We start from the raw sequence: 57671 nt of genomic DNA, 5'->3' as shown, positions 1-57671 counted from the left end.
TACCACAGAATCCTGTATATCAATGAAACAAGTTGTTCGCTGGTTAGCATATGGCAGTTTAATAGCTGCTTTTGCCATCGGCCAGTTCAATAATTCAAAAAACAATGGGCTGCAATCACTGGAAATATCAGAAGGGCTGGAATTGAAGCGCATTGGTTTAATGGGAGAAGTATATACAGCCACCAGGGAAGATACCTTAATCGGGTATCTCTCCTGTGGTCGTTCACAGGGATATGGCGGTCCTTTGGAGGTAGCTGTTCTTGCGGATACAGCAGGACACATCCAAAACATGGACTTGCTGCGCCATGTGGAAACCTTTTCGTTCATTGAAAAGCTGCGGGCTCAATATTATTTCCGACAATACAAGCAGAAAGCTCTGGCCGATACCTTTCAGGTGCATCAAGATGTGAATGCGGCATCCGGTGCAACAATAAGTTCTGTAGCAATTGCGCAGGCCACCCGTGATGCTTCATATGCCATTCTCGAAACAGCCATGAATCAAGAGGCACCCGCCATTAAAAAACAGTGGCGTCTGACACCCAAAGAAGGTATTGTGCTGGCCATATTTATATTGGGAGTGATAGCTACTTATTTGCGGAAGAAACAACTTCGATATATCACCCTGGGATTGTCAATGATCTTCATGGGAATCATATTCAATGCCTCCATTTCCTTGTCTCACTTCGGACGAATTCTTTTGGGGTATTTACCAGATATACATCACCACCTGGTATGGTGGGTATTGATGGGAGGCTCATTGGTCAGTATTGTAATCTGGGGGAAAAATGTGTATTGCCATGCTCTATGTCCATTTCATGCCACACAAATGTTATTAAATAAAGTGTCAGGCATTAACCTGAAATTTGCCATGAATGCCACACGCATTATTCGCAAGATACCTGGATTTCTGTTATGGTTCTCGGTGCTGATGATTTTGCTCTCATCCAACCCAACACTGGCTGGTTACGAACCCTTTGCCATGCTATTTTCTCTTGAAGGATATGGTGTACAATGGTATATTCTGCCAGCGGCATTAGTAGGTTCACTTTTTATCTCCGATTTTTTCTGTCATTACCTATGCCCGGTTGGCACAACCTTTAAATGGATTCAAAAACAGCGGCGCTCAATAATAACATTCAAAAGCAAGAAGAATGAACACTGTGAAAAAAATAAAGAACACAACGAAGAGAAAAAAGTGGCTTGAGAATAGTACTGCAGCTGTTCTTTTCATTATTGGTTTTGCCACTATCCTGTTTTTTCTGATTGGTCAACTCATACAATTACCTGTTTCATAAGCGTAAAAACCATTGCCTGGCAAGCGTTTCACAAAACTTGTTTACAGCAAAAAGAGTTGAGACATTAGGAAATCGAAATGCAATTGTCAATCGGTAAATAATCAGCTCTGCTTTTTTTATATATTTTTGAAACCTGATTCTCAAATCTGAGTAACAACTAAAGAGTATTTTCACTCAGGATTGTTTCATTAATAAAAGTAATTTAACATGAGACTGACGTTCTTTCTTCTTTCGATAGCTTTAATGGTAGCAGCAGCTACAGCCACCGGTCAAACCGATGTGTTTGGCAATAAAATTCCGACTAAAAAGAAAAACATCACCCCTATTCCGGCACATTACAACCAGACGGATGCCAATGGCATGAAGCAAGGCCCCTGGGAAAAACGCTATACCGATGGCACCGTGCTATACAAGGCCACTTTTAAGAATAATAAACCGGTAGGAAGCTATACGCGTTATTACCCCAATGGTAAAATGAGTTTAGAGATTATCTACGATGAGAACGGTGAATATGGAAAGGCGCGCTTATTTAACGAAGAGGGCAACCTTACATCGAAAGGTAATTACCAGGGCAAAGACAAAATTGGTACCTGGACTTATTACGCTGCAAAAGAGGCTGTGCTGGCTACTGAAGAATTTGTTAATGGGCAATCGCATGGCCAGTATAAAGTTTTTTACCAGGACGGGGCTGTTGCTGAAATCATTAACTGGCAAAACGGCAAGAAAGAAGGTGAATGGCTAAAATTCTTTAAGAATGGAGCGCCCATGCTGAAGGCACAATATGTAAATGATGAGTTGCATGGTAAATATTTATATTATTTTCTGGATGGTCAGCTGGAGATAGATGCCACCTACAAGCACGACAAAGAAGATGGTGAATGGACATTCTATCATGCCGATGGAAAAATCAATTACCAGTTGAAATACAGCAACGGACAACTAATGAACCCCGAAGTGCTGGAAAAAAGAAGAGCCGAGGAACAAGCCGAGTTTGAAAAGAAGCGAGCCACCTTGAAGGACCCGGAAAAGATGGGTAACAACCCCGAACAATTTATGAGATAGCAGGCCTATGAAATACCTTTCATCCATACTACTTTTATGGTTATGCCTTACGCTAAGTATGGCACAGGATGGCTATTTCATAACGTTTACTGACAAAAACAACTCCCCTTACTCATTGGACAGACCTGAAGAGTTCTTATCGATAAGAGCTATTCAGCGACGAGCCAAACAGAACATCGCTGTTGACCAGAGTGATTTGCCGGTGAATCCGGCTTATATTGATAGCCTGATAAAATATGGCATTGATGTTAAACACACCAGCAAATGGATGAATGGCGCCATTGTTTTCAGCAACAATAAGGCCCTGATGGATACCTTGGAGCGTGTGCCTTTTATCAATACAGTTGAACTGAATAAACCAGTCATTAGCACTGGCACTTTCAAAAAACTGGAGCCTCTTGTGCCATTGCTCAAAAGTGCGCTGGACTCACCCTACGGCGAATCGTGGTTACAGGTTAGTACAGCCAACGGCCATCATCTGCACAACAATGGATTAAAGGGAGCAGGCATGCTCATCGCTGTTATTGATGCAGGTTTCTATAAGGCCAATGAACTGCCTCTCACCAAACACCTTTGGGATAATGGTCAGGTGATGGGCACCAAAGACTTTGTTAATCCGGCTTCCAATATTTTTAATGAGCATTACCATGGCATGAACGTGCTATCGATTATTGGGGGTAAGCTCAACCAGCAATACATGGGAACTGCCACCGATGCCTCCTTCTGGCTGCTGCGCACCGAAGACGTTCATTCGGAACATCCCATTGAACCGGACTACTGGATATGTGCGGCCGAGTTTGCAGACAGTGCCGGGGTTGATATCATCAACACATCATTGGGTTATTACGAGTTTGATGCGCCTTCTCAGAGTTATTCGTATGCTGACATGAATGCTACAAGCAGAATATCCCGGGCATCCGACATGGCTTCATCAAAAGGCATGTTACTGGTTACCAGCGCCGGCAACGAAGGCAATAACAGCTGGCTCCATATTGGCGCCCCGGCCGATGCCAAACATTGCTTAGCCATTGGTGCAGTCAATGCCGACAGCACCCGAACCTCTTTCTCTTCCTTTGGCCCGTCGAGTGATGGCCGTGTGAAACCTGAAATAAGTGCATTAGGAGGAGCGGTAGCGGTACAAAACACAAGTGGTGGCATCAGTAAAGGGAATGGCACCTCTTTTTCAGCTCCTGTTATTAGCGGTCTGGCCGCCTGTTTGTGGCAGGCAATGCCCGATAAGACAGCTGAAGAAATACGCCAGCTGATAATGAGTAGTGCACATCTGCATAACACGCCTAATAACGAGTTGGGATATGGCATACCTGATTTTAACCAGGCCTATAGCGTTGATATTGAAAGTGCACCAGCTTATAATACCCAATGGAAGGTTGGCCCCAATCCGTTTAACAGCCGCCTGACGCTATTCAACTCATCGGGACCCAACGTTACAGTAACAATTGTTGATATACTGGGCAATATTAAATACCGCAAAGAGCACAGGCATCAAAAGAACATTGTTATTAACGAAGTGGCAGCATTTGCCAATGGTATTTATATTGTCATTATTGAAAACAATCGCTCAAAGCAACATGTTAAAGTGATAAAAAGCCGCTAATACAATGGCCCGCGAACAACTGAGTTTATTTGAATTAAACACCAATATAAAGGACCAGCTGAAAGAGAGTTTTCCTTCAACCTATTGGGTAATAGCCGAAATCAGCGAAATACGAACAGTCCGGAGCGGCCATTGCTACCTGGAGCTCATTGAGAAAGACACCGACTCGGACCAGGTCAAAGCGAAAGCCCGGGCCACTATCTGGGCCTTCACCTATCGCATGCTGAAACCATACTTTGAAACCACCACCAGGCAAACGCTAAGTGCAGGTTTAAAGGTGCTTCTGAAGGTGAGTATTGAATTTCAGGAGGTGTATGGATACAGTTTAAACATTAAGGATATTGACCCGACATTCACACTGGGTGATATTGCCCGTCGGAAACTGGAAGTCATTCAACAGCTTCAGGAAGATGGTGTGATGGATATGAACAAGGAGGTTGACCTGGAAGAAGTTCCACAGGTACTGGCCGTTATCTCGTCGCCTACCGCTGCCGGCTACGAAGATTTCATCAACCAGCTGAGCAATAACCCGGAAGGCTATAAGATATACCACAAATTATTTCCGGCCATTATGCAGGGTGATGAAGCCGAGCAATCAATCATTGCAGCTCTTGAGCGTATCTATGAGCATGAGCACGCGTTTGATGCGGTAGTTATCATACGTGGTGGTGGCTCCTCTTCCGATCTGATGTGCTTCGACAGTTATATGCTGGCGCTTAATATTGCACAGTTTCCTTTGCCGGTTTTAACGGGTATTGGCCACGAACGGGATGAATCTGTTGCCGATATGGTGGCACACACACGCCTGAAAACACCAACAGCAGTGGCCGAGTTCATTATCGATCGGATTACCCAATTTGATGCCTACCTGTCTGATCTAAAAGAGCATTTTGTAGCCGAAACCTCCCAACTACTCGTTAACGAGTTGCACCGACTGGAGTTGGCAGCACAGCGTTTTCAGCCGGTTGTTAACACAGCCATCAGTGCCAGCAAGCAATTTCAGATAGATGCAGCTCACCGCCTCGAATTTGCCGTCAAGAGCTACTTCGACAAGCAGGTCTCCTTCTTTTCGCATGTAAAGGAATCGGCTCATTACCTGACCAAAAAACAGCTGCGGGGCAGTCATCAGAAACTGGCGTTTCAATCAACACGCTTAAAGCTTGAAACAAATGCCTATTTCAAAAATCAGCAACAAAGGCTTAAACTGGCTGAAAGGACTCTTGAACTATGCGATCCTTATGAAATACTTAAAAGAGGTTATTCGCTAACATACCGGGGTAACGAACTAGTGAAGCAACTGGAAAGCTTAAACGTTGGCGACGAGCTATTAACACAACTGCACGAAGGTAAAATCATCAGTCGCATCGAAAAAATAACTCAAAAAAAATAACGTTTTATTATACGCTTTTTATATTTTGTAGGCTGTTTTATTGCCTTAACACATGTCGATGACCACCAAGCTACTATTTAAGTCACTTTACACCATTACAGGCTGCATACTTTTATTCCTTAACTGCTCATTTACAGCCCATAGCCAGCAGAATAAAGAAACAGCTTTTCAGTATATTGAACAAGCCGAAAAAGCTCAGGCAGAAGATGAAGTCATTTCACTGTGCCAACAATCAGTATCTGTCATTGCCAATGAGCCAAACCCATCCGTTAAATTTGACGTCTATCATAAAGCAGGCCTGGCACTCTTTAACCACAAGCAATACAATATAGCCAGGGAGTACCTCAATAATGCCCTCACCTACAAAGCTGCAAGCACCGATAAAAATAACGTTGGTATAACAGAAGAATACCTGGGATGGATTGAGAATGCCAACAACCAGAATGAGTTGGCCATTGAACACTTTAACCGGGCAAAAGATATTTTTACATCGACTAATAACCTCGAAAAGTTAGGTAACACCTACAACAGCCTGGGCGCCATGTATTGGTATCTGCGCAATTATGCCCAGGCGCTTGAGTACTTTGACATGGTGCTTACGGTGGGAGAGAAAATTGATAACACAGTATTAATCAGGAAAGGACTCACCAACAAAGGGGTGGTACTAAACACCTTAGCCCAATACAATGAAGCACTGATTTGTCTGGAAAGAGCCTTGGAGTTAAACCAGCTGGATAGCGATGCCAAAAGTCGTGCAGTGCTGCTCAATAACATTGGCAACATCAACGGTGCTTTAAACAATAACGAAGCGGCTATTCGCAACTACCAGGAGGCCTTGGCGATATACAGTCAGCTTGATGATAAAGACGGTATAAGCAGCTGTTACAATAATTTGGGGGAGGTACACCTCGAACTGGGCAATATTCTCCAAGCTATTGAAAACTATCAAACCTCATTGAACATACTGATACAAGAGGGTGACAGTTCGAAAATTGCTGTATCGTATGTTAACATTGGGCGTGCCCACCAAAATGGAGAACAATACAGCAAAGCCATCTCCTATTTTGAGAAAGCACTTAAACTGATGCTTACCTTTAACGATCCTTCGTTGAAGGCCGAAACGTATTTACACCTGGGGCAAACCCTTTTAACCAATAAACACTATCAGCAGGCCAGTGACTATCTGACGAAAGCCACAAAACTTGCCAAAGAGTTGGATGAAAAAGCGCTGTTGGCTGATTGTTACAATAGTATGTCGGCATGGCACAGCCAGCAAGCCAACTATAAAGATGCATTAGATTACAAAACGAAATATGCCGAACTTAAAGACGCCATAACCGATGAGCAGGCCATGCTGAGTAGTGCCCGCATGGAAGCCGTCTATAAACTCTTAAATAAGGAGGAGCAAATATCGAAACTCGAACAGGATAATCTCAACAAATCTGCCAGCCTGGCAACCGTGCGAACTGGCCGGACAACCTACCTGATAATAACAGGCTTTTTATTAATGGTGGTGGTGGTTTTGTTTTTAAGCTTCCGCAGCCGGCGTAAAACTGAGCGTTTACTGAAGGAAAAGAACAACGAACTTCAGCAGTTGAATGCCACAAAAGACAAGTTCTTCTCCATTATTGCTCATGACCTGAAAAGTCCTTTTAGCTCACTGATGGGCTTCGCCGAAATGCTGACGCTCAATGCTGAGTCGAAAAACACAAAAGAGGTGGTTGAGTACTCCCAGATTATTCATAACTCCACCAAGCGTCTGCTGGGGCTGGTAGAGAACCTTTTGCAATGGTCGCGCACACAGTTGGGCACCACTGAGTACAAACCCACACAGCTTGATATATCCATTCAGACACATAATATTGTATCGCTGCTTCGTTTAAATGCTGAAGAAAAAGATATCGTTATCAGTCCCAGAATAGAGCGTAACCTGGTAGCCTGGGCCGACGAAAACCTCTACAATACTATACTAAGAAACCTGATTAGCAACGCTATAAAATTCTCTCGCATAGGCAGTGTTATATATGTCGCTGCCAGTGCTAAAAATGATATGATAGAAGTGTCGGTAGCCGACTCAGGCGTTGGTATCAGACAGGAAAATCTGGAGAAGCTTTTTATGGTTGATTCCACATTCAGCACCAAAGGCACACTGAATGAAAAAGGCACCGGTTTGGGCCTGGTGTTGTGTAAAGAGTTTGTTGAGATAAACAAAGGGGCCATTTGGGCAGAAAGTGAACTGGAAAAAGGCAGCACATTTTATTTTACACTACCTTTACTGCAGATTAAAAATAACTAATAGCAATGACAAAAAAGAAGCTCACATACAACGAGGCCGTTAGTGAAATTGAAGACATACTGCAACAGATTGAAAACGAAGAACTGGATGTGGATGACCTGTCGGCGAAGGTTAAACGGGTGAGTGCACTTATAAAAAGCTGTAAGGACAAACTGCACAAAACAGAAGAAGAAGTAGAAAAAACACTTAAAGAAATAGAGTCATAAATCTCTTCTTCACAACCATTTAAAACTTCACAAATCAACACTTTCTGATTCTCGGTTCGAACTTATTCGCATTTTATTTTTCTTCGTTAAAAGCGCCATTGCTTTTATTGAGAATATTCATGTATCTTTGTCTGTAATCAAAAAAAGGAATTAGTAAGATGAGAGTAGAATACGACATTAAGTTGGGATTCAAAGACGTCATGTTCAGACCTAAGCGTTCAACGCTAAAAAGCCGTTCGCAGGTAAACCTGCAGCGCACTTTTAAATTTATGCACACCAGCATTGAATGGACAGGCGTGCCAATTATGGCTGCTAACATGGACACAGTGGGGACCTTTGAGATGGCCGTTAAACTGGCCGAGAATGAGCTTTTCACAGCTATTCATAAACACTATACCCTGGAACAATGGAACCAGTTTCTGGCTGATGCTCCTGAAGGTATTGAGAACTACATTGCAGTGAGCACAGGTACCGGTGCCAACGATTTAGATAAGGTTGTTAGCATCTTTAAGGCTAACCCAAAGCTGAAGTTTATTTGTATTGATGTGGCCAATGGCTACTCCGAGCATTTTGTAGGATTTGTTAAGCAAGCACGTGCCCTCTTTCCTGATAAAGTAATTATGGCAGGTAACGTGGTCACCGGCGAAATGGTGGAAGAGCTATTGCTGGCTGGTGCTGATATTATAAAAGTAGGTATCGGACCAGGTTCGGTTTGTACCACACGTGTGAAAACAGGTGTTGGTTATCCTCAGTTGTCAGCCATTATTGAATGTGCCGATGCGGCTCATGGCCTAGGCGGACAGATCATCAGTGATGGAGGCTGTGCAGTACCTGGCGATGTGGCCAAGGCCTTTGGTGCCGGAGCCGACTTTGTGATGCTGGGTGGTATGCTGGCCGGACACGATGAGAGTGGCGGCCAGGTGATTGATATCGACGGCAAAAAATACAAGCAGTTTTATGGCATGAGTTCAGCTACAGCAATGGATAAGCATGCAGGGGGTGTTGCTGAATACCGTGCCAGCGAAGGTAAAACCGTTGAAGTAGAATACAGAGGCCCGGTTGAGGCCACACTTCAGGATATATTAGGAGGTGTGCGCAGTACCTGTACCTATGTGGGCGCATCACAGCTGAAAGAGCTAACTAAGCGTACTACTTTTATCCGTGTTGCCGAGCAGGAAAACCGTGTTTATACCAAGTAAAAAACATTTTTGTTATACATAAAAGCCGCCTTGTGCGGCTTTTTTTATTGGTCAGGTCCTGATCCCTCTCTTCCGCTTCATCTACATCCACCGCATATATTTCTAACATAGCATTTTATGGATAACTCATTAATTGATGTTGCAATACTGAATAAAGGCCAGTAAACACCTGTATTATATTTTCATACTGCGACTGCATCGTATAGTTTTTTACCGTATTTTAGGTACGCGAATTATCGCGCCAAAATGGTTTACTATTTAGTGATAAGTAATGATTTAATATGCTGCTAATCATCGACAACCAAAGTGCCTTCATAAAGAAATTCAAACGACAGTTTCTTTCGGAGCAGGATTTTGATTACGTGTTTTTCGACCATAATCAACCCATCACCTTATCTGCCAAAACACAGATAAAGGGCATTATCTTATCAGGTGGCAAAGGCAATCCCTGGGAGCCACTCAACCTCACATCTAATTTTGTAGCATTAATGAATTTTGATGTGCCTGTACTGGGCTTCTGTCTGGGCCATGAGATCATTGCAGTTAGCTACAGAGGACGAATCAAGAAGCTGGCAGAATACCACGGCAAAAAGGAGCTGATTACCATTACCAAACCAGAAGATCCTATTTTTGACGGCCTGTCTAAAACAGAAGTGTCGCTGGTGAAACGTCACTCCTTTCATGTATCGGAGCTGCCTGCCTCGTTCGAAAGCCTGGCGACATCCGATACTTGCAGCAACGAAATCATTCGTCATAAAACCAAACCGATATATGGTTTCCAGTCGCACCCCGAAGTATCAGGACCAGAAGGCATGTTGATGGTGAAAAATTTCCTCAAGATGTGTGAGATTATTTAAGCCCAGTAACCTGCGCACCATTGACATCAATTAGGAGTAGATTATAAATTGAACACTAATAAGATAGTTGACAGAAATACAGAAGACAATTATACTAAAACATGAAAGTAGCACTGATATACAATAAGGACATCAGCGGTGTAATCAACACCTTTGGCATGCAGAACAAAGAGTTCTACAACGAAAAGACCGTTAAAAAAGTCGCTGAGAGTCTGGAGAAGGCCGGCCATAACGTGGCTGTATTAGATGGCAATAAGCAGATTATTGAACGCCTCGAAAACTTTATGCCGCGCGTTAACCAGGGTGAGCAGATGGGTATGATATTCAATATGGCCTATGGCATACAAGGCGAATCGCGCTATACACACATCCCAAGCATGCTTGAGATGCTGGGTTTGCCCTATGTGGGCTCTTCCCCATCGGGTCATGCACTGGCTCTCGATAAAGTGCTTACTAAAATCATCTGGAAAAATAACGGACTGCCAACACCCGATTTCTGGGTATTTAACAACCATGATGAAGACATGTCATCGGTGAAGTTTCCGGTAATTGTGAAGCCTAAGATGGAAAGTGTGTCCTTTGGCCTGAAGGTGGTATACAACCAGGATGACCTTAGAGAAGCTGTGCATTTTATTGTAACAGAATTTAGTCAGCAGGCACTGGTGGAGCAATTCATCAGGGGACGTGAGTTTTGCGTCGGCTTAATCGGCAATTCGCCTGTTGAGCCGTTTCCGGTGTTGGAGATCGACCTGGAAGGCGATCCCGATGCCATTCAAACGGTTGATGATAAAAAGCACACTCCCAAGAAGAAGGTGTGTCCTGCTCACATTTCGGATGAGTTGGCTGAAAAAATGCAGAAACTGAGTATTGAAGCCTTTAAATCACTTAACCTAAGGGATTTTTCGCGCGTTGATATACGCCTCGACGAAGATGATAACATCTACCTGCTGGAGATAAACTCCATGGCCAGCCTTGGCGAAACAGGCTCCTATCCTACTGCCGCTAAAGTAGCAGGCTACGATTTTGAGTCGCTGGTGAATAAGATGTTGGATGTGGCATCGGTCAGGTATTTCACCAATACTTTGCCGCAAGCCGATAACCAACCGGCTAATGGGCGAACGACCCAGACTTCGCGCATGCGCACCTTTATTAAAACACGGCAGCAACGTACCGAAAAGTTACTGCAGCAGCTGGTGGATACCGACACCTATGTAAGGAATGTAGAAGGGGTTAACTACTGCTCGGGGCTAATCAGTAGTGAGTTAAGCCAGTTGGGTTTTACCCAGGAAATATATCCGCAGCTGGAGGTTGGTAATATTCTTTATTTCTCCAACTCATTTAACCAGGAGGTCGACTACCTGATTATTCAACCATTGGATAACCGCATTAAACTGGCACAACACGAGAATTACCACGAGCAGGAGCAGTACCTCGAGGGTACCGGCGTATGGGAGAGCAAAGGTGGTGTGGCCATTTTAATATCCGCTCTTCAGGCACTTAAGTTCTCGCGCAACCTGAAGAAACTGAATATTGGTATTCTGCTGGTGACCGACTCATCCATTGATGGCCGTTACTCTAAAGCCATCATTCAGCAGAAAGCCGAGTTGGCCAAAGCAGTCATTTCACTCAGTGGCGCCTCAAAAAAAGGAGGCCTCATCCTGTCGCGCTCGGGTTCGGCCATGTACCGCCTCGAAACAAAGATGCTGAAAAAGGACAATCCCGAAAATGTATCGCTCACTGCCATGAATTTTAATAAAACGCTGGCAGCTATTTGTGATATATCGCAAAACGATAATAAAAACATCATTGCACCATTTGACATTCAGTATAAGAGCAACATTTTTAAGAAGTATGCCTATGGCTCCGCCGGCATTAGTGTGCGCTATAACTCGCCCGAAGTGCTGGACGAGATTGAACAGAAGATTAAAAAGATATTGGCCACCCAAAAACGCAGTAAAATCTATCAGGTGAAGATTGAAGGTGGGCTCAAACGTCCCGCCATGTCCGTATCTGACACTTCTAAAAAACTGTATAATAAAGTAAGTAAGCTGGCCAAGCAAATTGATGTGCGTATTGGAGAGGAACACCGCTGGAGCTCAGCAGATATCTGCCACATCAAAAAAGACATGCCCATTATTGATGGTTTAGGTCCAGTGGGCGAATACCTGCCATCAGACAATGAGCGCATCATCCGGCACAGCCTAATCGAACGTGCCTTATTGGTGGCCCTGTTGCTAAAGGATACGAAGTAAAGAAATAGGCTCCCGGTTGATTATCAATCGGGAGTTTTGTTTAAAGACCTTCACAAATCCTATTTATCAATTTATTCTATGGCTAGCGCAGATTTGTAATCTGTGCTACGCCAGATAAAAGGCACGGATTGTAAATCCGCGCCAGCAATTGAGATGTTGTAAGTCGAGAAATCTCATCTGTTAGTCAAGAAATCGATGCTGTAAGCCAAGAAATCACGTCTGCAAGTCAAGAAATCGATGCTGCAAGTCGAGAAACCGATGCTGCAAGTCGAGAAACCTCATCTACAAGTCATGAACATCGAACTGTTTCTCAATCATTCAATATTGTATGTGAAGAACACCGATCTGTTCTAGAAAGTGCGTATGAAAGTCAAGAAATCGATGCTTTAGGTCGAGAAACACTGATCTGTCAGTCAATTTATCCAATGGCTAGCGCAGATTTGTAATCTGTGCTACGAAGATAAAAGGCACGGATTGCAAACATGCGCCAGCAATTGTCGGAAATTGGCGTAGACATTCAATTTGAAGCTGCAAATCAGTCTTTTTTCACACCTCTGACCGTTTGATGCTTTCCTACAGGCGTAAGATAGGCTCCTACCACCGTAAAATAGGCTCCTACGAGCGTAAGATAAGCTCCTACAGTCGTAAAGTACCCTCCTACGGGCGTAACATTAGCTCCTACGCGTAAAAAATGGATTCCTTCGGGGGCTGTTCAGGGTCTGTTCAATAAACTGTGTCACCAGTCGTTTTTTTTACCCAAGCCCAGAATGCTGATATTAGCCTATTTATCCGATTTTTAAAACTTATAAATAGTCTTATTGCCTTTTACAAGTTTATTCAGCAAGAGAAATAATCCCAAAGCTATGAGACCACCAATCAGCGTTGCATAAATATCTTTCCAATCAAACACTCCTTTAGGCAATATGAGTTGAGCCACTTCATAAAGAACGTAACCTATCACAAAAAACCCAATAAGCCGCAACCCCTTTGTTTTTGTTGGATTGACAAGCATGAGACCAAAAAATATTTGAACAATAATGCCTCCTGAATTACCCATAGAATCGGCAATACCAAAGTCATTAATGTTATTGGCGTAAATAAACGGACGATATATATACCTGCCTGCTTCGGTTAATGCAAAGCAAACCATAAACACCATCAAATAGATAATGCGAATTGTATCTATAGTACGCAGCTTTTCTTTATCCAGAAAAAAGTTTTTAGGGTTTACCATTGTTGATTCGTTTGTTGTAAAAAACTCCGGGAGCAATTGCAAAACTTACTCCTTAGAAGTTTACCAATTGAAAAAAAACTAAGTTAGGCATATAACACATTACATGCACATCAAATCTTCATCTTCATCACAGCGATGACAACGTATAGTCTAAATGACTACCTTTGCGCCATGCCAAAAGATATAAGCATAACAGAATACCTCAATAACTTCAGTCACCTGCCATTAGTGGATGTACGCTCGCCAGGCGAATTTGAAAAGGGTCATATTCCTAACGCCACTAACATTCCTCTTTTTAGCAATGAGGAAAGAGCTCATGTGGGCACTGTGTATAAGCAGCAATCGCAGGAAGACGCAGTTGCTTTGGGTTACCAGTATGTTACACCTAAGCTACAATGGTTTATTGATGAATCAATCAATGCAGCACCTGATAAGCATATAGTGATTCACTGCTGGCGGGGCGGTATGCGCAGTCATGCCTTTGCTCAGCACCTCAAGGATAATGGCTTTAACAAGGTTTATGTCATCACCAAGGGATATAAAGCTTACCGTCGCGAGGCTCAAAATAACTTTGACAAAGGCCAGTTACTGTTATTGGGCGGGTACACGGGTAGCGGAAAAACCCACATTTTGCATCAAATACAAGAAATGGGACACCAGGTGCTCGACCTCGAAGGCTTAGCTTCTCATAAAGGTTCGGCTTTTGGAAACATCGGAATGGACAAGCAGCCAACCACCGAGCAGTTTGAGAATAATCTGTACTGGCAATGGCGACAGTTTGACTTTTCGCGCCCCATATGGGTCGAGGATGAAAGTCCTAACATTGGCGATGTTAATATCCCCATGCACTTGTTTCATAAGATGCGGCAATCACCTTTGTTTTTTGTTGAAATCAGTAAAGAAGAAAGAGCTCATTTACTGGTTGACGAATATGCTTTAGGTGATAAGAGCAAGCTTGAAAATGCAATTGGTCGCATATCAAAGCGCCTGGGCAATGATGTATCAAAAAAGGCGCTGGAGTACCTGGCTAATGATAATTTTTACGAGGTAGCCCTGCTTACACTTGGCTATTACGACAAATATTACAAAAGAGGGATTGAGAAACGGATGACTGATGATATCCGTTTTATTGCCATGCAAAACACCAATGCGCATAAAAACGCAGAAACCTTAATCGAAGTATTCAATGAGCAATTTATCAGAAGTTAAGCTAACACAATATAGTCATGGTGCCGGATGCGGTTGTAAAATAGCCCCTTCGGTATTAACTGATATCCTAAAAAGCAATATCACCCCTATACACGACAATAAGTTGCTGGTAGGCAACGACAGTCGTGATGATGCAGCGGTATACGACATGGGCGATGGCACAGCCATCATTAGCACCACCGATTTTTTTATGCCCATAGTTGATGACGCATTTACTTTTGGCAAGATTGCTGCCGCCAATGCCATTAGCGATATTTATGCCATGGGTGGTCAGCCTTTGCTGGCCATTGCTATATTGGGCTGGCCCATCAATAAACTATCGCCCGAAGTGGCTTCACAAGTGATGGATGGCGGACGACAAGCCTGCAAAGAAGCGGGCATCGTGCTCGCAGGTGGCCATAGTATTGACAGTCCTGAACCTATTTTCGGACTGGCAGTAACCGGCCGCGTTGATATTGCTAAACTCAAGTGCAACGATACAGCCACTAAAGGCTGTAAACTATACCTGACAAAGCCCCTTGGCGTTGGTATTCTGTCTACAGCTCAGAAAAAAGGTATTTTGAAGGATGAGCATGCCCACATAGCTCCAACACTCATGAGTCAACTCAATAAGCTGGGAGCTGAGTTAGCAACTATTGACGGCGTCAAAGCCATGACAGACGTGACGGGATTTAGCTTGATAGGCCATCTGAGTGAGATGTGTGAAGGCAGTCAGCTATCGGCTAAATTAGCATACGAACTGGTGCCTAAGCTGCCAATGCTGCAAGATTATATTGACCAAAACTGCATGCCTGGAGGTACCGGCCGCAACTGGCTGAGCTATGGCCATCAGGTGGTATTGAAAGATGAAACCTACCGACACACACTGTGCGACCCGCAAACAAGCGGCGGCTTGCTGATAGCGGCTGAAGACTTTGCGGTTGAAGAGGTGGAACAATTGTTAAAGCAAAATGATATAGCTCCTGTGTGCTTTGGTGAACTCATCGAACAGCAAGACAAGCTTATTTATGTAGAGTAGATGCTTCTGAACATCTCTCCCTCTTTCTGAACCAGCAATAATCATCGTTGCCGTGGCTTCGGCGTATTTTTGTCCTGCAGCAAAACGCCAAATGATATGATACGACACGCCATTGTTACACTGATGATGATTGCCGGAATAATAAATGCTGATGCATCCGGCAGTAAAGGTAAACGCCCCAACGTTATTATTATTCTTACCGACGATCAGGGCACGGTTGATATGAACTGCTATGGGGCAACGGATTTGTACACCCCGCATATGGATGCCCTGGCACAATCGGGGGTTCAGTTTAATCAGTTTTATGTGGCAGCACCGGTCTGTTCGCCATCAAGGGCATCAATGCTAACCGGACAAAACCCGCACAAGGCCGGTTTACCGGGCAATGCATCATCACAGGCAGGCCATAGCGGTATGCCCAGCGAAAAAGTAACCATCGCCGAAATAATGAAAGCTAATGGTTATCAAACGGCTCATATTGGCAAATGGCACATTGGCTACACGCCCGAAACCAGGCCTCTGGGTCAGGGCTTCGACTATTCGTTTGGGCACATGGGAGGCTGCATCGACAATTACTCCCACTTCTTTTACTGGAACGGTCCTAACCGCCACGATTTATGGGAAAACGGTCAAGAGGTATGGCATGACGGTGAGTATTTTGGTGACCTGATGGCAGCAAAAGCCAGTGAATACATCACCACACATAAAGACCAACCGTTTTTTATGTATTACGCCATTAATATGCCTCACTATCCCTTGCAACCCAAAAGCCAGTGGCGCGAGTATTATAAGGATATGGATATGCCACGCCGCGACTATGCCGCCTTTGTATCCACCATAGATGAATATATTGGCCAGCTCATCAAAACACTTGATGAGCAAGGCTTAAAAGATAATACCATAGTTATTTTGCAATCGGACCATGGCCACAGTAACGAAACCCGTACTTTTGGTGGCGGAGGAAGCGCCGGTCCATACAGAGGGTCTAAATTCTCGTTGTTCGAAGGAGGTATACGTGTGCCCGCTATAATCAGCTACCCAAAAAAAATTAAACAGCAGCAACAGCGCAATCAGATGGCCTTTAACATTGATTGGTTGCCTACCATTGCCGACTATTGTCAAATCAAATCGCTGCCTGCCGAGGTGGAAGGTATAAGCCTGCGAAAGGTCATCGAAAAGAATAGCGCCAGTGAACATGAACAATTCATATGGAAAAGCGGTGGCAGCTGGGCCATACGCCAGGGCGACTGGAAGCTGATTGGTTATCCGCAGGACCAGAGCGGTAAAGGAGTACTCGACCCCGACAATGATATGCTGTTTTTGGTCAACCTAACAACGGACAGCACAGAAATGCTGAACCTGGCCAAGCAATATCCGGGGAAAGTAGAAGAACTAAAAGCTGAGTATCTGAAATGGGAATATGCCAGTGCTGATGACATCCCTGTAAAACGTCAAACCTTTAAACACAAAGCTATTGGCCACAAGATAGAGCTGACCAAAGCCCCACACCCAAAATACAAAGGTAAAGGTGCCGCCGGGCTTATCGATGGCGAAGCAGGTAACCGCTTTCATAACGATGGTTACTGGCTGGGCTTTGAAGGCAACGATGCGGAGATGGTGATTGAATTTGAAACGGCCGTTACAGCCAACGAAATCACTATAGGTGCCATGCATAATCCTGAAAACTGGATTTTCTTCCCATCATATATTGAAGTGAGCTGGTCAAATGATGGCAGTACATACACCCCAGCAGTTAAAATAGCTGTAAAAGAACCAGAGCAACGTAACAACTATGCCCGACAGCGCTTCAGCATTCAGCAGGAAGATATAAATGCCCGCTATTTCAAAGTAAAGGTTAAAAACGTTGAAACATGCCCTGCATGGCACAATGGAAAGGGTAACAAAGCCTGGCTCTTTATCGATGAAGTAACCATAAACTAATCAATCGCCTGCGGTATTACGGCCAATCAATGCATATTTTTAAGGCTCAAAAAAAGATTGTATATTCAGACGTCGAATAACCAGTCTCTTTTTGATGAAACGAGCCCTTAAGCTTTTTGCAGTAATACCGCTTTTAATGATGCACCTCACACTATTTGCCTCTCAGCAGGCAGATACCGTTGTGCTACAGCTTAAATGGCGTCATCAGTTTCAGTTTGCCGGCTTTTATGCGGCCATTGAAAAGGGATTTTATCAGAAAGAAGGATTAGAAGTCATTGTTAAAGAAGGCAACACCTCTGTTAACTTTGTGGATGAGGTCATATCAGGTCGTGCCGATTTTGGACTTGAATCGGCACGGTTAATCATAACGCGCAACAACAATATTCCGGTGGTAGCTTTAGCCGCTATTTTTCAGCATTCGCCTGAAATAATATTGAGCCGAAAAGATACAGGCATCCGTTTTATAGAAGATCTTAAAACAAAACGGATATCATCCGGTTTAAATGGCTTAGCCTCTACCAAAGCCTTATTAAATAAACTAGCTGTACCTGACAGTAATTATATCTATGGCAGTTCCATCGGATATATCAATGATTTAATTGAAGGCAATACCGATGCCATATCCACCTATATCACCGACGCTCCCTATTTTCTGGAGCAAGCGGGAGTTGAACCTTTAATTTTCAAGCCTCGCTCCTATGGTATCGATTTGTATGGTGATATCCTGTTCACGACCCAGTCGATGGTAGAAAATAATAAAGACCTGACCGATAGATTTCTGAAAGCATCAATGGAAGGTTGGGTGTATGCAATGGATAATAAAGAGGAACTTATTGATATCATTATCAACAAATACAATCCTTCTCTTACAAGGGAATTCCTGAACTATGAAGCCCTCACCATGGAAGACCTGGTGATGCCCAAGCTAATTGAACCGGGTCATATGAATCCCGAACGCTGGAATTATATTGCCGATACCTTTGTTGAAATGGGCCTGCTGCAACCTCTTTATAGTATCGACGGCTTTTTGTATGAAGATTACCAGATATTAAATAACCGTCGAATTAAAGAAGTGCTGTATATACTGCTGGGCATCGTCATCATATCCCTACTCACCCTCCTGGTGTTCTTCCTCTTTAATCGTCGACTAAAAAAGGCCGTGCTACAGCGTACACTCGACCTGTCAGATGCCAATGAGAATTTAAAAAAGGAGATAAGCCGCCGGCAATTGATGCACACCGACCTAACCTTAAGCGAAGAACGATTCAAACTACTGTTTGAAGATTCGCCCATCTCGCTTTGGGAGGAGGACTTTAGTGAGACAAAAAAACTGTTGGATAATTTATACAAAAGTGGCGTAAAGGATGTTGAAAAATACATACGAGAAAACCGGGATTTTGTGCGCCAGTGCTCACTAAGTGTTAAAATAAATAATATCAATAAAGCCACGGTCCAGTATATGGAGGCGGCCAACAAAGACTTTATTCTGAACAACATCCATAAGGTATTTGCCGATGAAGCCCTTGATGATTTTGCAGAAGAACTTATCGCCTTTTACAATGGTAAAAACCAATACGAAACAGAGTCGGAACACATCACATTTAAAGGGAATAAAATTCACGTTTCGGTAACCGTTAAAATTCCGTATGGCTATGAGCAATCATGGAGTAAAATCATTGTATCGCTGATTGATGTAACCGACCTAAGAAGAACAACTGACGAACTCAGGTACAAAGAGGTGTTGCTGCGCCAGCAAAATGAGATATTAAAAGGCATTAATGACGAATTAAAGAAAGCTAAGTTTAAAGCCGAAGAGAGTGACCGCTTAAAAACGGCGTTTCTGTCCAATATGAGTCACGAAATCAGAACACCGATGAATGGCATAGTGGGATTCACTGATTTACTCAAGGACCAGTCTATCAATATTCATGAAAGGGAACGCTACCTGAATATTATTGAGGAAAATTCGCAACAGCTTCTGCGCATTATCTCTGATATTATTGACATTTCAAAGATTGAGGCTTCGCAGCTGAAAATTGTTAAGGCAGAAGTTTGCATTAAACAACTGTTTGAACACCTGCTGGAGATATTCCAACTCCGAATTAAACGCCTTGGCAAAGAAAACCTGGACTGTACCTATTGCATTGGACCTAATCTGAAAGAAGGCCTGCTTGTAATAAATACAGATGTAACCCGCCTGCGGCAGATACTGACTAACCTGCTTGAAAATGCCGTTAAATTTACCGAAGACGGAACCATCGAGTTTGGGGTTTATAGCAGCGATAACAGTGAACTCACCTTTTATGTGAAAGATACAGGTGTAGGTATAAAGAAAGAACGGGTATTGCAGATTTTTGATCGATTTTTTAGAGAAGAAGAACGCTTTGGGGCCAACCTGGGCGGAACAGGGCTGGGGCTTTCGATTGCCAAAAATTTAGTTGAACTTCTGGGTGGCAAAATTCATGTTGAAAGCACACCTGGTGTTGGATCAAAATTTTATTTTACCCATCCACATGACACTAACTAAGGCGTTTATGCCTTTTATGCCTTAGTGTGAGTCTTATCATTTCATCCAGTTGCCAGATAATAACCACCAAAGTAATAAGCAATATGGGGTATTTGATAAAATGAAGGCTGATACCCGCCAGCTCAAATGGCATCCACGGAAGCAGAATATTCAGAGCTAGCCCAAAGAAAGCACCCATTACAAAAAATAACCACGAAAGGCGAATACTTTTTACTACAGACCGACGCCCATGCAACTCAGTTTTTACACGCGTCATCAGTTTACTCTCAAAGTCGGAAAAAGGCATTTCCACCCGACTATCTTTTAGCAGTGATTTTAATTTACGGTCATTCAACTCTTCCATCACATCTTAAGTATTATCAGATTATCAATCTCGATTCCTTCTTCAGTATGGCATTCAGATGAGAGTAAAAACTCTTTCTGGCGCGGTGTATAACCACTTTCAACTTACTAGCCGACCACCCGGTAATATCGCCAACCTCATTTAACGACAACTCCTCCAGGTAAAACAAACGAAGAGCAAGGCTCTCGTTGGGCGCCATCACTTTCAGTGTCTCATTAATAAAGTACTTGCGCTCATCACTCTCCAACTGGTCAATCGCTATCGTTTCAATGGCATCCTCAACAGCCACCAAGGGCTCGTTCTTCCACTTCTTTTCTTTATCCAGCTGCCTGAATGCTTTGTTGACAATGATGCGGTAAAACCAGGTACTAAACTTCGATTGCTGTTTAAAAGCCGGCATCTTTTCAAAGGCTTTCATAAAAGCCTCCTGCACCACCTCCTCAGCCAAGAACTCATCTTTTACAACAGAAATAGCAATAGAGAAGGCCATGTCCTGGTAACGCCTTATAAAATAACGATATCCTTGCTCATCGCCTTCTATTACTTTTTTGATGTAAAGCTCTTCCACTACTGGTCTTTCTTTTTCTCAGTAAAATGTGCCAGTATCATTCCTAATCCGCCAAACATCACTGTAGAACCAAAAACAAACGGCTCATCAATGCGTCCTAAAGAATTTGGAAAGATGGCATGAGTAAGTACAAAACCAAATATTAAGCCGAAAGCTATTCCAACCAGTAATAAACCAATTTTCAGCCAAGGGAATGAAAATCGAAAACCTCTTCTTTCAGGCTTCTTAGCATAGAAATTGCTGGCATCAGCCCCTTTTTCAATTAACAGGGTTCGTTCTTTGGTGCGTGCCTGCAGATAATAATACCATGAGAAAAAAGCAGCGGCAAAAAAGCCCAGCCAGCCAAACATTATTGTAACATCTTCCATAATCAATTGTATTTTGTTTCTCTGCTGAGATACAAGATAGAAAAGAAAGGTTACAAGTTGTTTGGAAAAAATCAGAATAAAGAGCCAATATCAATTCTTCCTGACAGCACCATCCAGCCAAAAGCCGCAAAAAAGGCTCCCAGAATGGCATAGAAGATGCGCGCGCCATTGCGTCCCATCAGCTTAATGATGGTTTGTGCCCTTCTTTGTTTAAAAAACCATTCCCAGTTGGTGAGTGAAGCCATAAAAATAAGCGCTCCAACACCAATCATGAGGTAAAACAATATATCCTTGTTCATATCTTCAGCAGTTAGCTAAACATTTTTTCAATTTTGGCAAAGCTCGATGGCATCGCAAACAACACAACTTTATCATGCGGTTCAATCACTGTTTCGCCACTGGCAATTATAGCCGATTCACCCCTTATTACACCACCTATATTTACATCCTTAGGCAAGCTTAATTTGTGTAATGGCCCTTTTGTAATCTTCGAATCAGGCTGCGCAATCAATTCCAGAACCTCAGCATCAGTGGCTGTCAGACATTTTACATGCGATACATGTGCGCGCAGGGTATAGCGGTAGATGTGGCTGGCAGCTATCAGTTTCTTATTGACCAAAGTACCAATACCAATATTCTCAGCCAAATCAATGTAGTCGATGTTCTCCACCTCGGCTACAGTTTTTCGAACACCCATTTTCTTAGCCAGCTGACAAGCCAGAATGTTTACTTCTGAGTTCCCCGTCACCGCCACAAAAGCATCCATCTTTTTAATGCCCTCATCTTTTAGCAGCTCTAGGTTACGACCATCACCATTAATTACCAGCGTATCGGCCAATACATCAGCCAGTCGTGCCGCCTTATCTTTATCTATTTCAATAAGCTTGATACTATATTGTCCTTCAAGTTTTTGAGCCACTTTCTTACCTATCCGGCTACCACCAAGGATCATCACGTTCTTAATATCGAACTGCTTCTTACCGGCATCTTCCATTACCTGCTTAACAGCCGATTTGGTGGTAATGATATACACCAGGTCGTTGTGCTGCAATGTTTCTTTGCCGCGAGGAATAATTGTATCACCATCGCGGTTGATGGCCACAATATTATACTCCTGCTTTTCATACATGGCAGAAATTTCAGCCAGCGTTTTATTAACGATAATGGCATTGTCGCGCACCTTTAAGGCAAACATAACCAACTTGCTGCCAGTAAACTCATACAACTGACGTGTTCCCACCTGCTTAAGGGAAGCAAACACTTCTTTGGCAGCCAGCTGTTCAGGATAGATTAACTCATCGATACCCAACTTACCAAAGAACTCCTTGTTTTCCTCCATCAGGTACTCGTGATTATTTACACGGGCCACAGTTGTTTTGGCACCAAGCTGCTTCGCCAAGATGCAAGACAAAATACTCATATCCTGATATGGCGGCACAGCAATAAACAAATCACATGATTTTACATTGGCTTCTCGCAGATCCTCAATGGATGAGATACTACCTACAATAGTCATTAAGTCGAAGTGAGCATCAATTTGCTTGAGCTTCTCCTCTTCTTCATCCATCAATATAACATCATGATTGGCAGAACATAACATTTTAGCCAAATGTGTTCCGACTTCCCCTGCACCTGCAATAAAAATTCTCATAAGTACCCGTTCTTTTATACGCGTTTTTGCTCGACAAAAACACCGCAAATTAATAGATAATACTACTAATCCTCCAAATAAAAATGGACATAAATGACTATTCGTTTCTAAAAGCCACTAAAAAGACGCCGTTTTTCGATACATCATGCAGGTTCTCAATATGTTCCTCATAGCCATCGAACCATTTCTTTTGGTACCATTTCCAACCACTCGGTATAATCACTTGCCCAACCCGCATCGTCTTTCTTACTTCCTTTAAGTCAATCTCAGGTTTTCCCATTAAAACGAGGTAATCAACTTTGCGATGTTCCAGTTTACAGCTCCATCGGGCTCCTTCGGGCAATATTACCAAGGCCTTAGCTCCTATTAAACTAACAATTGGCGAAGCATTCGGTTTATCACCAACCTGCCTGACCGTATATGAAACAGGCGCATTACAGTAGGCCCATAGACCATTAAACGCAAACTCAATCTCTTTCTCACTTAATGGCACATTGGTATAAATAGTGTTACTCTGCTTATCCAAATGATTGACAACACTTTTACCATTTATTTTAGCTACATACAACACTTCTTCAGGCAAAAAATAACTGCGCACATGGATAGTTACTATGGTAAAAATGCCAAGTACCAGCAAATATTTTAAATATATAAAATAGCGATAATTAATATAAACGAGCAGCAGAATCAAACTACCATATAACAATGGCAGCTGCCAGCCTTCGATATATAAATGCTGAATAGTTGAATACGGGAATTGATCAATCCAATGTGCTGTATCATCCATAAAAGTCAGCAAACTGCCCATGCCTGGCACAATTAGCTGAAGTATAAACATCGAAAAGGAACAAAGAGCCGCTAATACGGCCATCACCAGAATTGGCGTGACAACAGGTATCATTACAATATTGGTAACAATGAAATAAAGTGGAAATTCGTGAAAAGCATAAATGGCGATGGGCAATGTTCCTAACTGAGCAGCTATTGATACTGCAATGATTGACCATCCCCATTTAAATGGTGGAAAGCGGAAATGAAACCAATTGTTAACTTTAGGATAGAAAGAAACAATGGAAGCTACGGCTACGTGGCTCAGCCAGAAACCAATGTTGAATATCGAAAGAGGCTCAATAATGATGATGATAAACATAGACGCTCCCAGCAAATTAAAAATGCCGGTCTGCCGTTTTGAAATACGTCCAAATTCCAGAATAGTAAACATTAAACTGGCCCTTAGTACTGATGGTGAGAAACCAGTAACAGCAGCATAAAACCATAAACACAGGATAACGACCAGTGCCGTCAACAGTTTATATTTCCTTGCTCTGAAAACAGATACAATGCTCATTAGCAGCATGTATATGATACCAACATGCAATCCGCTCACAGCCAATAAATGCATGGCACCGGCATCTGAAAAAGCACTTTTCTGTTCATAACTTAACAAACTTTTATCGCCCAAAAACAATGCATTAAGTATAGCCAGTTGAGTTTCATTAAGGCCAGCTTCCTGATACTTATCCCGAAGGAAGGTCTTCAGCCTGGCACTCAATATAACAGGATGAAGTATGCCACTTTCTTCTTCAATGTGTTGATATTCGCTCACAATTAAACGAAAGGCAATGCGTTGATTGCGCAAATAGTTGCTATAGTTGAAATCAAATTGACTATTGGGCTCTGAAAATGGGATAAATCGGCCTTTTACAAATATATAACTATCGGTGGCCGGTTTATGCTTAATAATTGATTTGGGCACGTAAACAATGCCCCGCTGCTTTTCTAGGTAGCTTAAGCTATCGGAACTGCAACCTCTGAAATAGGTTTCGAACTTGAGGTTCTGTTCAGTGGAGCCAATGGATTCAATAATATGCAGTTTTACCTGAGCTTCCGAATATGATGATAAGGTTAATGGTTGTCGTAACTGGGCATAAACAATAGATAGAGTCAGGAGCATAACAAACCCAGTAATTCCTGTTAGGAAGCGATACCGGTATATAGCTGTTTGTTTCTGCCATACTATCAGTAAACAGTAGAGTACAACAAAAAATATAGCCAGATAGATATAGACATCTGCAAATGAGATGACCCGAAACGTCAAAAAAATCCCCAGCATTACTGGCAATACAAACCTTACAAAAGGAGATTTTTTAAAAAAGAGGTTAAGATCAGATAACATAAAAATAAATTTATGCTATCTGCAGCATAAAATCAATAGCTCATCAGGAGCTCTTTATTTTACCACTCAGAATATTAAAAAGCGCCATACCAAAGTACTTGACATCGGTTAAAAAAGGTGCTTTTTCTTTAGCGGCCATATATATGCGCTCAGCTTCAATATTTTCTTTACTATCAGGCATATTTAGGGCAACATATGGAGGTATACAACCCGGTTTGAACTTAATGCGCTTTTCCTGCACGTCTTTGGGCAATTCATTAAAGCGCGTCTGGCTCAATGGTCGTAATCCGACAATAGCCATACTTCCTGTAATCACATTCAATATCTGAGGCATTTCATCCAGCCAATACTTTCGTAAAGTACGTCCCCAATCTGCCAGGCGGAAATCGTTCGCTGGTTTTCCTACCTTATTATAGCCATTCAACTTAACCACATAATCTTGCAGATACTCAGAGTAGGGATGCATCGTACGTAGTTTATACACTTTGATGATTTTACCATTTTTCCCCACCCGTTTCATTGGAAAAACAGGACCATAAGATGGTTTCTGATTATGATCGGGACTATGGGTTTTCATGACTACGAAATACAACTTGCCATCGAGCTCTTTATATTCAATAATGTCAAATCCACAACTAACCAACCTGCCCAGCATTTCTGCCATGGTTAGCCAACGGTATTTTGCCCCGGTAATAAAATAGTATAGTTTCTGCAGATGCTTAATTTTAGGCATCACCCGGTGAAAGAAGAAGCAGAAAAACCAGTACAGGTGTTTGAATATGTTATTATTAACTGCAAACAGTTTGTGCTTTCTAATTCTAATCGTTTCAATGCACCCAATAAAAAGTCCAGCATCGGGCAAGCATTCATTTACTTTATTTAGAAATTTGTTGATGTAGCGCACGTTATTGACCTGGTGTACATTAATCAGGCAACGAACAGATGCAAAATCTGATTGATGAAGATAAGTTGGATGGTTGACATCAAGAATACGCACACTATCTCGCTCCGGAACAACATGCTGTGTAAGATAGTCGTACACTTTTATGTCCAACTTTTTTAGCAATTGTTCCTTAATAACTTCGCTCTTATTTGCACGTTTTTTCTGAACAGGAACAAACTCCAGCTCCGAAACTGTTGTTCTTTCCAATTCATGACTGACACCAATAGCACTTATTGATTCAACACTTCTCATCCCACATTTTTTTTCTCGATTCTGCAACAATTTACGAGTATAAATGGCAATTGTACAGGAGTTTTAGACCAATAAAGCACGATTCATAACCAACTAACTATCAACAATAACCCCTTATCACTTATATCTCTGCCTTCCCCTAAAGAATAATACATTTAGTCAAAAACAAAGTTTATAGGTTTGATTTTTATGAATGAACCAAAAAACAGGATAACCGTATTCAAAATTTCAACAAAAAAATTAGGCTTTCACCTTTTTACCAGCTGCATTAACTTTTACATTTTCAATAAATTCAATTGTCTGAGGCACTTTATAAGAAGATAATTTATCTGCACAAATTTTCTTAATATAAGATTCTGTGATTTCAGAATGTCTTTTGTTAACAACCAGAATAGCCTTAATAGCTTCACCTAACACTTCATCAGTAACAGCTTCAATTGTGCAATCAATAACGCCATCTATTCCAACAATTACTTCTTCAATTTCTTTAGGACTAACACGTCTCCCTCCCACTTTAATTATTTCCTTTCGGCGGGCTGCATGATAAATAAATCCATCTTCGTCCACTTTGGCCAAATCACCAGTATACAACCAACCTCCTTTTATGGTTGTAGCTGTTTCTTCTGGCTCCTGATAATAGCCTGACATGATGTTATCACCTTTTGCAATAATCTCACCCACTTCACCAGGCTGCACATCATCCCCATTAGCATCCACTACACGTAATTCAACATCCGGTATACCTTTACCCAGTGAACCTAACTTATCAGCAAGCCTTTCGGGTGGCAAATAAGACAAACGTGCTGTCGCTTCGGTTTGGCCATACATAACATAGAATTTTGTATCAGGAAAGCTGTCACAAAATTCTTTGATAAAGGTTGTATGTAGCTTACCTCCTGCCTGTGTTACATATCTTAAATGAGGAAAATCACTATGCCTAAAGGTATCTGATTTACGCAACAGTATCTGAAAGTGACTGGGTACACCAGCAAATCCAGTGCATTGATACTTATTTAAATCATCAATCACCGAATTTAAAAAGATGAAGGTGTTATTGAGAACTATTTGACCACCAACCTTAAGGTGCGTGTGCAAAAGAGATAATCCATAACAATAAAAAAAAGGCAATACAATTTCGATTACATCATCTTGCGTCAAGTGCAAATAGTCTATTATTGAAGACGTGTTGGCAATGATATTCCGATGCGAAATCATTACTCCTTTAGGCTTGGCTGTGGAGCCGGATGTGAAAATTATCTGTGCTAAATCATCATCCTGGGTTTCTGAATTGCTCCATTCATTAACAAGTGTCTCTTCAATAACTGTATCGATGGCTGCTTCACTGAGCACATTAGTCATCTCCAGATTAAGTCGCTTTACTACTTGGTTAGAAGCAAAAACTGTGTTTGACCCACACCGCTTAACAAGCTCATTAAATCCATCCAATTCAATCGCCGGATTAAGCGGAACCACAACATTGCCGGACTTCATAATAGCCAGGTAAGCCACAATCGAATAATGGCTATTGGGCATAATCAGCATAACATTCTGCGCCTGACCGATGGCTTGTTTTAACCAAATAGCAAGCCGGTTAACCCTATCTATAAGGGAATTATATGTTAATTCCCCATTACGTCCCAAAATAAAATCGCCTTGCCGATGCGTATGCTCCTGCAGTAAAAAGTCAACACAGTTCATCTTTCACCTTCTTTTAGTAGTTATGGATTGGTGGCATTCGCAGATAATCTGTTGTTTTCTTTTTACGCTCAAAGTTTTTGAATATGCGACTGATTTCCTGTTCATCCTTCTCTATTCCCATTGCAACCTCTTCGGGCGAGAAACCATTTTCCCAGCCATACCAGAGTAAATCCATGGTTTCGAAAGGCATTTGATAAAAGAACTCCTCCTGGGTTTGCTCAGCCGTGTAGGTATCTGTTGTAGGTGTCCGGTCAATTATCTCTTGCGGAACACCCAATTCTCTGGCCAGCTCATATACCTGCGTCTTAAACAAGTTACCAATAGGCATAACATCAGCACCGCCATCGCCATACTTCACAAAAAAACCTTGTTGTACCTCATGCTTATTAGGTGTACCTATTACGGCGTAGTGCAAGGCTTCTGCATGATAATAAAGCATTGACATACGACTGCGCTGCTTGAAGTTAGAAGCGGCAACAATCTGCAGATACTCATTCATCGGTAAGCGCTCACTTTTTTCGGTACCATCGGCAAAAATAACAGTGACATAGAACACAGGAGGCATATTGGAATTCAAAAACTCAACCGGAATACCGATTTTCATCTTATCAGTCTGGGGATTATATTCAGGAATAACCCTTTTAACGGCTTCATCACGACGCTGATAACAACCAAAGCCTTCCAGGGCACCGCTGATGTTTTCTTCAACTACTCTAACTCCGAATTTATCAGCAAGTTTCAATGCCAACGCTTTACTATCATCACTTGAATCCTTTTCGGGTAGCATCACACCGAGTACATTTTTAGCCCCAAAAGCCTTAACAGCCAAAGCTAGAGTAACCGATGAATCAATACCCCCACTGATGCCTACAACTCCTCCGCGCCTGCGCAGTACTTTAATCACATCTTCTTTTAGTTTGGCAACAATTGAATCAATTGTGTTCTGTGTATCAGATAGTCTTATTATCTCTTTTGTAAATTTTTGTTCAGACATTGGTTAAAAGTTTATCGAATTACAATTTGTTTATTTTTTATATCTCCTTTTAGTAGATTCCGTTCGTCAATCTCCTGGTAAGCTGAAATGAATTGCTTATGCAATATTTGCGAAGACAATACGCCTATTAAGGCCATATTATCTTGTTCACTAATATTACTTCGGTTCAACTTAGTTAGTAAAGCTTCAATCTTTCGAGGATTAAATAAGCCAGAGTCTTTAAGCGCATAAGGACTTACAAACTCATCCAATAGCGCTTTATCGTTGAGCAATGACTGGGCCACTGGTGCTCTGTAGGCCTGCTTAGGTCTTTTTATGACGGACTGTGGAAGCTGATCTTTCATCATCACCTTTAACAATACCTTCTCATTTAATCCATTTAGCTTATAATGGTCAGGTAAAGACGCACAAAACTCAGCCACACGATGATCCAAAAATGGATACCGGCCTTCTACTGAGTTAGCCATGGCCACTCTGTCACCCTGAGAGGACAATAGGTACCCTGACATAAATAATCGCGACTCTATCAATTGCGCTTTCTCCAGCAGGCTGTATCCACTTGTTTCGCCTGCCAACTCTTCAGCCAGGTTAGCAACCGGATCATAACCATTCAGTTCATTACTAATCCCCTCTGATAGCAAACTAGCCAGTTGTTGGCCATTTCTCCACCTGAGCATATGTGAGTAAATAGGTGAATTGGTTTGGTCGAGCTGATAACCGAAAAACATCTTCAACACCATAGGTGAAGCTGTTGCCAGCTGCGGAATATATGGGTAAAGCTTCTTAAGTAACAACGGCCTGTACTTTGATTGAGGTTGCCTGGCCCAGAAATTGCGTATAATTGTTTCTTTGAAGATGTTATATCCGCCAAGCATTTCATCAGCTCCTTCACCTGTTAAAACAACTTTAATATTGTTTTCCCGCACCAGTGATGACAGCAACATCATCGGAATAGGTGATGTTCTTAAAAGAGGCGCTTCGGCATGATAAACAGCCTTTGTTAACCATTTGGCAATATCTGAATTGTTACAAGAGATACTTTTATGGTTGGTATTAAAGAAAGCAGCTACTTCATTCTGATAGTCTGATTCATCAAAAGCCAATTCATCAAAACCAATTGAAAATGTATTGAGCACATTGGGTTGCACCTCTTTCACAAGAGCCGTTGTTACACTTGAATCTAAACCGCCACTTAAATAGGCAGCCACCTGTACATCGGCTCGCAACCGTAAATCAACACTACTTTTCAACAAACCGTAGAGTTCTTCTGCAGCCTCATGGATGGTGCCGGCAAACTTCTTGCCAGCATACTGATGTTTCCAGTATGGGTGAACAGTACATTGCCCCTTATTATATATCATATAATGACCTGGCGGAAGCTCTTTTACGCCATCAAAAAAGGTATTTGGACAGAGAGGTGCCCAAAAAATCAGCGATTCTTTCAGGCCACAATAATTTACCCGCTTATCAACCTGAGGGTGTTCAAACAAGCACTTGATCTCCGAAGCATAAACCAACTGGTTATTAACCTGGCGATAAAAAAGTGGTCTGATACCAAAGCGGTCCCTGGCTATAAAAAGCGTTTGAGTTTTCTCATTCCAGATCGAAAAGGCAAACTGACCATTCAATTGATTTAAACAGTCCGGCCCATACTCTTCAAACATATGCAGAACTACCTCTGTATCACAGCTTGTCCTGAATCTATGCCCTCTTTTTATCAGTTGCTCGCGCAGCTCAATATGGTTATACACTTCCCCATTGTAGGCAATCCACATGGTGCCATCCTGATTACACAAGGGTTGTTGACCCGAACTCAAATCAACAATACTTAGCCGGACATTCCCCATAGCGCAATCGGGCTGTATATACAAACCTGTCTCGTCGGGCCCCCGATAATTAATACGTGTCAACATCTTATTGAGCACGTATTCTTGCTGTTTGGCACTTAAGCCACTATCTGTAAATCCGACGATACCACACATAGCAGTTTAGTTTACGAGTGATTTTTTCCGTTCCAGAAAGGCGACTATCGAGTTAATACTCTGAAAATTTTCCTCATTTAAATCGCTGTCCTCTGTTTTCACACCAAGTTCTTCATCCAAAAAGGTAATTAGACTTAACAAGCCCATTGAGTCAAATATGCCTTCTTCAAAGAGCAATGTGTCATCTGCTATTGTATCCTTTTCAATAAAGGTAATTTCAGATATAAATGTCTTGATTTGATCTTTCATCTTTTTAGTCGTTATGTTTGTTAATTATTTAATTCTTTTGGCCGGCACTCCGGCATATACAGAGTTATCTTCAGTATCTCTTGTAAGTACAGCACCACTGCCTATAATTGAATTCTTACCAATCTTAACCCCTGGCATAATGGTGCAATTCATCCCGATAAATGCCCCTTCACCAATTTCAATAGCACCCACTGTTTCAGTACCATCCATATTCTTTTGTGACAAATCATGCGTTAGTACAACGCTCATGGCTGTGACAAAGGCATTATCACCAATTGTGATTAATTCGGGTCTTCTGTTATCCAGTATTACCATGTAACCAATCTCCACATTCTTGCCCATTTTAACGCCTCGCCAACGATGAAACATAGCACGCCATTTTTTAACCGGGCAGAACCAGGCCGGAACAAGCAATAAATTCCTAATAGCTCTTTTGTACTTGCTAGCTGTAGGTAGTTCACCAAATGCATAACTACGCCTCTCCATCTAATAACTTTTTTAATTGTTTATTCAGTGCTTCATAGCCCTCATTATTGAGGTGTAAAAAGTCCTTATAATAATTTGCTTTAGCCGGAGTTTTAGTTCGACCATCCATTAGCGTACCATAGGCATCTAAATACAGATAGCCCTTCTGCTTACAAAGCTCAAGCAAGCTCTTGTTAACGGATTCGATTTGCCGCTGCATGCCAGATGGCCATATCAAACGCCTGATTCCTCCATGCCGCCCCTCTGGAAAAACATTGCAGACAACAATTTTTGTGTTGTTGGCAGCAAACTGTTGTGCTATCTTTTCGTAATTATCTATAACAGTAGATGAAATTGCATTTTCCTGCTGTTTAAAAAAGTATCCTGCTTTCAGGTCATTAATACCCATACATAGAATCACACAGTTCACCTCTCCTTCAATATTTGCATTATTTGCTAACACTCTAACTTGAGCTGATGTAAACCCAGATTGCGCCATTTTATGAACTTCATAACTATTCCACCAGTCATCGGATATATCCCAATGTTTACTTCGGCTATCACCAATTATTATAATGTCAGTCTGAAGGCTGTCAAGTTTCAACTCGACTCTTTGTTCATTGCCATTGGGATACAAGCCACGCTCCAAGTAGGCTTTATAGTACTTGTACATTCCATTGGCAAAAAACACAGTACATATTACCAAGCCTATAACTAGTATTACTAAAATAAATATGATGCGGGTTTGATTCATTCAAATAAATCTTATTTCATTAATTCTTCATAGTTATTGATGTATTGCTCGGCTATACTACTCCACGAATAATGAGTTCTTAACTTGTCATAAGCTTTTACCGCTTTTTCATCAAAGTTTGAAGAGCCGCTTTGCAACAATTCCAGTTGCTGCTTCAAAGAATCAGCATCTCCCACTTTAAAAAATGACACTTCTTCTTCATTGAATACAGCTTTATTAGCATCAATATCAGAGCAGATAATTCGTGCCTTAACCGAAGCGGCTTCCAGAAGCATCATCGACATAGCTTCATTAAATGAAGGAAAAATAAATGCATCAGAATTTTCTAAATAAGCCATTAACAGGCTCTTATCAGTCACCAATCCTATAAAATCAACATTTAACCCTTTGGCTGCCAACCTTATTTCTTCGGCATACCTGGGCATCTGCTCCATATCTCCAGCCACAATTAATGGACTTGTATAATTGGCTTTTTTCATGGCTTCGAGCAATGTATGTAAGCCTTTTAAAGGGATTATGCGGGCAGCAGCAAAAAACAAATACCCAGAACGCTCCATTGGTTGAACGCTTTGTTCAACATTAATTCCGTTGGGAATAAACCGAACCCTAGCATTGTAACTACTGTTCAAATAGTCACTTAATGGTTCTGATACAGCTGTAACCACATTTGCTGAACGAATCAGAATTTTCTCATTAAACAGAAAAAACCGTTGTATGGCAGGGCTCCACTTTTCAACTTCATAAGTTTTACCATGATGCGTTGCAATCACCTTGTATTTTATACGAAGGATAGGCAAAATAAATGCGCCATCGATCTGATGCAAATGGATTAAATCATATTTAGTCACAAATAATGCATGAAACAGGCACTTTAAATAATAGATAAATACATTCAGTTTTTTTATGAAGAAATTATTAAACGCTATCTGTTTACCATCCTCCCATTTACTTCCTTCCGGTATTCGATCTTTCAGGGCATAAACGGTAAAATCATATTGCTCTTTAAGCTGAGCAATCAGGTTTTGACCAACGTAGGCAGTGCCTCCTATGGCAGGTAATCCTTTTACACCTATAACCCCAACTTTTTTCCTCATATGATTTTGATTGCAATTTCAATTTAGGTAAAAGCTTACTACGATTTATTATATTTTGGTTACAGGTGCTATTTATTACACGAATACGCAAATAATACAGATGACTAAATTAATTATGGAGACCAACTAGTCATTTCTGTAGTCAATATGCCTTCATATTGCGACCTTCTGACCTGGTTAGTATTTACTTATTAATCTTAAATAATTAAATTACCACGATTTGTGAACTCAACTATTGGATTTGGCGGACTTTAATATGAAATTAAGACTATTTATTCTTCTATTAATATTTCTGACATATACTACGGCAGGCATGTCGCAAAATGCCTTTCCGGGAGCCGAAGGTTTTGGTTCAGATACTCGGCATGCCTACCAAACAGAAGTACGGCCAAAAATATTGACTGTTACAACTCTTAAGGATGGAGGCATAGGAAGCCTCAGATGGGCCGTTAATCAAAACTACCCTCGCATTATCATTTTTGAGGTTTCTGGTGTAATTAAGCTATATCGCGACTTGTATATACGCAATCCCTATATTTTTATTGCCGGGCAATCGGCTCCACAACCGGGCGTTACCATTTCAAACGCAACACTGTTTGTTCACACCCATGATGTGCTTATCCAGAATATTAAACTCAGGTACGGTGTTAACAGCAGGAAGCAAGATTGCTTAACTATCGCATCAGTGCGTGATTCATCCTATAATGTTATTGTCGATCATTGCTCTATAAGCTGGGGAATGGATGAAAACATTGGCATAGCTGCCACACAATATGGTATCACTATCAGTAATTGCATCATCAGTGAAGCCATTGATACAAAAGGAGGCAATGCCTATGGCTTGCTGGCCTATGATAATGGGGAGCTATCTGTTCTGAAAAATCTATTCGTTCATAATGCAGATCGTAATCCCCTTGTAAAAGGTGAGTCACTCAAAACGCTAGTATACAATAACGTTATATATAACAGTGATACCCATTGTATTTACTTCGGGCACAGGGAAAACGGTAATTCACTTTTTCAGATTGTAGCATTGAATAACTATTACGTACCTGGCATTAAAAACCGAAACTCCAATATTATAACATTCAGTGAGCGCATCTCTGAAAATGCCGTTGCCTACTTATCCGGCAATCAAGTCAAAGGTAAAAATAAGCCACAATGGCAAAGAGGCATAACATATAATCAGGCTGGTGAGCAAATTATTGCAACGTCACCTATGTTCCATTATCCACATATGGATTTAATTCCAACTGATAGCTTATTAAACCGTGTACTGGCTCATTGTGGTGCATTTCCTCAGAATAGAGATGCCATTGATGAGCGAATAATTAAAGATGTTACCCAGATGACGGGCAAATGGATTTTTCATGAGGATGAAGTTGGTGGTTACATTGAGCAGGCGGCCTGTCACAAACTAATAATTCCAGATAACCCACACGATGATGATAACAATAATGGCTTTACCAATATTGAAGATTGGCTAAACTCGTTAATATATACTAATAATCAAACCACGAAGTAATTTTACGAAGATGAATTCAAACAACCACTTACACCCGGCAGTCATATTGGATATTACACAAGCCGGATACGATATTATTCGCTCCCTATATAAATACAAAATTCCGTTATATGCGTTTTCATACAAGGCCAACAGCATTGAAAATAAAACGAAACGGGTTACTGAGATTATTGATTATAATGCCCAGGAAGATTTACTGGAAAAGTTAATCGCACTGTCCAAGCGCTTAAAGGTTAAACCGGTGCTATACCTTTCAAGTGATCATCGCCTTGAGTTCGTTATGGAGCACTACGACGTTATTCAAGAACATTTCCTGGTTAATTTCCCCTCCATTGACACCTTAAATACGCTATTAGACAAAAGAGAATTAAATAATTTTGCCCTGAAGAACAACCTTCAGGCACCTGCAACAGTTAATATTACGTCTGCTGATGCCATCGAAAAAGTCAAATCACTTGACTTTCCAATCATTGTTAAACCGTTTGTGAAAACGGCAGCCTGGTATGCCTCTGAAAGGCCCAAAGCAATCATTTACGATACTTTTGAAGAGTATGAAGCGGATATAGCGGACGTTCTTAATATAGAAGACAGACTGATTGTTCAGGAATTTATCCCCGGCGGGGCTAACGACATCTACGCTTGTTTTGTGTATTTCAACCAAAAGGGTGAATTTGTGCAATCTTTTACTGGTCAAAAGATAAGGCAGTGGCGCTCTTTAACAGGCACCAGTTCGTGCATCAGACCATTTAACCATCCTGAAATACTAGAGCAAACCATTCAATTTTTTAAGCTGGTTAACTACAAGGGTTTTGGCTCTATGGAATACAAGCAAAACCCTAATAATGGGAAGTTTTACCTGATTGAACCTACCGTTGGACGTTTTGACTTAAATACCCTCGTATGCACTGTTGGCGGAGCTAACCTGCCATTAGCCTATTACAATGATGTAACCAACCAAAACATTGTGCCTAAAGAAAAGCCCAATGATAACTTTGCGTATATCCATGAACTGTATGATATGCGAAGTGCCTATCATTCAATATCTACAAAAAATGAAACGCCTAAACAGTTACTTAAAAGCTATAAAGGCAAGCTCTATTTCCATTATATGAATACCGATGATCCGGTGGTTACCAGAAAAGTTCTCTATAAAGTTAGCCGATACATCGCCAGCAAATTATTCCGCTACATGACAGGCAAAACATCTAAAGCCTGATTGGCTATTTGAGTAATGAGCTGTCTTTTTTAAGTATTTGAACCATCTCCACTAAAAGGTACATCCTAAAAGCCAGGGTATAATCATCCAAATCCCTGGTTACAGGAACCTTTCGTAAGAACTTGACTAACTTAGCTGGCAGATGCTGCCTGACAAAGATGGCAATGGCACGCTTGCTAAAGCGTTTTGGCCGCACCTTCTCTTTATCAATACGCGATAGTACATAATTGACAAACTCATCAGACAACAATTCGCTATTTTTAATCCCTTTCAGATAGCCTATTAAAAAGTCTTTAATTTGGGGCTTATGCAGAATTTCGTGAGCAAACTCAATGGCCGGATACTTAGCAAAGTCAATATCGGGGCCAATCGTATGAAGTACCTTTTTAAACATGGTTTTCTGACTTCGTGAATCATCCGGCAGCTCATGCGCCTTTTTGACGATATTGTAGGTATACCAGGGATTAGCCACTTCGGTATAAGCTACCTTCAGCTCATTTAGCCCGCCATGAATAAAAGGTATTCTGAAATTATAGTACAACCTGTCGCGCCAAACCTCAAGTGTCTCATTATTTTTACGAGCCACCCATTCCGGCAGATTATCTTCACTCAAGTTTAGTTCATCAAACTTCTTAGTATACAACAACTCAGAGTTAAGCCTTATACCAACGCAACGTTTTACATCCATCTCGCTGCTCACATGCCGTTGGCCAAATCCCTGATTGGCCCGTATGACTCCATGCACACCATTTTCAAATAGGCGTTTCCAGATGGCAAAACCATCCATATATCCCGAGATGTGATCAACTCTTCCCTCTCCGCAAATCAAAAATCGCTTAAAAATTGTATCAACAGGTTCGGGTGCCACATTGGTTTCGTAATAAGTATGTTTCAGGTTAAAATGATCTGCCAGCTTTTTAGCTACAAACGCATCATTTGCAGGCATATTAACTGCCTCTTTTATGCCCCAGGTCAAGCAATGAGGCTCGGCAAACTGTTGCAGAAAACACAATAAAGTACGGCTATCATACCCTCCAGATAAAGCCAATTGCCACTCTTCCGGCTTATATTCAAAATTGCTAAATGCACCGTTAATAGTCTCCTTAAGCATGTCAATCTGTTCTGCTTCAGTGCGCTCAATCACATTCGCTTTTAAGGGGTCACTTACTATATCTACCGACCAGTTCAAGCGGTTGAGTTTAAGCACACTATTGCCGGGCAGATAATGTACCCGTTTATCCCAGGCATTGGGCCCCATTGAGCCGCACTGTAACATCCAGGGAACAGCCTGCTTATTAAACTCAAAGTCGCCCAATAACATAGAAATGGCACGCTGTGAGGTTGACATGATAAACTGCTCATCATCTAGATAGTACCAAAGAGTTCTGACTGCTACAGGATCCGATAATACTTCGAGCCATTGTTGGTCATTACGCCAGATAACAATATCACCCCGTTTAAATTCGGAGCCTACCCTGTCCCATTCATCACCCGGATGAGATAATCCCCCAAAACAAATACCGCTTTCGGAATAGCGTAAAGACGCAACCGGATTAATAGCTGCATACTGCACTCCTTTGCTATCAATTAACACCGGATTATTGTACTTTATATTATCAGGCTGAATAGTATCTGAAATTAACTTAACAACCTCGGGAGTAAGTTTTTGCTCACCTGAACGTTTTACAGTTAAAAGAAATCTTGACATAGTATTATTGGGTTAGCTGGTGATATAAATCGACGTATTGCTGTACAACCACCTTATTATCCATATGTTCTGTAATGTAATTATAGGCTTTCTGCCCCAATTCCTGGGCAAATGACTGGTTATCTTTCATTTTCTGCCAAGCATCAATAAGCTCCATTCTACTACCACGTTCTACAAGCACTCCAAGTTCACCATCCTTTAGCAGTTCGGCATTACCCGGAACGTTTGTGGCCACCACTGGCTTTTTACAAGCCATGTATTCCATAATGGCATTGGAAGTTCCTTCGCCATGAGTACAAAGAACACCAATATCTAACATATTAACCAGTCGCTCTACGCCTCTTCGCTTGCCTAAAAACAGAATATTCTCTTTACTTCCAGGTGCTACCATAGTCTCTACAGCATTTTTATCAGGCCCATCCCCAATAACCAAAAAGGTAACATTACTATTGCTCCCCAGAAATTGGTTAGCGGCCTCAATGAATAATGGAAAATCTTTTCGGTAATCGATGGAAGCCACCATTCCAATGAAGAAATGGTCTTTACGATCATGCCAATCAAACTCATCAATAACACTATCTCTATCAGGCAAATTCTCAACACGGCTCATACAGAATCCATTTCTAATGACCATCGCCTTACTCTGAGGCACATGGTATGATTTAATGCCAATATTGGAGTTAGCCAGTATAACATCTGAAAAAGGAAAGGTTATTTTTGACCGAATCCAATTCTTAGACATCACCGGACAAACCGAATTAGATATCATGGCATTTATAAATGTCTTTTTTTGCAGCAGCACAGCCGGTAAACAAAAAATTGAGGGCATAGAGCCCCAACTATGAATAATATCGGGTTGATAGTTTTTTATTACATCATATATTTTTTTGAAAACACTAATATCTCGTTTGTAAACCCGCTTAAACACAATTACTTCGAAGTTCAAATCCAAAACTTCTTTGTAATGAATATTATCCTTCAATAAAATCACTTTACAATCAACATCAGAGTACCTGCTCAGTCCTTGCAGCAACTCAGTTGCTCTTCTCTCTTTCCCTCCGTCTCTGAGGCTATCAATCAACATTACAACTTTCATACACTCCAATCAATCTATAGTTTAATACCGTTAAGGGCTAATACTGCACGTTTATCCCAGGTATAATGCTCATTAAACTCTTTATAGGCTTCCTCTGCAATACGATTACGCAATGTAATATCTTCTAATTTAACAATGGCATCGCTCCATTGCTCAGGCGAATCGGGTTGAACAAGCAAGGCATTCTTCTCTGATAATACCTCGCGCAACACTGGCATATCGGAACAGATTATAGCCTTACGTGAAGCCATGTATTCAAATACCTTTAGCGGTGACATATATTGTGCAGACTCCTGTTGCCCTCCTGCCACATACACCTTTTGCTGATAGGGTGCCAGCAGAATATCACAGCTATTACGGTATTTATACACCATACCCGGACTTACATGACCATGAAAACGAATATTGGTAATGCCTTCAGCCTGGGCTTTCCAATACTCAATATCTTTTTGCTTGCCTCCAACTATATGAAAATCATAATGCTCGAGCTTTTTGGCTACAGCTAAAATGATATCGATGCCTCGTCCCTTGTAAAGGTGTCCAAAATAACCTACCTGTAAAGCATCTTTGTGAAGAGCGAAATCATTTATCTTTTCAAAATCAGGCACTCTATCAGAACCATCAGCCAGCATTAAGGTGTTAACATTAGCCTTTGTAAATGTTTTATCTGTTTGGTATATATCTTTCAGCGCCTCTGTTATTACTACAAACTGTTTCAGCTGCTTTGACTTTAACAGGCGTTTCAACATCCATTGATTTTGCTTCTTTCCACTTTGTAAAACCGGGCCATGCGACTCAAGTATAAAAGGAATCCGGGAACGCAAATTAAGATAATAGGCTGCTAATACCCCTCTGAAATACACCAAATCAGGTTGCCATTTTATCAATTTACTAATAGCAAGGTAAACAAAACGGTACTTCATCAAGCGTGCATTAGCCGGAAAGTAAATACTCTCAATTTTAAAGTTAGGCTCTACCCCATAAAACTCATAGACATCATCAACTCCTTTTTCTGCTATACCTTCTACAAAAATGGAATATAAAGTCACCTCATGCCCTAATTTTGCCAAACTCTGACACATCTTCATGACATGAACACTATTGGCATTTTTACTTGGCACATGTGATGCCATAACATAGGCTATTTTCATCCTATCAGGTTTTAGACGGTTATGGTTATATTCATTAGCTAATGATAGCATTAACCTCAACGGTTAATGCTCATTTGTTTAGCTTATCCATATACATTTTAATACTTACTATACTGCACAAAACCAGAAAGTTGGTTTTAATAAGCTTTTGATAGTTACTTTGCAGATACTGATGCTCAAATAACTCTTCAAACAAGCTGTTGGGCCTTTGCAGGGTATCCCCAATAAATTTGATATTAGCTGAATTACTTAGCCACATCTTAATGTTCTTATGTGCACCTTTGAACCATAAGGCTCTTCCATATTTTTTATACAATTTATGATCGGCCTTCCAAACGGTTTCCAATACGGTACGCTTCAATCCTTTTGGTTCGTTTAGTCCCCAAGGCATCCGCTCAAAACGAATACGTCCGATTGCCCCCAGATAATCAGTCATCGCTTCTTTATAAAGGATTCTGTCCAAACGATACGATAGTGGTAATGACAAACTAAAGTCCACCATTTCGTTATGAATTATCGGACTACGCGCCTCCATCTTACCGTAATAATTCATCCATGGTTCAGCTTTAGTAAGGCGTCTCTGTCGATTGATCTGTTCAAATTCATCAAACTTGTCAAATACTTCTGCTGAGTTTAACTTTTGCATCTCAGCAACATAACTGTCGTAGTCAAGCATGCGTTGCGGCTGCCTGAATATTTTGGTAAACAACTCATCTGAACACACCGAATGAAGATTGAAATTATAAAGCAACTGCTTATCTTCAGTCGCGTTCTTTATGGCATTATAGCCACCAGCCGGATCCATATGCGTGAAAGCTTCCAGAAAATTAGCATCAAACCCGGTTATATTAATATCAAACTGTTCAAGATGCTTATAAGCCGACTGATACCAACAATAATTAATCGGCATCATTGGCCTGTTCTGGAGATGTAACTCACTATAACGGCTTAAAAAATCGTCATCAACGTTGATGTATTGCTGTTGAAGCTTAAGCTTCTTCTCAATTCTTTTGGCAATGTGGCAGGCATCTGATTGCTCCTGCCCATATGTATAAGTTTGAAAATCCTTACCCAATTGCTTCGATATATGAATATTACATCGGGAATCGAGTCCTCCCGAGTTGGCTATTACATATCGCCCGTCCGATTTATTAAAGCACTGTTCAACTGCATTGATGTAGATATCAACAAAATCACTCTTAAGGCTTTTTTGACTACGGTCTTGTGGTTCAGCCGTGTACCGCCAGTAACGCGACTCTATAATTTCATTCGTTATAGTGTTAATAGTAATAACGGATGCATTATCACAAAGCTTGATGTGTGGATGAAAGGTCCGATGAAACAATGGCGTTTGGAACTTAATCATCTCACCTAAAGCCCCAATGTCAATAGATGCATTGTCAATAAGCTTAGATACCGCAGTATAATCATCGGCAATAATAACCCTATTTCCGCTATTATACATGTAAAGATCTGCCATACCAAGGCGATCATTAAACACGATGACTTGCTGCTTTTCCTTATCAAAGTAATAGCCACAAAAACTGCCATTCAGTTCACTAATAAAATCACTTCCCTTCGCTCTAATACCTGCTTCTGCGAATGCACATGCATCTTTATATGCTTTTCCAAATAAGAATCCTTTGAAAAAGAATGGTTTCAGTTGATCAAAATGTAAAGCATCAATAATCATATAATCCGGTGCTTTAATCTGTGTTTGTGTTGTAAACAATAATCCCTTATTTCTTGAGTAAATTCACCAAATAACGGGCCGTTAACCTGCTGAATAAAATCAATAGCCAAATCCATATTGTTGACTTCAATCAATTTGATTTGCTCGTCCTTATCTACACAAAAATCAAAGCCCAATAGCCTTGAATGAACATGACGCTGGGCTATGTGTTCGGCTACCTGTTTGACATCATCCAGCATATGCACCGGCATCCTGTCCAACAAATTAACACATCCTTTAGCCAGCTTATTAACCACATCCCCTTTCTTATTAATGGCATAGTTACGAATGCATCCATCAGCCCCAATCCCACACACATATCCGCCAGAGCTCTGATTATCTACTACACTACCGTCCTTCCCAACTCGCAACACCACCTGAATAACATGTATCTGCTCATCTTTAACAGAACGATAAGTCATTACCCGCAGCGTATTGACTGAAGAAGGATTAAACTGGCTGAAAAAAGGATGCTGATGTATGTACTCCTGCACAATGAAATTCATCCCGAAACGACTTTCCATAAACTCAATAGACAGAACGTGCCCCTCTTCGCATATCCATTGACTTCCATTCTTCTCAAAGAGGTAGATATTTTTCCCGCCTTGAGACCCGACAGATGGCTTAACAACTACTTTCTCAATGGTTCCATTTCCAAAATCCAGCACTGGCTGTATTACCTCGCCCTTCTCCGAATAGTAGGTGCCATGAATATTACGTATGAATATCTTAGGAAAATAATTGCCGGAATGCATCCAGTCAATAATAGCTTTATCTTCATAAGCAGAAGAAATTGAGGCATTGTTCAGCAGTGGTTCAATGGTTGTGAAATAAATATTTTCAGGCACAAACAGCTCAGACTTAATACCCGTTAAGGCCGTAAACTCTTTAATAAAAACCTGAGGTACCATCGAGCAAAGTGGTTTCCAGTATGCTTTGTTTGCAGAAATGAGACCGGCTTCAACATTGGTTTGCTTTTGCTTCTTTTTAATACGCTTCCAAACCCTTCGCCCGTTTAAATAACATGCAAAGTGATGAAGGTACCAACTTTGAATCTTTGCTGCTTTTTTGGTAACCCGGTAAAAAAATCCGGCTATTTTTTTTACGGTTTTCACGAATTAATAGATTTTAAGTATGTCCACCTTTTTCATTTTCTTGCAGTAATCAATAACTTCCTGGGTAAATTCCCCGAAAAAAGGACCAATCATAATTTGGGCACCGATACCAATGTTACTTGTATTGATTTCTACCAGCCGAATGTTATCGTCCTCATCAATACTCATATCAAACCCAATCAATCGTGAGTGAGGCACATATTCGGCTAATTCCAGGGCTGTGGCTTTAATTTCATCAATCTTATGCAACTTACCCAGTTCCTTCAGTTTTAACTCGGGCTTATTGGGTACGTGCTCTATCTTCCTCATAGTCTTAAGAAGGGCAAAATCATTTAGTTCACCACTGGGTTTAACCACTATGGCTGTTCCACCCATTTTAATATTATCAACTTCCGAATCTGGCTTACCAATCCGTAATGCCACATGCAATAAGTGCAGCTTATTATCGGCAACAGAACGATATGTGAATACCCTAAAAGTATTGAATGAAGACTCATTGAACTGCCTGTAAAAAGGATGCTGCTTTAGCACTTGCTGAATAACAAAATCCTTCTCAAATTTCCGCAGAAGCCATTTTAGTGTCAGTTCTGTATCTTTATTCTTAAGCGTGAACCTGCCATTGTTTTTGTAGAACACATATACATCACGCCCTCCCCATGAATCAATGGACGGTTTTACCAGCAACTTCTCTTCATTTGTAATGAAGGACTGAATCTGTTTTTCAGGGTCTGCTACCTGGTTACCCAGGCCATCAAAGAAAATACCATTTACATTTTTCAGCAGAGTTACCGGCAACAGCTTTTTATGACTGCCCAATAAGCGGTCATATAAGGCTTTATCGGCATAAGCATGACTTACTTGTTTGTTATTAATTACCGGCTCTATTGAGTGATTATAAACATTGTCAGGAAGAAAATCAGCACTTCGTTTACCTGATATAGTTGCACATACCTTATAAAGATTAGTTGGAATAATATTAGCATGGCTCCATTTCCACCTGTTTTTATATCGCTTAACTTCTTCCGAAGAAAACCGTTGGCCATCAGCAATATCATTCCATATTGCATCATACTCTTTTTTGGCAAAATAGTCGTATTGCAGATAGAAAAGTTTTCGGGTAAGCACCCGACTGGCTCTAAAGCCATTGTGTACTAATTTTATTCCTGCTCCCATAGCTTTAACTCTTATAGATCAGTGATAGAATTCTTTCAACCTCTTTTCGGCGTTTTTTAGAGCTTTTCTCCCTGGCTAACCTCAAGTAGTTAAAATAATACAACAACTTCAAGAGCCACCTTTTATTCATATAGCTAATTCCATATTTATCCCGAAGGTACTTTAACTCTTTTCGAGCCGCATCTGAATCCCTATTGAGGCCTAAACTTACAACTGACTTAGAGGTTATATGCTCACGATACGCTCCCAGGTAAAAAGGGATATGGATAAAATCCGTTTTGCTTTTAAATTTTTTCCATAAATCTGTATCCATAACAAGGTGCAAATCCTCATTAAGTCCCTCCACACTTTCATACAGGTCGCGCGTAAAAAAGGTTGTTTCCTGCGGGATTCTGGCATTCAGAAAACTATACTTTTTAAGGTAACGGGGTTTCTCAACAGCTCTTAATAATCTGCCATCGGTGCCAATTACTATCCGGTCACCATATACCATTTTGATAGCCGGATTTTGTGTTAAATAATCAACTGCAATACGAATTGCTCCGGGTAACAGCAAATCATCCGAATTTAACCAGTTAAAAATCTGACCGGTTGCCTTGGCAAATCCTTTGTTAATGGCATGACTTTGTCCATTATCTTTTTCACTTACCCAGTAATCAATTTTATCCTGATACTTTTTAATGATATCAACACTATTATCGGTTGAACCACCATCAATCACAATGTACTCGAGGTTGGGATAATCCTGATTAATAACTGAGAGAATCGTTTTCTCCAGAAACTCTGCCTGATTATATGAGGGTGTTACTATGGTTACTTTAGGATACTCCATTAGTTAGTGCCTTTAAAGAATGAAAACAATAAACTCACGACATACTCCAATTCTTCCTCTGTTATCTCATAAAAAAATGGTAACCTCAACAAGTGGTCAGTAAAGAAATCGCTGTTGGGTAAATCCCTACCATCATGCTTGTTTTGATAAAACTCACTCTTGTGTAAGGAAAGATAGTGGAATACAGCTAATACATTATGTGCTTTAAGGTGATTTATCAATGCTGATCGGTCATCCAAAGAACGACAAACGATATAAAACATGTGAAAGTTGTTAGTCGTCCAGTTCTGATTAACAGGCAACTTTATAAATCCTTCATCTTCTAATACCTGCAACTTTTCTTTATAATAATGCCATATCTCGCCACGGCGCCGTTGAATATCCTCCAGGTTTTCAAGCTGAGCATAAAGGAAAGCTGCGATAATATCAGATGGTAAAAAAGAAGAACCGGCATCTACCCAACCGTATTTATTTACCTCACCTCTAAAAAAAGCCGCCCTGTTTGTACCTTTTTCCCAGAGTATCTCAGCACGTTCAAAGAATTGCTGATCATTGATGACCAACATCCCACCTTCACCTGCTATGATATTCTTGGTTTCGTGAAAAGAAAAGGTAGCCATATGGCCAAATGAACCAAGTGGACGCTCTTTATAGTAGGCATCAATTGCCTGTGCAGCATCCTCTATCACATACAAATTATACTTACTGGCCAACTCCATGATTTTATCCATATCACATGCCACCCCAGCATAATGTACAGGTACAATAGCTCGCGTTTTTGGTGTTATCAATGCCTCCAGTTTACTTACATCCATATTAGGATGATCAGCTAAACTATCGGCAAAAAGAATTTTGGCACCTCGTAATACAAAAGCATTAGCAGTTGACACAAAAGTGAATGATGGCATGATTACTTCATCTCCTTCTTTGATACCGATTAGCATGGCTGCCATCTCAAGAGCATCGGTACAACTGGTGGTCAACAGGCAGTTTTCAAAACCAAACTTTTTCTTAAAAAGCTCGTGAACTTTATGGGTGAAGTTACCATTACCTTTAATCATACCTGACAGAACTGCTTGCGAGATATAATGCAATTCCTTACCAGACATGTAAGGTTTATTAAAGGGTATTGAATACGTTTGGTCCATACTATTTTATTTAAGATAAGGTTTTTTCCATTTTTATTTCCTCAAACACAGCTGTATAATTAGCCACAACAGCCTCTGGTGCATATAACCGAATAGCCTTATCACGGCATCGCTGTCTCATCTCTGCTCTTGCTTCTTCTGACAAATTTACCAGATACTTAATTCCTTCGCTCAAATCATCTGCATCAGCCCATTTAGCCAGATACCCAGTTTTATAATGTTCAACCAAATCAAGTGCCACCCCCATTTCAAATGAAACAACGGGCGTACCGGTCATCAAGGCCTGATTGATCATAACAGGACCAGAGTCGTAAATGGATGGACAAATAAACATATCAGCTGCTGCATAGGCATGTGCTAATTGATCTACTTCTTTTAGATAGCCAAGCATTCGATACCTGAATGGTAACTCGTGAACAGGAAAATTATTGGTACTACCCGCTATTAATAAGGAAATATTTTTATTGGTCGCCTGCTCTTTAAAATGCGCTTCAACTTTATGCAGCGCCTTTAGCAGATGATCCATCCCTTTTCGTTCCTCACCAAAATGTACCGAACCAAAGAACACCACAAATTCATCATCAGCAATTGATAGCTCCCTGTGCGCATCTTGCCTGCTTGAAGGTGTGAATATATCCGGTTCGACACTCATAAAAGTGCGGTATAACTTCTTACTCTTAAACAGGCTGCTGGCTTTGGTATTTAGCTCATCCCATTTACTGCCAATCATCAACCGTAAGTCATAACCTTCCACATTCTGCTGTTTAAATCGAAGATTGATAGCTGACTGATCATTATTATCAGATGAGTATAAGGCCGGGCAATTGCCACAGTTATTTTTGTAACCTTCACACTCCCAGGCATAATGACACCCTCCAGTAAGCGGAGCCATATCAAGAAACTGCCACAATACAGTCGCTTTCGTTTTCTGAGCCAGCTGTTTAATATTTTTAGCTGTAATAAACTGCGTGGTAAAAAATATAATTATTACATCAGGTTGATAGTCTCCCAGGCGCTGAAGTATTATATCTGTTGAGAAATACTCGATAGTGTTATCCAGTTCAAAAAACTGATACTTCCGATCTATCTTTTGTGCGGGGGACTGATTTTTACCACCAAACCACTTATTCAATTTTCTGAAAATCTTCTTTCTAAACCGTAAGCGGTTCCATTCTTTAGTATTGTAGATCGATATAACGTCCTTATCATCTGAATCATCATAAATAGTTAACAGCTTCGATTCATACCCGTTATTTTTAAATGCCGAGTGTAAATCATAGGCCACTTTTCCTGCTCTGTATGGCCCGTGGGCCGTAAGACATAATACCTTCATAGTTACTTATTTACTCCATATACCTTTGGCGGTATCATTTATGATTCGATTATATTGAATTGGATGCAACACTGCACCCGACAGTAAACAAACTATTGTTGCTAAAATGACTCCTGACGGCCCCATACCCAAATACTTGCCAAAAAAAATCGATAGCGGGATATTAAACACTGTTGAAGTCAATGAGATGTATAGTTGTAATTTAATTTTTCCAACTCCGTTGAGAAAATACGAATAGATACTGTTCCAGCTCCTGATTAGGACAAAAACACCCATAAGGATAGTTAATTGCCAGGGCACAGTCACTTTATCCTTAATCCACAAATGATAAACAAATGGAGCTATAAAAAACAGAATCAACATACCTACTACCAGAAGTGCCCAAAACTTATGCAGGGTGGTTATCGAGCGTTTTATCCAGAGTTTGTCATTCTTTGTAAAAGCATCAGTAAAAGCAGCCCAATAAGGATTCACTAATATAACAAAGCCCATTTGCAATACGCCCATATATTTGCGTGCTACAGCATAAGGCACCACCTCCTCCGGTCCGAATAAATTGGATATGATGAAATTATCGGTAGAAAACAGGATGATAACGGCAATTTGAACTACAAAAAACTTTAATCCCAAAGAGGTTAACTCCGGAAAAACTTTTCTGTCGAAGTACTTTATCGATGGCCGAATGTGTTTGTAGGTCCCGTTGAATAATATGATGCTAAAAATGATCATATACAATAATGGAATACCGTTAATTATCAGGGCAATATAAACAATGGAACTTTTAGCGTAATAATACAACAGCAGCACTCCACCAAAAAAAGTTAAGGAGGCCAGAAAACTAATCGCTTCGGCATAGGCAGGCAACTGATGAGCTGATAAGATGGTGTATATCAATGAAAAAAACAATCTTAAACAGAAAAAGCCTACCATCACCGCAATCGTAAGGCGTATGATATCCTCATATTGCGTATCAACATTTAGCAGGCCAGTCCAGTTTATTAGAAAGATAAATGGCAAAACCAATATCATTGTTCCCATACTAATGGCACCAATAGCCACATAAGTTGTACTGACATATCTACGGGCACTTTCAAAATCCTCTAAAGCAATGGCTTCGGCCAGTTTGTTCTTCAGACCATTTCCCAGCCCGATATTCAGAAAGCGCATCCAATGAACCATGCTGCCAAGTGTAAGCCATAAACCATGAAATGTAGCTCCCAAATAGGACAATATTATAGGAAACCTAATGTAACCAATGAGCATGTTGCCACCTTTAACACCCATTGATATTAACACATTCTTTCTAAGCTTTCTGCTTCTGACAGATAAACCTCTACCAGATATTTTATGTTGTATCTGACTAATTACCTTCTGCATCATCCTGTTTCTCTTTCAATTGTTTCTCGTACTCGCTGATATAGTATTTATCAAATAAGAAGGCCAGAGCCATACCAAACGTAAAAATGATGTAATAAACTAAAGTTACATTAGCCCATGTAAATGTTAAAAAGCCAATGAAACTACCCCAGAAATGTGTTTTCAGGGCATGCCTGTATAATCGGTACTGAATTGAAAACCAGAAACCAAAAGCCAGTATACTACCGACCAATCCGTATGAAAAGAGGTGCGCAAAATAACCGACATGTATTTGGGAACTCCGGCCTCCAATAGCAATTTCCAATTCATCTGTCATATTAAAACCAGTACCAAATAAGGGATTATCAGGAAAAAAACGTACTAACATCTCATAAGCTAATACGCGTGTACTTGCTGAATCAGAGAGTATTCGCTCTTCGATATAACCGTGTAAGTCAAATCCAACAATTTGGATGACCAGATATGCCAACAAGGCAAAAACCGGAATGAGCAACATCCGCTTAATGGTTTCTGAAAATCTCCCGCTGAATATTACCGGGAACCAGCAAAAGACATAGGCTACCTGTACATAGCGCGAATTAGTGGCAAACGCAATAATGCCTCCAATTATTAGATAAAGGTATTCTATGCGATTATATTCTTTCAGACCAAATGAAACGATAATGGCTAAGACCGGGATCATGGATAAACTCACGTCCATTCTTCCGGTAAAACCAAACAGAGATACTCGCCGCACTTCAAAAACATTCTCCTGCAATCCTGCTCCAACAGAAAACTCACTGATACTCGATGGTGTAAGAAAAAATGGGTCTGAGACCAGTTGAATAATTGAAACCACTCCTGCTGCAAGCATTACACCTTTCAATATTTTCACAATTAAAACAACATCCTTTTTAAAGATTATCAGGTTATCGATTACAAAGAGGAGGAAAATTAACTGCAAATAAGGATTAGTTATAAAATCGTATACAAAGCCTTTTCGCTGATAGGTATCCAACTGATTGATTACGTCCCAGATGATGTAATAGAGATATACCAGAAAACCAAGGAAAATATGGTAATGTATCTTAGAATTTTTTAATCCCTTTACTAAAAGAATAGCAATAGCAACAGCCATTATACTGGTACCATATAATTTCCTAAACCCCTGATGTACTGTATAATAATCAATCATACAAATTAGAGGTGCCAAAGGAAGCAACTTAAAATACCAATTAACAACAAATGATAATTGCTTCATAAAGTGCTATTTTTTAGAATAGTAGTTGCCGTAATAATATTTCTGCCTATTGACTTTTATATTATTCAGTACCACACTGGTCTTATGATCTTCTACTTTCAGTTCATTGATACCATTCTTAAAGTCCTTCTTCATGGTGTGCTTCATTCTGAGCACATACAGCACCATATCCGAAAACTTACTTAATACACTTCCCTCAGATGTTAGTGAAACTGGGGCACTATCAATGATAATAAAGTCATACTGTTCTCTTAAGTCTTCCAGCAGCTTTTCGGTATTCTCATTCTCAATCAACTCTGAAGGGTTTGGCGGAAAAGCACCGCAGGTGATATAATCAAATGAGAGTTCATTATCAGAGGTCCTGATGACATCTTTCAACTCTTTTTGTTTTGACATGACCTCCGTCATACCATGTCCTCTCTCTTTATCATTAAAGAAATCAAATGATAAGCCTCCTTTTCTTAGATCAAAATCCAATAACAGTGTTTTTTTACCTAAAGCTGCAAAGGCAGAAGTTAAATTATACGAGCAGAACGACTTACCTTCACCCGGTATTGTTGAAGTTACCAGCAATACACGGCCTTTATCATGTTTCCAGTTAAAAAAGTCAATATTACTTCTTAATTTCCTGAAAGATTCCTGGTAGATAATCAGATCTTTATCCTCAAAAAGTTGCTTTTTATTACCTGGCACTTTGAATATCTGTCCCATCACCGGCAGGTTAAATTCAAGCTGGAAATCGTCAACATCATTAAACCTCTCAAAGAAGGTTTCGTAAATCAGTATAAATATTGTTGGTATCATCAACCCAAGAAAGATGGTAAACATCAGAATCCTCATGCGCTTGGGTGACTGAATACCTGCAAACGATGGATAATCGAACACTTCATAATCGGGTAAGTTGGCAATCTTGGCTATTTGTGCCTCTGCCCTTTTTTCCATTAGATAAATGTAGGTGGCATCGTGCAAACGGAAATTTCGCTCATAGCCAACCAGATTTCTTTGCGTCTCAGGCAATGTATTGAGCTGGGCATTAAGACTACTCATTCTTCTGTTAATCCTGGAAAGTTCATTGTTTGCTGCGTCATAAGCATACTCCAAATTAACCAAAATGGTATTTCGCAAGTTCCTAATCTGAAAATCCAGATCCTTTATTCGCGGACTTTTCCCCTGATTGTTTTCAATCAACTGTCTTTTTCTGGCAGTTAATGAAATGTACTCATTCAGTAAGTCATTCAAAACCTGGTTACCCAAATCTGACACCGTTGTTAAAGAGTATTCAGTGTCCTCATCACCCGATGAAAAACTGTTGTTCAAAAACTGTAAATACTGAATTTGCGATTCTTTGGCACTCCGTTCAATTTCAATCTGACGGATACTTTCATAAATCTGCGATGCTTTCATATTAACATCCAATACTTGTTCCTTAGATTGAAACTGTTGCAATGAACGCTCAGCTAAATCCAGCGAATCGTAGACCTCGGTTAACTGCTGGTCGATGTATGCAACGGTTGATTGGGCAATATGATTCTTATTATCAAGGTTGTCTTCTATTACTGTTTTCAGATAAGCATCCAGAAAAGCCATTCCTTTTCTAATATTATACGTAACCATGGTCACATTAATGGCACTTGCTTCACGACTGGTAGGTGTTAAGCTTAAACGGCCATAATAATCTCTGGCAAGTTGTTGGTTGCTTTTCACCTCAAAGTTAAAATCATGCTTCATCGACTTTTTAACGTCAATACCTTCTTTGAGCAGAACTACAAACTTATAGTTCTCACTTTCGACCACATCTCCAAACCTGTATTTCTTACTAATCGTAAGCCCTGTAACCGATTCAATTATGGATTGCTTAGAGAAGTCATATATCTCTCCTTCGGCTTCTTCCAGTTCCAACTGATATTCTTTTGAGTTAAGGATTTTCAGCGAGAACTTAGTGTTTGTTAATTGTGGGGTATTTTTATCCAAAACTACCTGAAACGGTACATTATTGAATATTTCACGTTCATAAAATAGTTCCTGACGAAAATAAGCCACATTAAAGTCCAGTTTTTCAAACACTTTTTCGAGCAGAGGTCTTGACTGCAGCGTTATTAAACTATTCTCAAAATTTGTACGTCCCGAAAATAGTTCGTAGCCACTGAAAAAGCGAGTTGGATCAATGGTACCTCGTTCTTGCTGATGCACAACAATCTTGGCACCTACACTATAAACAGGCTGTGAGTACTTTTGATATACAATACCCATACCCGTAAACATCAACACACAGATTGGGTATAAATACCAATAGCGAAGAACTTTAGCAATAATAACTTTCAGATCTCCCTGATTTACATCATTGTCTATTAACATAATCTAACACTAAAATAAAGGTTGTAATTGAGGATAATACAAGCGCATATGGGAAGGTATCTAAGCCCCACCATCTTCTTCTCAATGGCTCCACATATACAATATCATTTGAGCGGAGATAATAGTACGGTGAAGTAAATAACTCTTCGTTGGTGAGGTTTATGTAGTGCTTGGTAATCTTATCCTCCACATTACGAATCACACACACGTTTTTTCGGTTTCCAAACTCCTGGATATCACCAGCCATACTTAATGCCTGAAAAATAGATATTTTATCAGTTGAATAGTAATACCTTCCTGGACGAGCAACATAGCCCATCACTGCAATATTTTTATTTACAAAGTTCAGTTTAACTGATGGACTATTAAGGTAACCTGCAAGCTCTGTTTCCAGCAAATCAGATGCTTCTTCAAGGGTATACCCTGATAATTTAATTTTTCCAATGACTGGTAGATTAATACGACCAAACTCATCAACTCGATGGGCAATTAGCGAAAAGCCCTCTGGGCCTGCTGTATTGGTAACTCCCTGGCGTCGATTAAGAAAATTCACCTCATCCTGATCCAGGCTAAAGATCTCAATGTAAATTTCATCATAAGGTTCAATCGTCGTTTTTTCCTCGGGACTTGAATGTTCGATATCCATATATTGATCATCCGCATCACCTTGAACATATACGACATCTTTTTGGGGAACGCATGCTACGAACACCATACATACAAGACAAAATTGCAGGGCAAGTCTCATTTGGCTAAAATTTTAGTTTAAAGTATCTGGTTCAAAGGCAACACCTGCATTTAAAGATCACCTGCAAATGCTACCTTATTACACAATTACTCTAATGTAAACAAATTGGACTTACGCCTCTTTTTATTTTTACCAACTAACCGTTTTTAAGGATAAACACCCTTTTGCCCTAAACTAATTTTTCTACACCCACCAAGGCAAACGAGTTACTTATTCTGTCTTAAAATGAGCTTTAATTTTTTGCTTCTTAGCTTTATAGCTTAAGTTTTTCGTTGGAATTTTATTGGGCGATAGCAAGTATAGCTTTTCCTGCATATTCGTTTTCATCACCACCTTTGCCGGATTCCCCATCACCAGGGAGTTGTCAGGGATTTTTCCTTTAACTACCGAGCCGGCTGATATAATACAATTATCCCCAATATGCGTATTTGGTAAAATAATACAGTTGAGACCAATACAAGTATTGTTTCCAATTTTTATAGGCCCAAACAGATCTAAATCAGGATATTTATCCCGAAAAATCCAAACGGCACCATCATGTGTTAAAAACTGCACCCCCTTTGAAACTACAACATGATTACCAATTTCGATTAAATAATGCTCGGTTGAAAATTGGGAATAGTAAATATTGCACTTAGCACCAATTTTAACTCCATATGCACGCAATAGGGCAATTCTCAACTGCCCAAATAATAGCCTGTTTAATATGGTAAATGCACCATTTCTTACTTTACTCGCAATACTCATTTTCTACCTGTTAAATCTGTTGTTGTACCATTGCTTTCAACCACATCAACAATCCTTCGGCAAAACAAAGGATATACCATTTGAGCAAATTGTGTATTCGGATGTGAATCACGTTCACTTTCTGCAAACTCATCCTTCAAAAATAATCCGCCCTGTGTCTCCAGCTCATAGAAATCCCACAAGTAAACATTATCTTCAGGTGTATCCCATTCATCGCGCACCCACTCAACAAATTCCCTGGTTCTCAATCCTTCCTCTTCGTTCGTGCGATTTTTATTTAATGCGGCACTGGTCCAAACAATGAATTTCGTATTTGGATATTGATGAAACTTCTCTTTCAATGCCTGGTACTGAAGCTTGTAGTTGGCAAGGGTCTTTTGATTTGACTTAATATCTGCCAGAGTATCACCTTCCATCTTGCTCACAGGGTAACAGTGCTTGAGTATAACCACATCATAATTAGCAGTCAACTCTTCAAGTGTAGGATCCGGATATTTGCCTTTGGTGTCCTCATTAATCCAAAGGTTATAATAATCATAGGGGAAGTTCTTCCATCCGTAGGGATCTCTTTTGGGAAAGTCAATCTCTTCCAGGTCATATTTGTAATCACTGGTCTTATTATATTTAGAGAACCATTTAGGCACCGCTGTTTTTAATCCCAGTTTATGTTGAGCCTTAACCCATTTAGAGGTAGAGCCAGTCCATACAATCTTTCCTAGACTATGGTGTAGAAAAATAACTTTAACTGTATTCATATTGGAGTTTGTTTGGTTACAGTTTACAAAAAAGAGGTTCATCAAAATGAACAGTAACATGTATTTAAAGTGCTTCATAACTTAAGAGATTTTATAAGTATTTTCGGGCATCCGGGCCAACGTTAAACACCAAATCAATGATTGAAACGGCATGTTCAAATCCATTATAAAGTTGCGGATACACCTTATAATTAGAGTAATCCATCCAATGCACATTAATATTATGTTGCTGACACTTAACTACGTCAAGATATGACTTTGCCGCAGATCCTGAATAATAATCAGTTGCTTCAACCTTTCTTAAAAGCTCAATAACCCTATCTGACTTTGTGGCTTTCAGGTTGTATTTTCGGGTATCATCAAATTGGGCATTAAGCCCCAATAACTCTGTGGAAATGCGCTTTATTAACAGTTGATTCATATCTGATAACTTATCCCACTGAGTACCCAGATAGATTTCCTCAAAAAAAACTTGATAGTCCTTAAAATATTTTGCTTTACGATAGTGCTGATATATCTTGTTCCAGTGCTTCTTTTGCCACCCTTTATCGTTTAGCTGAACATCACAAATATTGATATGCTCATTGCTCCCACAAGGGATAGTGAGCCACTCAAGCCCCTTATCCGTTTTTATTTTATTTCTATTACGCCAATCTTGCTTAGTATACTGTAAATCATCATGAAACACAAACAAATCAACATTAGCAATAATACTAAAATAGCCCTTCCAGGGTATATAGTTTGATTGCAGTAAAGCCACCTTTTTCATCGCTCATTCCCATTTAATGCATTAATAAGTAATTGATAGTTTTCTTCAAACCTTGAACGGGAAAACTTCTCTGCCAATATCTCTTTTGATCTCGCACCATAGTCTTTTCTTAACTGACCATTGGTACATAAGCGCTTTAAATGATTAACCATACCATCAACATCACCTACTTCCAGTACCATGCCATTTTCTCCTTCTTCAACAAGCTGATTATTATCTCCAACATTGGTTGTTACAACTGGCAAATTATAGCTCAAGGCCTCCATAATTGAGTTGGAAGTTCCCTCAAATAAGGACGTGCACAAATAAATATCAGCCATCTTATAATAATCTTGCAAGTTATCAGGTTTGATAACCATCTCAACACTATCAGACAATCTCATCTCAATTATTAATTCTCTTAGGTACTCCTCCAGTTCACCATAACCCACCAAAAGGTAATTTATCTGAATTCCTTCCTTTTCAACCAGTTGCTTAATAACATTGAAAGCGGTTGGTAAGTCTTTTTGTTCAATAAATCTGCAAACCGACAATATATTAACCCTCAGGTTACTGCTCCGCTCAATGAAGGCATCATTAAGGTCATCAATACTATTACTAATAACCTGGCACTTAACAGGTCGAAATCCTCTTTGAATAAATTCCTGATAACCTGAGTAATTATTAAATACGGTCTTATCATGCAGGTATCGACTTAACAGTTTATTCACCATAAACCGTCCTTTATCCATCTTACAATTTCTTATGCCCCCAACGACTTTAAGCCGCTTGTTAAGCATTCGAACCCCTCCGGCCAAAATATTATCACTGGTCAGGTAAGAGAATAATACATCAACCTTTTCAGCCTTAACAATACCATTTAGCTTCATTAATTTATTGTGCCAACGGGCGTAGTCCAACCCATAAACCGGTACATCAACCTGTTCCAGCCGTTCCCTGAAATGCGGATTTATTTGCTCCCCGTTTTGCACAATTACGATAACATCATGTAAAGGAGTCAATACTTCAGCCAGAATTACGCATTGTTTCTCTGCCCCACCTGATAGAAGAGTACGGATCAATAAAGCTACCTTCATATTTTAATAGTAAAACACAATGAGGGGATAAACCCCTCATCGCTAAACTTTATTTTTTAATGATTTTTGATAACGTTCGCCCGGATTTAGAGTGAATAACGACAATATAAGTGCCCGGACTTAAATCATACAATTCAAGCTGACCGCCTGTATCGTTCTTTAACTGCTTAACAACGTTACCTGTTAAACTAACGATTTCTATACGTTCATAGTCACCTTCTACATTAACTAATCCGTTGGTAACTGTCGGATATACCCGATGCTTTGCAGCACTAGTCTTCGAAATCGAATTCGCCAGTTCAAAAGTCACCTCAACATTTTTATTTTCAGCTATATCGGTCAATTGCATAAAATACACGCCATTATCCTCGGTTAACTCGCCAACAACATTATCACCAGCATTAATAGTTACTGAGGTAATTGTATATCCTTGGTCAGGCGTTATTACTATATCAAAAAGTTCGTTGATATACACTTCGTTTGCACCCTCATTTTCTACTGTACCTCCATCATTAGCATTTACCGTTACAGTAAAGTATTGTGTAAAGCCAGCAACTAAAGATGCATCAGCTGCAACCGCAGAAACCGTATAAGTTAAAACACCTGCATTGTCTTCCCATTGCACTTCCACTCCGTCTAACAGTAAGGACGTTAATTTATATCCGGCTTCAGGCGTAATGGTAAATTCGTCACTATCTTCATTGATAAGAACTTCTGAACTGCCTGGTGTTATAGCACCTCCTGTGCCTGCTGTTGCACTTACTGTAAAGTATTGTGTAAAGGCTGCGACTAAAGATACATCAGTTGTAACAGTAGTTACCGTATATGTTAAAACACCTGCGTTGTCTTCCCATTGCACTTCCTCTCCGCCTAACTGCAATGATGTTAATTTGTATCCGGCATCTGGTGTGATAGTAAATTCATCACTGCTTTCATT

General features: G+C 40.4%; 48 protein-coding genes. 15 read left to right on the top strand and 33 right to left on the bottom strand.

Annotation, left to right across the window (positions count from 1 at the left end; translation table 11 throughout):
- The first annotated feature begins 22 nt into the window (after nucleotides 1-22).
- The 9 genes from KDU71_RS18295 to KDU71_RS18255 all read left to right on the top strand — a co-directional run bounded on the left by KDU71_RS18295 (nucleotide 23) and on the right by KDU71_RS18255 (nucleotide 12172).
- The gene (locus KDU71_RS18295; RefSeq protein WP_212192552.1) at nucleotides 23-1204 is read left to right on the top strand and encodes an FMN-binding protein; all 1182 of its coding nucleotides are present in this window, start codon (nucleotides 23-25) and stop codon (nucleotides 1202-1204) included.
- A gap of 298 nt (nucleotides 1205-1502) precedes the next feature.
- Nucleotides 1503-2357: a toxin-antitoxin system YwqK family antitoxin gene (locus KDU71_RS18290; protein WP_212192551.1), complete on the top strand. Its 855-nt coding sequence runs from the start codon at nucleotides 1503-1505 to the stop codon at nucleotides 2355-2357.
- A gap of 7 nt (nucleotides 2358-2364) precedes the next feature.
- On the top strand, nucleotides 2365-3972 hold the full coding sequence (locus tag KDU71_RS18285; RefSeq protein ID WP_212192550.1) for a S8 family serine peptidase: 1608 nt from the start codon (nucleotides 2365-2367) through the stop codon (nucleotides 3970-3972).
- Nucleotides 3973-3976: 4 nt separating this feature from the next.
- Complete coding sequence (gene xseA / locus KDU71_RS18280; RefSeq protein ID WP_212192549.1) at nucleotides 3977-5362, top strand: exodeoxyribonuclease VII large subunit; 1386 nt, start codon at nucleotides 3977-3979, stop codon at nucleotides 5360-5362.
- 58 nt (nucleotides 5363-5420) lie between these two features.
- A complete protein-coding gene (locus KDU71_RS18275; protein WP_212192548.1) occupies nucleotides 5421-7658 on the top strand; it encodes an ATP-binding protein in 2238 nt (745 codons plus the stop codon).
- A 5-nt stretch (nucleotides 7659-7663) separates the two neighbouring features.
- The gene (gene xseB / locus KDU71_RS18270) at nucleotides 7664-7864 is read left to right on the top strand and encodes an exodeoxyribonuclease VII small subunit (protein WP_212192547.1); all 201 of its coding nucleotides are present in this window, start codon (nucleotides 7664-7666) and stop codon (nucleotides 7862-7864) included.
- A gap of 158 nt (nucleotides 7865-8022) precedes the next feature.
- On the top strand, nucleotides 8023-9063 hold the full coding sequence (locus KDU71_RS18265) for a GMP reductase (RefSeq protein WP_212192546.1): 1041 nt from the start codon (nucleotides 8023-8025) through the stop codon (nucleotides 9061-9063).
- 281 nt (nucleotides 9064-9344) lie between these two features.
- Nucleotides 9345-9920, top strand: coding sequence for a glutamine amidotransferase-related protein (locus KDU71_RS18260; RefSeq protein ID WP_212192545.1), 576 nt, complete (start codon nucleotides 9345-9347; stop codon nucleotides 9918-9920).
- A gap of 101 nt (nucleotides 9921-10021) precedes the next feature.
- Nucleotides 10022-12172, top strand: coding sequence for an ATP-grasp domain-containing protein (locus KDU71_RS18255; RefSeq protein ID WP_212192544.1), 2151 nt, complete (start codon nucleotides 10022-10024; stop codon nucleotides 12170-12172).
- A gap of 796 nt (nucleotides 12173-12968) precedes the next feature.
- Here KDU71_RS18255 and KDU71_RS18250 read toward each other — a convergent pair.
- Nucleotides 12969-13406, bottom strand: coding sequence for a hypothetical protein (locus KDU71_RS18250; RefSeq protein ID WP_212192543.1), 438 nt, complete (start codon nucleotides 13404-13406; stop codon nucleotides 12969-12971).
- A gap of 171 nt (nucleotides 13407-13577) precedes the next feature.
- On the opposite strand from KDU71_RS18250, the gene mnmH reads away from it, so the two are divergent.
- From mnmH to KDU71_RS18230, 4 genes are all read left to right on the top strand, one after another.
- Nucleotides 13578-14615, top strand: coding sequence for a tRNA 2-selenouridine(34) synthase MnmH (gene mnmH, locus KDU71_RS18245; protein ID WP_212192542.1), 1038 nt, complete (start codon nucleotides 13578-13580; stop codon nucleotides 14613-14615).
- Nucleotides 14593-15633 (top strand): selenide, water dikinase SelD, encoded by a 1041-nt coding sequence (gene selD, locus KDU71_RS18240; protein WP_212192541.1) that lies wholly within the window; start codon nucleotides 14593-14595, stop codon nucleotides 15631-15633. Before mnmH ends, selD begins: the two co-directional genes overlap by 23 nt.
- 96 nt (nucleotides 15634-15729) lie before the next feature.
- Nucleotides 15730-17574 (top strand): sulfatase family protein, encoded by a 1845-nt coding sequence (locus tag KDU71_RS18235; RefSeq protein ID WP_212192540.1) that lies wholly within the window; start codon nucleotides 15730-15732, stop codon nucleotides 17572-17574.
- Nucleotides 17575-17668: 94 nt separating this feature from the next.
- Nucleotides 17669-20101 carry an ABC transporter substrate-binding protein gene (locus KDU71_RS18230; protein ID WP_212192539.1) on the top strand — a complete coding sequence of 811 codons (2433 nt, stop codon included), beginning with the start codon at nucleotides 17669-17671 and terminating at the stop codon, nucleotides 20099-20101.
- Here the strand turns inward: KDU71_RS18230 and KDU71_RS18225 are convergent.
- From KDU71_RS18225 to KDU71_RS18160, 14 genes are all read right to left on the bottom strand, one after another.
- Nucleotides 20094-20444, bottom strand: coding sequence for a hypothetical protein (locus KDU71_RS18225; protein WP_212192538.1), 351 nt, complete (start codon nucleotides 20442-20444; stop codon nucleotides 20094-20096). The genes KDU71_RS18230 and KDU71_RS18225 overlap by 8 nt on opposite strands.
- 16 nt (nucleotides 20445-20460) lie before the next feature.
- Nucleotides 20461-21012 carry an RNA polymerase sigma factor gene (locus KDU71_RS18220; RefSeq protein ID WP_212192537.1) on the bottom strand — a complete coding sequence of 184 codons (552 nt, stop codon included), beginning with the start codon at nucleotides 21010-21012 and terminating at the stop codon, nucleotides 20461-20463.
- Complete coding sequence (locus KDU71_RS18215) at nucleotides 21012-21380, bottom strand: DUF6249 domain-containing protein (RefSeq protein ID WP_212192536.1); 369 nt, start codon at nucleotides 21378-21380, stop codon at nucleotides 21012-21014. The genes KDU71_RS18220 and KDU71_RS18215 overlap by 1 nt, the downstream gene beginning before the upstream one ends.
- 71 nt (nucleotides 21381-21451) lie before the next feature.
- On the bottom strand, nucleotides 21452-21679 hold the full coding sequence (locus tag KDU71_RS18210) for an immunity 17 family protein (protein ID WP_212192535.1): 228 nt from the start codon (nucleotides 21677-21679) through the stop codon (nucleotides 21452-21454).
- 11 nt (nucleotides 21680-21690) lie between these two features.
- On the bottom strand, nucleotides 21691-23031 hold the full coding sequence (trkA, locus tag KDU71_RS18205; protein WP_212192534.1) for a Trk system potassium transporter TrkA: 1341 nt from the start codon (nucleotides 23029-23031) through the stop codon (nucleotides 21691-21693).
- Nucleotides 23032-23128: 97 nt separating this feature from the next.
- On the bottom strand, nucleotides 23129-25144 hold the full coding sequence (locus KDU71_RS18200) for a ComEC/Rec2 family competence protein (RefSeq protein ID WP_244828564.1): 2016 nt from the start codon (nucleotides 25142-25144) through the stop codon (nucleotides 23129-23131).
- A 106-nt stretch (nucleotides 25145-25250) separates the two neighbouring features.
- A complete protein-coding gene (locus tag KDU71_RS18195; protein WP_212192532.1) occupies nucleotides 25251-26402 on the bottom strand; it encodes a sugar transferase in 1152 nt (383 codons plus the stop codon).
- A gap of 240 nt (nucleotides 26403-26642) precedes the next feature.
- Nucleotides 26643-28100, bottom strand: coding sequence for a class I adenylate-forming enzyme family protein (locus tag KDU71_RS18190; protein ID WP_212192531.1), 1458 nt, complete (start codon nucleotides 28098-28100; stop codon nucleotides 26643-26645).
- 13 nt (nucleotides 28101-28113) lie between these two features.
- The gene (gene nadE / locus KDU71_RS18185; RefSeq protein ID WP_212192530.1) at nucleotides 28114-29094 is read right to left on the bottom strand and encodes an NAD(+) synthase; all 981 of its coding nucleotides are present in this window, start codon (nucleotides 29092-29094) and stop codon (nucleotides 28114-28116) included.
- A gap of 11 nt (nucleotides 29095-29105) precedes the next feature.
- Nucleotides 29106-31076: an asparagine synthase (glutamine-hydrolyzing) gene (gene asnB / locus KDU71_RS18180; protein ID WP_212192529.1), complete on the bottom strand. Its 1971-nt coding sequence runs from the start codon at nucleotides 31074-31076 to the stop codon at nucleotides 29106-29108.
- Between the two features lie 6 nt (nucleotides 31077-31082).
- Complete coding sequence (locus tag KDU71_RS18175; protein ID WP_212192528.1) at nucleotides 31083-31325, bottom strand: acyl carrier protein; 243 nt, start codon at nucleotides 31323-31325, stop codon at nucleotides 31083-31085.
- Between the two features lie 24 nt (nucleotides 31326-31349).
- On the bottom strand, nucleotides 31350-31811 hold the full coding sequence (locus KDU71_RS18170; protein WP_212192527.1) for an acyltransferase: 462 nt from the start codon (nucleotides 31809-31811) through the stop codon (nucleotides 31350-31352).
- Nucleotides 31798-32544 (bottom strand): SGNH/GDSL hydrolase family protein, encoded by a 747-nt coding sequence (locus KDU71_RS18165; protein ID WP_212192526.1) that lies wholly within the window; start codon nucleotides 32542-32544, stop codon nucleotides 31798-31800. The genes KDU71_RS18170 and KDU71_RS18165 overlap by 14 nt, the downstream gene beginning before the upstream one ends.
- Before the next feature lie 11 nt (nucleotides 32545-32555).
- Nucleotides 32556-33638 carry a glycosyltransferase family 4 protein gene (locus KDU71_RS18160; protein WP_212192525.1) on the bottom strand — a complete coding sequence of 361 codons (1083 nt, stop codon included), beginning with the start codon at nucleotides 33636-33638 and terminating at the stop codon, nucleotides 32556-32558.
- A 256-nt stretch (nucleotides 33639-33894) separates the two neighbouring features.
- On the opposite strand from KDU71_RS18160, the gene KDU71_RS18155 reads away from it, so the two are divergent.
- Entirely contained in the window at nucleotides 33895-35163 is a 1269-nt protein-coding gene (locus KDU71_RS18155) for a hypothetical protein (RefSeq protein ID WP_212192524.1), read from the top strand.
- Nucleotides 35164-35173: 10 nt separating this feature from the next.
- Nucleotides 35174-36379 carry a carboxylate--amine ligase gene (locus tag KDU71_RS18150; RefSeq protein ID WP_212192523.1) on the top strand — a complete coding sequence of 402 codons (1206 nt, stop codon included), beginning with the start codon at nucleotides 35174-35176 and terminating at the stop codon, nucleotides 36377-36379.
- Nucleotides 36380-36383: 4 nt separating this feature from the next.
- Here KDU71_RS18150 and KDU71_RS18145 read toward each other — a convergent pair whose 3' ends face one another.
- From KDU71_RS18145 to KDU71_RS18060, 18 genes are all read right to left on the bottom strand, one after another.
- Entirely contained in the window at nucleotides 36384-38087 is a 1704-nt protein-coding gene (locus KDU71_RS18145; protein ID WP_212192522.1) for an asparagine synthetase B family protein, read from the bottom strand.
- Nucleotides 38088-38091: 4 nt separating this feature from the next.
- A complete protein-coding gene (locus tag KDU71_RS18140; RefSeq protein WP_212192521.1) occupies nucleotides 38092-39183 on the bottom strand; it encodes a glycosyltransferase in 1092 nt (363 codons plus the stop codon).
- Between the two features lie 14 nt (nucleotides 39184-39197).
- On the bottom strand, nucleotides 39198-40334 hold the full coding sequence (locus KDU71_RS18135) for a glycosyltransferase (protein WP_212192520.1): 1137 nt from the start codon (nucleotides 40332-40334) through the stop codon (nucleotides 39198-39200).
- Between the two features lie 70 nt (nucleotides 40335-40404).
- Nucleotides 40405-42027, bottom strand: a complete 1623-nt coding sequence (locus tag KDU71_RS18130) for an asparagine synthetase B family protein (RefSeq protein ID WP_212192519.1) — start codon at nucleotides 42025-42027, stop codon at nucleotides 40405-40407.
- A complete protein-coding gene (locus KDU71_RS18125) occupies nucleotides 42024-43181 on the bottom strand; it encodes a sugar-transfer associated ATP-grasp domain-containing protein (protein WP_212192518.1) in 1158 nt (385 codons plus the stop codon). Before KDU71_RS18125 ends, KDU71_RS18130 begins: the two co-directional genes overlap by 4 nt.
- 3 nt (nucleotides 43182-43184) lie before the next feature.
- Nucleotides 43185-44354 (bottom strand): sugar-transfer associated ATP-grasp domain-containing protein, encoded by a 1170-nt coding sequence (locus tag KDU71_RS18120; protein WP_212192517.1) that lies wholly within the window; start codon nucleotides 44352-44354, stop codon nucleotides 43185-43187.
- 4 nt (nucleotides 44355-44358) lie between these two features.
- Nucleotides 44359-45186, bottom strand: coding sequence for a glycosyltransferase family 2 protein (locus KDU71_RS18115; RefSeq protein WP_212192516.1), 828 nt, complete (start codon nucleotides 45184-45186; stop codon nucleotides 44359-44361).
- A complete protein-coding gene (rffA, locus tag KDU71_RS18110) occupies nucleotides 45186-46334 on the bottom strand; it encodes a dTDP-4-amino-4,6-dideoxygalactose transaminase (protein ID WP_212192515.1) in 1149 nt (382 codons plus the stop codon). Before rffA ends, KDU71_RS18115 begins: the two co-directional genes overlap by 1 nt.
- Nucleotides 46335-46344: 10 nt before the next feature.
- Nucleotides 46345-47667, bottom strand: coding sequence for a glycosyltransferase (locus KDU71_RS18105; RefSeq protein WP_212192514.1), 1323 nt, complete (start codon nucleotides 47665-47667; stop codon nucleotides 46345-46347).
- Between the two features lie 6 nt (nucleotides 47668-47673).
- The gene (locus KDU71_RS18100) at nucleotides 47674-49047 is read right to left on the bottom strand and encodes a lipopolysaccharide biosynthesis protein (RefSeq protein WP_212192513.1); all 1374 of its coding nucleotides are present in this window, start codon (nucleotides 49045-49047) and stop codon (nucleotides 47674-47676) included.
- On the bottom strand, nucleotides 49028-50284 hold the full coding sequence (locus KDU71_RS18095; RefSeq protein ID WP_212192512.1) for an O-antigen ligase family protein: 1257 nt from the start codon (nucleotides 50282-50284) through the stop codon (nucleotides 49028-49030). The genes KDU71_RS18100 and KDU71_RS18095 overlap by 20 nt, the downstream gene beginning before the upstream one ends.
- A gap of 6 nt (nucleotides 50285-50290) precedes the next feature.
- Nucleotides 50291-52639, bottom strand: a complete 2349-nt coding sequence (locus tag KDU71_RS18090; RefSeq protein WP_212192511.1) for a GumC family protein — start codon at nucleotides 52637-52639, stop codon at nucleotides 50291-50293.
- Complete coding sequence (locus KDU71_RS18085; RefSeq protein WP_212192510.1) at nucleotides 52623-53285, bottom strand: polysaccharide biosynthesis/export family protein; 663 nt, start codon at nucleotides 53283-53285, stop codon at nucleotides 52623-52625. The genes KDU71_RS18090 and KDU71_RS18085 overlap by 17 nt, the downstream gene beginning before the upstream one ends.
- 312 nt (nucleotides 53286-53597) lie before the next feature.
- Complete coding sequence (locus KDU71_RS18080) at nucleotides 53598-54134, bottom strand: acyltransferase (RefSeq protein ID WP_212192509.1); 537 nt, start codon at nucleotides 54132-54134, stop codon at nucleotides 53598-53600.
- Nucleotides 54131-54889 carry a hypothetical protein gene (locus KDU71_RS18075; protein ID WP_212192508.1) on the bottom strand — a complete coding sequence of 253 codons (759 nt, stop codon included), beginning with the start codon at nucleotides 54887-54889 and terminating at the stop codon, nucleotides 54131-54133. Before KDU71_RS18075 ends, KDU71_RS18080 begins: the two co-directional genes overlap by 4 nt.
- A gap of 91 nt (nucleotides 54890-54980) precedes the next feature.
- Complete coding sequence (locus KDU71_RS18070; protein ID WP_212192507.1) at nucleotides 54981-55658, bottom strand: WbqC family protein; 678 nt, start codon at nucleotides 55656-55658, stop codon at nucleotides 54981-54983.
- Nucleotides 55655-56734, bottom strand: coding sequence for a glycosyltransferase family 4 protein (locus tag KDU71_RS18065; protein WP_212192506.1), 1080 nt, complete (start codon nucleotides 56732-56734; stop codon nucleotides 55655-55657). Before KDU71_RS18065 ends, KDU71_RS18070 begins: the two co-directional genes overlap by 4 nt.
- A gap of 49 nt (nucleotides 56735-56783) precedes the next feature.
- On the bottom strand, nucleotides 56784-57671 hold an 888-nt coding region (locus tag KDU71_RS18060; RefSeq protein WP_212192505.1), incomplete at its 5' end, for a T9SS type A sorting domain-containing protein.

Source organism: Carboxylicivirga sediminis, assembly GCF_018156225.1.
Classification (GTDB): domain Bacteria; phylum Bacteroidota; class Bacteroidia; order Bacteroidales; family Marinilabiliaceae; genus Carboxylicivirga; species Carboxylicivirga sediminis.
This window is presented reverse-complemented; position numbering and strand designations above follow the sequence as displayed.

Excerpts from the sequence above, each read along its gene's own strand:
- KDU71_RS18295 (WP_212192552.1), top strand. The coding sequence starts at position 23 with ATGAAACAAGTTGTTCGCTGGTTAGCATATGGCAGTTTAATAGCTGCT.
- KDU71_RS18290 (WP_212192551.1), top strand. The coding sequence starts at position 1,503 with ATGAGACTGACGTTCTTTCTTCTTTCGATAGCTTTAATGGTAGCAGCA.
- KDU71_RS18285 (WP_212192550.1), top strand. The coding sequence starts at position 2,365 with ATGAAATACCTTTCATCCATACTACTTTTATGGTTATGCCTTACGCTA.
- xseA (WP_212192549.1), top strand. The coding sequence starts at position 3,977 with ATGGCCCGCGAACAACTGAGTTTATTTGAATTAAACACCAATATAAAG.
- KDU71_RS18275 (WP_212192548.1), top strand. The coding sequence starts at position 5,421 with ATGACCACCAAGCTACTATTTAAGTCACTTTACACCATTACAGGCTGC.
- xseB (WP_212192547.1), top strand. The coding sequence starts at position 7,664 with ATGACAAAAAAGAAGCTCACATACAACGAGGCCGTTAGTGAAATTGAA.
- KDU71_RS18265 (WP_212192546.1), top strand. The coding sequence starts at position 8,023 with ATGAGAGTAGAATACGACATTAAGTTGGGATTCAAAGACGTCATGTTC.
- KDU71_RS18260 (WP_212192545.1), top strand. The coding sequence starts at position 9,345 with ATGCTGCTAATCATCGACAACCAAAGTGCCTTCATAAAGAAATTCAAA.
- KDU71_RS18255 (WP_212192544.1), top strand. The coding sequence starts at position 10,022 with ATGAAAGTAGCACTGATATACAATAAGGACATCAGCGGTGTAATCAAC.
- KDU71_RS18250 (WP_212192543.1), bottom strand. The coding sequence starts at position 13,406 with ATGGTAAACCCTAAAAACTTTTTTCTGGATAAAGAAAAGCTGCGTACT.
- mnmH (WP_212192542.1), top strand. The coding sequence starts at position 13,578 with ATGCCAAAAGATATAAGCATAACAGAATACCTCAATAACTTCAGTCAC.
- selD (WP_212192541.1), top strand. The coding sequence starts at position 14,593 with ATGAGCAATTTATCAGAAGTTAAGCTAACACAATATAGTCATGGTGCC.
- KDU71_RS18235 (WP_212192540.1), top strand. The coding sequence starts at position 15,730 with ATGATACGACACGCCATTGTTACACTGATGATGATTGCCGGAATAATA.
- KDU71_RS18230 (WP_212192539.1), top strand. The coding sequence starts at position 17,669 with ATGAAACGAGCCCTTAAGCTTTTTGCAGTAATACCGCTTTTAATGATG.
- KDU71_RS18225 (WP_212192538.1), bottom strand. The coding sequence starts at position 20,444 with ATGGAAGAGTTGAATGACCGTAAATTAAAATCACTGCTAAAAGATAGT.
- KDU71_RS18215 (WP_212192536.1), bottom strand. The coding sequence starts at position 21,380 with ATGGAAGATGTTACAATAATGTTTGGCTGGCTGGGCTTTTTTGCCGCT.
- KDU71_RS18210 (WP_212192535.1), bottom strand. The coding sequence starts at position 21,679 with ATGAACAAGGATATATTGTTTTACCTCATGATTGGTGTTGGAGCGCTT.
- trkA (WP_212192534.1), bottom strand. The coding sequence starts at position 23,031 with ATGAGAATTTTTATTGCAGGTGCAGGGGAAGTCGGAACACATTTGGCT.
- KDU71_RS18200 (WP_244828564.1), bottom strand. The coding sequence starts at position 25,144 with ATGCTGGGGATTTTTTTGACGTTTCGGGTCATCTCATTTGCAGATGTC.
- KDU71_RS18195 (WP_212192532.1), bottom strand. The coding sequence starts at position 26,402 with ATGAGAAGTGTTGAATCAATAAGTGCTATTGGTGTCAGTCATGAATTG.
- KDU71_RS18190 (WP_212192531.1), bottom strand. The coding sequence starts at position 28,100 with ATGAACTGTGTTGACTTTTTACTGCAGGAGCATACGCATCGGCAAGGC.
- nadE (WP_212192530.1), bottom strand. The coding sequence starts at position 29,094 with ATGTCTGAACAAAAATTTACAAAAGAGATAATAAGACTATCTGATACA.
- asnB (WP_212192529.1), bottom strand. The coding sequence starts at position 31,076 with ATGTGTGGTATCGTCGGATTTACAGATAGTGGCTTAAGTGCCAAACAG.
- KDU71_RS18175 (WP_212192528.1), bottom strand. The coding sequence starts at position 31,325 with ATGAAAGATCAAATCAAGACATTTATATCTGAAATTACCTTTATTGAA.
- KDU71_RS18170 (WP_212192527.1), bottom strand. The coding sequence starts at position 31,811 with ATGGAGAGGCGTAGTTATGCATTTGGTGAACTACCTACAGCTAGCAAG.
- KDU71_RS18165 (WP_212192526.1), bottom strand. The coding sequence starts at position 32,544 with ATGAATCAAACCCGCATCATATTTATTTTAGTAATACTAGTTATAGGC.
- KDU71_RS18160 (WP_212192525.1), bottom strand. The coding sequence starts at position 33,638 with ATGAGGAAAAAAGTTGGGGTTATAGGTGTAAAAGGATTACCTGCCATA.
- KDU71_RS18155 (WP_212192524.1), top strand. The coding sequence starts at position 33,895 with ATGAAATTAAGACTATTTATTCTTCTATTAATATTTCTGACATATACT.
- KDU71_RS18150 (WP_212192523.1), top strand. The coding sequence starts at position 35,174 with ATGAATTCAAACAACCACTTACACCCGGCAGTCATATTGGATATTACA.
- KDU71_RS18145 (WP_212192522.1), bottom strand. The coding sequence starts at position 38,087 with ATGTCAAGATTTCTTTTAACTGTAAAACGTTCAGGTGAGCAAAAACTT.
- KDU71_RS18140 (WP_212192521.1), bottom strand. The coding sequence starts at position 39,183 with ATGAAAGTTGTAATGTTGATTGATAGCCTCAGAGACGGAGGGAAAGAG.
- KDU71_RS18135 (WP_212192520.1), bottom strand. The coding sequence starts at position 40,334 with ATGAAAATAGCCTATGTTATGGCATCACATGTGCCAAGTAAAAATGCC.
- KDU71_RS18130 (WP_212192519.1), bottom strand. The coding sequence starts at position 42,027 with ATGATTATTGATGCTTTACATTTTGATCAACTGAAACCATTCTTTTTC.
- KDU71_RS18120 (WP_212192517.1), bottom strand. The coding sequence starts at position 44,354 with ATGGGAGCAGGAATAAAATTAGTACACAATGGCTTTAGAGCCAGTCGG.
- KDU71_RS18115 (WP_212192516.1), bottom strand. The coding sequence starts at position 45,186 with ATGGAGTATCCTAAAGTAACCATAGTAACACCCTCATATAATCAGGCA.
- rffA (WP_212192515.1), bottom strand. The coding sequence starts at position 46,334 with ATGGACCAAACGTATTCAATACCCTTTAATAAACCTTACATGTCTGGT.
- KDU71_RS18105 (WP_212192514.1), bottom strand. The coding sequence starts at position 47,667 with ATGAAGGTATTATGTCTTACGGCCCACGGGCCATACAGAGCAGGAAAA.
- KDU71_RS18100 (WP_212192513.1), bottom strand. The coding sequence starts at position 49,047 with ATGATGCAGAAGGTAATTAGTCAGATACAACATAAAATATCTGGTAGA.
- KDU71_RS18095 (WP_212192512.1), bottom strand. The coding sequence starts at position 50,284 with ATGAAGCAATTATCATTTGTTGTTAATTGGTATTTTAAGTTGCTTCCT.
- KDU71_RS18090 (WP_212192511.1), bottom strand. The coding sequence starts at position 52,639 with ATGTTAATAGACAATGATGTAAATCAGGGAGATCTGAAAGTTATTATT.
- KDU71_RS18085 (WP_212192510.1), bottom strand. The coding sequence starts at position 53,285 with ATGGATATCGAACATTCAAGTCCCGAGGAAAAAACGACGATTGAACCT.
- KDU71_RS18080 (WP_212192509.1), bottom strand. The coding sequence starts at position 54,134 with ATGAGTATTGCGAGTAAAGTAAGAAATGGTGCATTTACCATATTAAAC.
- KDU71_RS18075 (WP_212192508.1), bottom strand. The coding sequence starts at position 54,889 with ATGAATACAGTTAAAGTTATTTTTCTACACCATAGTCTAGGAAAGATT.
- KDU71_RS18070 (WP_212192507.1), bottom strand. The coding sequence starts at position 55,658 with ATGAAAAAGGTGGCTTTACTGCAATCAAACTATATACCCTGGAAGGGC.
- KDU71_RS18065 (WP_212192506.1), bottom strand. The coding sequence starts at position 56,734 with ATGAAGGTAGCTTTATTGATCCGTACTCTTCTATCAGGTGGGGCAGAG.